The following is a 57671-nucleotide window of genomic DNA, read 5'->3' as shown; positions in this document are numbered from 1 at the left end:
ATTAATCGGAGAAACGGGAATTTTTGCTTTAGAATTTGGGGGGATTTTTTCGGTTTTTTTGAGATTTAAAGGCGTGGGTTGAGATAAAGAAGGATTCGGAGAATTTTTCGGAGGTGCTGGGGAAGAAAGTTTGGGAGTTTTAGCTAGAGTTGATTTAGCTTTTGTGGGTTGTAGATTAGGATTTAAGGGGATAAAACCCGTTTCTGAAATAGGGGGTAATTCTGAAGATTGAGGTTCAATATTAGGGTTAATATTTTGGGGTTTAGGGGGATTGCGTTTTAATAATTTTCTTAAATAATCCGTAGCCCAATTTTTAATATTTTCCTGCTGAGATTGAGTTAAACTCTGACATAAATTAATCGCTAATTTAGTATTTCCTGTGCGTTCATAGGCAATCACTAACCCCATTTGCGCCTTGAATTGACCCGAATCCTGAGATTGAGCAATAGGTTCTAAAAAAGCGATCGCCTGTTGATAATCCTTCTGTTTTAATGCAGCTAATCCCGATGCTAAATCCGATGAATTGGGGGGTAAATTGGAGGAAGACATAGGAGAAATTAAAAATTAAAACAAATTAACATTAACCGTTTCAGGGGAAATCCATACCCGGAAATCATAAAAATGATTGATTCGATCTCATCTAAAGGGTTAAAAATTGACGAAAAGCATAATAAATCCTATTGTACCCATTTTCTCGATTAAAATATCTTAAAATTCCTTTGATATAATATTTTGATCAACTTTATTCTAGGAAAAAAAATTAAACCTGACCTTTGATCCCCAGGAGATGATAAAATGGCTTGGCTCAAAATCAGCTATTATGGATACAAATTCCTTATTTCTAGCATTTCAATTTACCTCTCCCGGCCCCATCATCTTTGAAATTGGGCCGTTATCAATTCGGTGGTATGGCTTGTTAATTGCCTCGGCGGTCTTGATTGGAGTATCCTTATCTGGGTATCTTGCCAGTCGTCGCCAAATTGATCCCGAACTCATAGGAGATTTAGCGATTTGGTTAGTGATTGGGGCGATTCCTTTTGCTAGACTATATTATGTGGTATTTCAATGGGAAAGTTATGCCCAGAATCCCGGTAATATTATTGCAATTTGGAAGGGAGGAATTGCCATTCATGGAGCAATTATAGGCGGATTAATAGCGACTTTACTATTCGCTAAAATCAAACAAATTCCCTTTTGGCAATTAACCGATATAATTGCCCCTTCCTTGATTTTAGGTCAAGCTATCGGCAGATGGGGTAACTTTTTTAATTCTGAAGCCTTCGGAAGTCCAACGGACTTACCTTGGAAACTCTATATTCCGCCGGAGCGTCGCCCTGATGGCTTTGAATCCTACGAATATTTTCACCCGACTTTTTTGTATGAATCCCTGTGGAATTTAACTATATTTGCCCTATTAATTACCTTATTTTTAAAAGGTTTAAAAGGCAAATATCTTTTAAAACCAGGGACAATATTCTTGGTCTATTTATTGACCTATAGTAGTGGTAGAATTTGGATTGAAGGATTACGCACGGATAGTTTAATGTTGGGATCTTTAAAAATTGCTCAACTGGTCAGTTTAACGGGAATGATGTTAGGGTTATTCGGTTTAATTTGGTTATATGGATTGAAGCGAACCTTACCCGATATTGTACAGAAATCCCATCCCTCGGAATCCGAATAAAAAAGCCCTGACAATTGAGTCTAGGGCTTTAACCAGGGTGCATCTACCATTCTTGTCTTCTCGGTAAATCAATTCAGATCCGGAAAAAGTAAAAATCTAGCATCAATTTCAAGAAATTTAGAACCTTATGGAACCCGATATCGGATTACTCAAAGCTGCGGTTTATATTGTTGGGGCTGGCCCAGGTGATCCAGAGTTATTAACTGTGAAAGCTCAAAGATTATTAGCCTCGGCGGATGTGATTGTATTTGCCGATTCTTTGGTTCCTCAACAGATTTTAAAAGGGGTTAAAGCGGATGCAGAATTAGTTAAAACCTCTGATAAAACTTTAGAAGAAATTGTTCCTTTTATGATTGAACGAGTTCATAAAGGGTATTCTGTTGTTAGATTACATTCGGGTGATCCGAGTTTATATGGGGCTATTTATGAACAAATACAACAGTTAATAGAAGCAGAAATTGAGTTTGAAATTGTCCCTGGAATTAGTGCTTTTCAAGATGCAGCAGCCAAATTAAAAATAGAATTAACTGTCCCAGAATTAGTCCAAACGATTATTTTAACCAGGGTGAGTGGGAGAGCAACTGGTGTTCCTGCGGATGAGGAATTAGAAAGTTTAGCGGCTCATAAAGCCAGTTTATGTTTATATTTGAGTGCGCGTTATGTGGAAGAAACTCAGCAAAAGTTAATCAAATATTATCCCCCAGAAATGCCGATTGCTATTTGTTATCGTTTAGGATGGCCTGATGAGAAAATCCGGGTAGTTCCCTTAGAAAAAATGGCACAAGTGACCCAGGAAGAAAACTTAATTAGAACTACATTATATGTTATTAGTCCTGCGTTAGCAAAAACTCCCCATACTTCAACTTTAAGATCTAAATTATATAACCCGGAACATTCCCATTTATTCCGTCCCTAACCTGCTTTAACCTCGTTTCTAGGTTCTACCTAGAAACAAAAAAAAGAGGCTCTGCCTCTTTCCTAATATTAACCCCAAAATATGATTTAATATAGGAGTTTAGAGGAGGCAGAGCCTCCCTTTATAAATTCCCTGGTAGAACCAGGGAACTAGAGTAACTAGAGTAACTAGACTATACCTTCTTTTAATTATATGAATTTTAATCAAAAAAATATTATTATTACCGGAGGTTCGAGTGGAATTGGTAAAGCAACGGCTCAATTATTAGCAAGTTTAGGTGCAAATTTAACAATTATTGCTCGAAATCAAAAAACTCTCGACCAAGCTAAAATAGAAATTGAAGCAGTAAAATTATCTCAAAATCAGAAGGTTTTTACCCTTTCGGCTGATGTTTCTGTACGGGAAGAAGTGGAAAATATAATAGAAACAGCAATTAATCTTTTGGGGAGTGTGGATATTTTAATTCTCTCGGCGGGTATGGCATATCCTGGTTATTTTCAAGAACTTCCTATTGAAATATTTGAACAAACAATGGCTGTTAATTATTGGGGATCTCTGTATTGTATTCGAGAGATTTTACCTAAAATGATCGAGCAAAAACATGGTAAAATTATTATAATTTCATCGGCAGCGGGATTAATTGGGATTTATGGTTATACAACCTATAGTCCAACTAAATTTGCTTTAAGAGGGTTAGCAGAATCCTTGCGCGGGGAATTAAAACCCTTGGGAATACAAGTTTCTATTGTTTATCCTCCTGATACAAATACCCCGCAATTAATCGCTGAAAATAAAACCAAACCTTTAGAAACAAAAGCAATTACGGGAACTGTTAAACCTTGGGAACCAGAAGATATTGCTCAAGCAATTATTCGAGGAATTAATAAAAATAAATTTGCGATCGCTCCCGGGTTAGAAATGAAAATTTTAAATTATTTCCATAGTTTATTGTTTCCCTTATTAAATCGCTATTTTGATCGCCTAATTCAATCAATAAAAGGTTAAGAAAATGTTAAATGTCATTAAATTAAACATGGATTGGTCAATTCAAAAAAATAATCAATATAATTGTTGAATTAAATTGCTAAATTTGCTATAATTAATCCTAGATTGTTATTTGATCAATCAGATTAATCGCAGATATTGCTGAATATAGTCCCCTGTTTACAACTGTTAATTGAGGAGAGAAAATGATCAAACCTTTACACCACAGAACAAAAATTGTTGCGACTATTGGCCCTGCTAGTAAATCCCCAGAGATCATTCGTCAAATGGTGAATGCGGGAATGAATGTCGCCCGATTAAATTTTTCCCATGGTAGTTATGAAGATCATGCGGAAATGGTAGGATTGTTGCGGCAAGTTTCCAAAGAATGCAATGCCCCGATTACTTTATTACAAGATTTACAAGGCCCAAAAATTAGAATTGGTAAGCTACCATCGGAAGAAATAGAATTAGTTCAAGGAGAATTATTAACCTTAGTTCCCTTAGATAATTTTGACAATCAACCGAATACAGCCCCCATTGATTATCCCTATTTAGCAGAAGAAGCCGACCTCGGAGCGCAAGTTTTACTAGATGATGGATTATTAGAATTAAAAATAGAAGAAATTCAGGGAAATGCCGTTATATGTCGGGTGATTGAAGGGGGAATCCTAAAAAGTAGAAAAGGAGTTAATTTACCGAGTCTAATTTTGCGTCTTCCCTCCTTAACGGAAAAAGATCAACAGGATTTAGATTTTGGAATTTCCCAGGGTGTAGACTGGGTTTCTTTGAGTTTTGTTCGCCGTGCGGAGGATGTTCAAGCCTTAAAAGCATTATTAATTGAAAAGGGCGCATCGGATATTCCGGTCATGGCAAAAATTGAAAAACCTCAAGCGATCGCCAATTTAGAATCTATTATTAATGAATGTGATGGTTTAATGGTAGCACGGGGGGATTTAGGGGTAGAAATGAGTCCTGAGAAAGTGCCATTATTGCAAAAACAAATCATTCGGATGTGTAATCAAAAAGGGATTCCAGTGATTACTGCTACCCAAATGTTAGATAGTATGATTCACAGTGCACGTCCCACCCGTGCAGAAGCAAGTGATGTTGCGAATGCAATTATTGATGGTACGGATGCGGTCATGTTATCTGGAGAATCTGCTGTTGGTAAATTCCCGGTGAAAGCAGTACAAATGTTATCCAGAATTGCCAGTGATGTCGAACCGGAAATCGAGTTTAAAAATTATCCTCCGGTGATGTCCGATGAAACTCATGCTTTAAGTGAAGCTTTAAATACGATTGATAAAGTCTTGAATTTGCATTGTATTGTTGCTTATACCAGCACAGGATATACGGCTATTTTAGCAGCAGGAGAACGACCTAAAGTTCCCGTTATCGCCCTAACTCCCAATCTAAAGGTTTATCACCGTTTAAACTTAGTTTGGGGTGTTAAACCGATTTTATTAGAACATCAAGTGGACTCTTTTGAAGGATTAATTGATCTCGCCCAAACTAAATTACTAGAAGGGCCATTAGCTCAAATTGGGGATAAAATATTAATTATTGGAGGTGTTCCAACCAAGAAAGCAAAAGGCACAAATTTCTTGAAGATTCACACAATTGCCGATTAAGCTATTAACAAAACCGAAAAGTACGGATTGAAGATGATTACGCAGATTAACACAGATTAAAATCCGTGAAATCCTCTTAAATCCGCATCACGGATTAAACGGATTACGCAGATTAACACAGATTAAAATCCGTGAAATCCGTGAAATCCTCTTAAATCCGCATCACGGATTAAACGGATTACGCAGATTAACACAGATTAAAATCCGTGAAATCCCATTAAATCCGCATCACGGATTAAACGGATTACGCAGATTAACACAGATTAAAATCCGTGAAATCCGTGAAATCCTCTTAAATCCGCATCACGGATTAAACGGATTACGCAGATTAACACAGATTAAAATCCGTGAAATCCGTGAAATCCTCTTAAATCCGTGATCCCCATTCCCTATTATCGCTTTTTCGCTTCTTGAGGTGTAGATTGTCTGACTAACTCTAGGGTAGAACCAAAAATAAAACCCATTGCCGCCCCTGCTAGGGCATAAATCCGAGGCGCCCTCGACTGACTATAACCTAAGTCCAAGGCGGGGCCGATATTACAGCATTGATATTGTTTCTCGCTATATTTAGAAGCACCTAGTCCGGCAATTATACCGACTATCATCATCACCATTCCAGAAAAAACTACCAGTCGCATATTCATAATGACCTGCCTTGGATAACCCTAAATATAATTTGCTGCAATCATAGCCTTATATTCTAAAAGTAGCTCTATTTTTCAGTTTTTCAACTATATTTTTAATCTTGTTTACAAAAATTAAAAAAAGTTGATTCAAGTTGTAGCTTTTTAGAGGCTTAATCTTTGATAAATAGGGGATTTTAGGATCAATATAAAACACTGATATATTCAACTGATATAGTGAAAAATAAGTTTTCCAGATCAATCAACACCACAACTAATTAAACGGGCAATAAAATAAACCGTCATTTTTCCCCCGTATGGCGATCGCCACCATCCAGACGGATGACACCCCACAGGAGCTTCTGAACTAAAATCAAGATCTTCATAATCTAATAACTCATTATTCACGCTCCATCCAAATTCAGCTTCCATCGCCTGTAAAACTTTCATATCAATATCAGAAATATCATCATTTCCTCCCAACCGGGTATAAATTTGTTGTTGAACACTAAAGCCAAAACGATCTTTACTGTAACTCATCCATAGTTGATCAAGTAGACTTAATGCACTACAGGGAAAAATCATAATCTCATCAGGAATAATATCGTCTAGGCTATTTTTATTCATGATTTCTAACATAATTCTTGTGGTTTCTTGATCCGCTTCTTTCCAATTTCCAGCTTCTAAAAAATCCCGTAATTTTTGGTATCGGTATACATCCGTTAATAATAATAACGCCCTATCTAACTTCTGTTCTAAGCGTTCAACTCGTTCTGATAAAGCATCTAAACTCAAAGGTTTAGACTGTTTGGGTTGTTGCGATTCGTTTGACATATTTTATAGAGGATTGATGATTGAAAGTTTACTACTAAAGTGTCAAACAACGAAACTAGCCCATTGCATAACCTGTAAATTGGCGTTTGAAAGCGGAATGAAAACCCAGAATAATATCTGAAGTCGGTACGCCCATCTCAACCAATCTCTGAGCAACAGAGTCTTCAGTCCCATTATATTGAATCCAAATTTTGCCCTCTTGAATATCAAAGTGCATCACCGGGCCAAATACTCGCTTATCTCCTTGCCAACCCACATAAGCGAGTTGATAATGGTCATGTTCACTATCAAAGATTAACTCTGCCTTTACTGTATCCGTATTTGTTGTATTCTGGGCGTGTTCGGTCAAAATTTGTTTAATAAATTGTCGATAACCTTCTACTTTATCCATTGCTTAATCTCCTCTAATTTTGGATCATAAATTATTAGCTTGACTTGGTAACGTCTCAAAGCGCGTTGAATGAAAGAAAGTTGAAAAAAATCCTCATAAGTTTCAGAAGGAATTGCTAAATAAACAATGCGCTCCGGTTCTTTTGTGGATACTATTCCTCCTAACCTGGTTAACTTGAGTTGATCATAACTTGACTGCAACTACAACTTAGATAGCCCATTGTTTGACATTTTCCCTGATTAATCTATAACAATTTAGGGTTTACTTAAACTGCTATCTGGTTGAATAGAACCATTATCCGAGGTGGCTAAAGTCTCAGAATTTTTATCCTGAGAATGCGGATCTTCCGGTGGAGAGAGAGGTTGATTTTTATCCGATTTATTATTATTCGATGAATCGGATTTTTTCCCTTTCAGAAAACGTTCCTCTAGGGTTTTAACCGTAATGTACAGGTTCGGAGTAATTAACAAACTTAATAGGGTTCCTGCTAATAAACCCCCAAAAATAGCCGTACCCAATGACCAACGACTACTAGAACCCGCACCAGAAGCAATAACTAACGGCCAGAACCCGATCAAACTAGAAATAGCAGTCATTTGAATCGGTCGGAACCGTTGTTCCCCCGCTTGAATTGCGGCTTGGGTAATACTTAAACCCTTGTCCCTGAGTTGGTTAGCAAACTCCACAATCAGAATCGAGTTTTTAGAAGCCAAACCAATCAACATCACCAAGGCCACCTGGACATAAACATCATTGGTAATTAGGGGCCAGACCGTCCCTTGCAAGAGAACATTCGACCGGAACCAAACCGCGGCCATCGCTCCCAAGACCGCCAGAGGCACCGATAACATAATAATCATCGGATCAATATAACTTTCGTACTGGGCCGATAGCACCAGAAAAGCCATAATAAATGCTAATCCGAAAATTAAAATTGCCGCCCCGCCGGAAGACTTTTCTTCTAAGGCACTACCCTGCCAAGCATAACTAAAACCGGGGTCTAAGACCTCAGAGGCTAATTTTTCCATCGCTGCGATCGCTTGACCCGTACTGGCTCCAGGGGCGGGGTTTCCTTGAATCAACATAGAACGGAAGATATTAAAATGGTTGATAGTTTCTGGCCCAACAAAATCCGTGAGTTTGACCAAATTACTCAGGGAAATCATCTCTCCATCCCGGGAACGCACATATAATTGAGTAATATCCTCCGGTCGGGCGCGGAATTGTTTTTCCGCTTGAGCCACAACCCGATATTGACGTTGACCTAAAACAAAGTCATTAATATAGGATGACCCCAAATAGGTTTGTAAGGTACTAAAAATTTGGTTCACATCCACATTCAAAGCATTAGCGCGATCGCGCAACACCTCAACCCTTTTCTGAGCCTTACTAGCAGAAAACTGACTAAATACCCCGGCAAAAGTCGGATTAGAATTAGCGGCTTCAATTAAACGATTGCCATTTTCCACTAAGGATTGAATCGGTAAATTTCCCGTTGTATCTAATAACTGAAATTCAAAGCCTCCGGTGGTACTCAAACCCTGCACCGGGGGAGCATTCACCGCAAAGGCTTGAACTTCAGGAATAGATTGTAACGACCCATTTAATCGTCTTAGAACCCCAAACACCGATTGAGAGGCATCCGGTCGCTGATCCCAAGGTTTGAGTAACACAAAAGCAATCCCCTGACTGGGGTTTTGTCCCTCAAAACCAAATCCAGGAACCGCAAAGATACTTTCAACTTCAGGAATCGCCAAAGTCCGATCCACAATTTGTTCAGCAGCCTTAGCGGTATAGTTGAGGGACACGCCATCAGGAGTCCGAAAGATCACGATCAAATAGCCCTGATCTTCTTCTGGGACAAACCCCGATGGTACTTGTTGATAAACAAATACCGTTGTTGCTAACCCGGCGACAAATATAATCATCACCAAGGAATTAATCCGGGTGAGAAAACCAACAACTCCAGCGTATTTTTCCTGTACCCAACCAAAACCTCGGTTAAATTGCTCAAAAAACCACCCCAAAGGCCCCCCGGTTTTCTTTTGGCGACGTAACAATAGCCCCGCCATACTGGGAGAAAAGGAAAGGGCATTAAAGGTAGAAAAGATTACCGCAAAAATAATTGTCACCGCAAATTGTCTATAAATCACCCCCGTTGTTCCGGGGAAAAACAATACCGGAACAAACACCGCCAGTAAAACAATCGAGGTCGCAATGATCGCCCCGGTCAGTTCTGACATGGCATCTAGGGCCGCTTGCAGAGGTTTCATCCCTTGTTCAATTTTGATCATCACCGCTTCGACAACCACGATGGCATCGTCCACGACTAAACCTGCGGCTAAGGTACAAGCAAATAGGGTTAAAGTATTCAGTTCAAATCCCAAGGCTTTTAACCCAGCCATGGCTCCGATTAAGGCCACCGGAATCGCAATTGCTGGAATTAAGGTAGCTCGCCAATCTTGCAAAAATACAAAAATCACCAGCACCACTAAGGCAATGGCCATAATTAGGGTGATTGCCACTTCCTGAAGGGACACATTAATAAACAGGGTGGTGTCATAAGCAATCTGGCTTTTAACGCCGGGAGGGAAATTTTTACTCAGTTCTGCTAGGGTGGCTTTGAGTTGGGCTGCGGTTTCTAGGGCATTACCACCCGGAAGTTGATAAATCCCCAAACCGACGGAGGGTTCGCCATTAAAGGTCGATTCCAAATCATAATTTTCTGCCCCTAACTCAGCCCGTCCCACATCCTTAATGGTGATTAACTCGCCATTGTCTGTGGTTCGGAGTACCATTTGTTCAAATTCTTCGACGGTGCGGAGGCGACTAACAGCCTGTAGGGGAATTTCAAAGAGTTGATCGGCAGGTGTGGGTTGTTGACCGATTTTTCCGGCTCCCACCTGGACGTTTTGTGTTCTTAATGCTGAGGCTACATCCTGGGCCGTTAATCCCCTGGCGGCCATCCGAGACGGATCAAGCCAGAGTCGCATGGCATATTTGCGCTCCCCAAAGATGGTCACTTGACCCACCCCGGGAACCCGACTCAGTTGGTCAACAATAAAAAGGTCAATATAATTACTAATAAATGTGGTGTCATATATCGGTTTTCCGCTTTCGTCTTTATCGGAATAAAAACTGATCACTAATAAAATACTGGGGGACGACGCCTGCACCGAAAGCCCAATTTGCCTCACAACATCGGGTAAATTAGACTCAGCCTGAGCAACTCGGTTTTGAACGTTAACTTGGGCAATATTCCGATCAACATCATTGGGAAAAAACACGGAAATATTACTGATGCCGTTATTTCCCGTACTGGAGGAAAGATATTTCATCCCCTCCACCCCGTTAATTTCCCTCTCGATGATGGTGGTAACGGTAGTTTCCGTTGTTTCCGCATCCGCACCAATATTGACCCCAACAACACTAATTTGGGTATTTGCTAGGTTGGGAAGTTGCGTAATCGGCAGCAGGGGAATGGAGATAGCCCCGATCAAAATAATCAGGATACTACAGACTGTCGTTAGGACAGGTCGTTTAATAAAAGTTTGAACAAACAGAAGCATAGCAATCTTCTCAGGGGTTGGCAGTTAGTGGGAGTTGGCGATTAACCAGGTAATTTATTGTTTTCCGGGTGAGGGGGCGTCGGTGGTGGGTTGCTGTTTTTTATCCGTAATGGGTGTGCCATCTCGTAACTTGACCACGCCATCTATAACCACTTTTTCTCCAGTTTTTAAACCCGAGCGAACTTCAAAGCTCTGATCTTGAATACTGCCTAACTGCACGGGTCTTTGTTTAGCGATTAATCGAGTGTTCCCGTCCTGAGTTTGTTCTTGGGCGACAAAGACAAAACTTTGATCGCCAATTCGACTAATCGAAGTTACGGGAACTGTAATTCCCGATTGTTGTTCCCAGATTACCTTAGCACGGACAATTTGATCGGTTCGGAGTCTATTATTACGGTTATCATAAATCGCTTTAACTAAAATAGTTTGGGTTCCTGTCCCCGCACTGGGGGAAATATAGGACACCTGGGAGGTTCCGATTAATGCTCCGGTTTCTTGAGATCTAAGCTCGACTAAAGTTCCTGATCTAATTTGGGAAAGGCGTTCAATGGGAATATTAATTTGAACTTCTAATAAATCATTTTGTCGAATGGTGGTAATTGTAGTTTGACTATCGACAAAATCTCCAGCTTTGACCATTACCTCCCCGACTATCCCATCAATCGGGGCATTGATTTGATAATATCCCAATTGGATTTGTCCGGCCGTTGCGGTTGACCGGGCTTGGTCAATATCGCGCTGGAGTCTTTGTACCTCAGATTCTTGAGCCTGAATCACTTTTTCTTGACTGGCGATTTGAGCGCTCAGAGTTGAGACTTGACGGTTATAATTCTGGGTGGCACTTTCAACTTTCGCTTGAGAAGCATCCACCCGTCTTTGTTGGGTTTCTATTTGGGTGTTTAAGGTGGAAATTTGACGTTCTAGGTTTTGTTGGGCGGTTCTCACCCGCGCTTGTAGGGACATGATCTCCCGTTCTTGAGCGGCAAAATCCGCTTGAGATGCTTGATAGTCTCTTAATTTTTGATCGTAGATTTCTGAGGAAACAACCCCCTGTTCATACAGTTGTTGATAACGATCATAAGCTTTTTTCCGCTCGTCCATAATTGCCCGTCGGCGCTCCCGTTCTTTGAGCCCTACCTGCACATTCTCTTGGGCGGTTTTGAGCTCATCCGCGACGGAGGTATATTCTAATTCATACTCTAATCGCTGTTTTTCATTTTTTTCGGCGGCTAGGGTTTGTTGAGCATCTTGTAAATCAGCTTCTTGGGATTGATAAGTCAGTTGGGCTTGGATTCGCTGCAATTCCGATCGTTGAGCGTCCAGATTGGCCCTAGCACTGTTGAGTTGTGCCATTCTGGACTCAACGCTGGCTAATTGACCTTCGTAATTCGCCTGTTGTTGGCGTCCGTCAATTTCAATTAACGGGGTATTTTGAGAAATGCGATCGCCCAAACGGACAAAAACCTGTTTCACTAAGCCATTAACACGGGGTTGAATCACCGCATTTTCAATTCCTTCGACCCTAGCATTAAATTCGCTGGTATCTCTAACATTACTCTTGCCTACCACCGCCAAATTTACTGAGACAGGTGGAGGTGCCGCCGCCTGGGGTTCACTTCCACAAGCACTCATCAGGAGGCCAGTTAAGATTAGAGGAAAATAGGAATTCCAAGATGCTAGACGCTTGTTCATGGTTTTGTCGAAAACGGGAAACGGAGAATAGACTCAATTGAGAATATTGGAAGTTTATTATAGATGATGTTTTGATGATTTTGGGATCAGCAAAATAATTCTTATCACTCAGTTTGATGATTTAAAGGTACTCTTGTTGTTAAATAAAATAGTGCCCCAAATAAAGGAATTAAGCTAATCCAATCCAATATTACAGATTTTTCCATTCCTCGTCTAGCTCGATCATCTGTTAATAAAACTGGAAACAAAATACTTAATAATAAAAAATCAAGACTCATAACGTGAATAAAACGGCTAGTTTGCCACTGTTGAATAAAATCTTCCCAATTGCCTTGGGTTAAACCATAAATCACCAGTATAATTGTTCCTAATGTTAATAATAGTCCCGTAATTCGAGAATCTAATATTTTTATAAACCATGATTTTTTTCCTAAAAATTGAGGGTTAGGTTGGCGCAAAGCTAGGTAAGGTAAAATCGCAAAAGCACCCACCCCAAAAGATAAAGTTGCAAATAGCCAAGCCGGAGTTTTTTGTCCATGTCCATCAATAAATAGAACACAGCTATAAATTAACGGCCAAATCCCCATAATATTAAATAGGGCGATAATTAAAGGATTAATTCCTGTCCAGTTCCCGGTTGATAGATTTTGGATTAAATCCAAAGTTTCGGGCTGATCCGGTGGTGCAAAAATAAACGCATACAGAATAAATCCTAGCCAAATTAAACCAAAAACTATTTTATTTTTCATGCTTAAATTATGGTAAAAAACGATCTAATGCTGCTTTTAAAGCTTCAATTTCAACATCAATATTACCTTCTTTTGCTGCCCTAGCGACACATTCACTCAAATGTTCATCTAAAATAATTCTAGCTACCCGATCTAAAGCCCCTCTAATAGCAGCAATTTGGACTAATACATCAGGACAGGGACGATTTTCTTGTACCATTGTTTTAACACCCCGAATATGTCCCTCTAAGCGTGATAGACGATTGACTATTTTTCGCAAAGATTCTTCACTATGAATATGGGGATGACTAGAATGTTCATGATCATGATGTTCCAGTAAATCCTTGAGTTCTTCTACCGTCGGTTCTAATTCATTCATCGGTTTTGTTGATATACAATTGATAAATATTCTATGATTGTACCTCAATTTTATATTTCTGTACGCAATAGTTTATGATTAAAGGGTTTCACTGAAATAACAACCGTTGTTGTGCTTCAGAACTTCCAGGCTATATTTGTATAAAATCAAGCAAAGTTTTATTAATAGGTATATTGGGTAGCTATAGCACTTGATTTTTGCCCAAAATCCGGCATTGATAAAAAGACAACTCGTCAAACTTATTGAACAGGATATACAGCTTAAAAAATCCTGATATACTCAATTCAATCAAGTGATCTCAAAATGATGTATTATTAATTGACCAAAAACAAGAAAGGAGGATGATGCTAAAATTATATGACATAAAGAAAAAGCAATTTTTTGTGATCTGAATTGGTGCTTATGACTCTGATCATGGTAAATTTTATAGAACTGCTGTCAACCGGAAAAGTTGATTTATTTTGAGTGGTTTGATGTAATTTATTCTGGATTTGTTAAGGTTTAGTTCCAAGATTAAAAATATCATGTTCGAGTATCTTCCCCCACTTAATGACCATAATTTGCCCTATCCTGACACGATGCACCCCATCGTAGTGCATTTTGTGATTGCCATGGTGTTGTTTGCGGTTTTATGCGATGGAATAGGCTATTTCACCCGCAATCCTAGAATGTATGAAGTCAGTTGGTGGAATTTGTTTTTTGCGACAATTTCCATCTTCATTGCTATCATTTTTGGACAGATTGAAGCGGGATTAGCCGAACCCTACTCAGCAGCAGCATCAACCTTGAACCTGCACACAATACTAGGATGGTCATTGTCTGGGATTATTGCAGCAATTACCGCCTGGCGCTATGTGTTGCGATCGCGCGATCCCAAAACCTTGCCTCTATCGTTTTTAGGAGTAAATATACTGTTAACGGGATTGGTATTTTTCCAAGTTTATTTAGGAGATTTATTGGTGTGGGTTTATGGGCTACATACAGTTCCCGTGGTTGAAGCCGTGCGGGAGGGCCTGTTGTAATGAATAATGATTTAATCGACCAACTCAAGGGACAATTGGGTGCGAATGGCTTACCTTACGCCCTGCCCATTCATCCTAACCTAGTGCATTTGACCCTGGGATTGTTTATTGTGGCGATCGCCTTTGATATCGTAGGCGTACTATTCCCATTGGAAAAACCCATCTTCAAATTTCTGGCAATTCCCGCCACCCGCTCAAATTTCTTCGATGTCGGTTGGTACAATATGCTTGCCGCCGCCATCATCACCTTCTTTACCGTAGCAGCAGGTTTCTACGAAATCATGTTGGCAGCACCAGAGGCAGATGTCACCAGCGCCTGGGGCTTGCAAGCCATGGAAACCATGCTTTGGCACGGAGTCGGTGGGGTTGTATTATTGCTGTTAATCGTGGCAATGACGGTATGGCGAGGGTTTCAGCGCTTTCTCTGGCGGAAAGATCAGGCACAGCAAGTACAGTGGCTCTACCTCTTGGCCGGATTGGGTATTTTCGCCCTGATGTTCGTTCACGGAACCCTGGGAGCGCAACTGGCAGCCGAGTTTGGCGTGCATATTACTGCTGATCGGCTGTTGCGGATCGGAGAAAATCCAAATTTGCTGTTGCAGTAAGGGAAAACATGAAAATTCGTACCATTTTAATTTTAGGCGTCATTGGGATCGCCCTTGCCCTGATCAGCCTGTGGATGGGACAGCAAGCCTATTCTTGGTTTCCCCCCCAAGCCTCAGCAGAAGCCCAGTTAATCGATCGGTTGTTCAGCTTTCTGGTGACCCTGGGGACGTTTATTTTTCTGGGAGTGGTGGGGACGCTGACCTACTCGGTATTGTTTCAACAGGCGGGTAAATACGATACCAGCGATGGCCCCCACATCGAGGGGAATGTGCCACTGGAAATAGTCTGGACGACAATTCCCTTTCTGTTGGCGGTCTGGATTGCAGCCTACAGCTACCAGATTTATGACCAAATGTCAATTTTGGGGCCGATGGAACATATTCATCGGTCAATGGCGATCGCAGCCCCCTTAGATGCTTCTTTGGCAACACCGATACACCCCATCGAAGTCCGTGCCCGTCAATGGGTGTGGGAATTTTACTATCCCGACCAAAATATTACCAGTACGGAATTGCATTTACCTAACAACCAACGGGCGCGCCTGACACTGGAATCGGAGGATGTGCTACATGGGTTTTATGTACCTGCCTTTCGCGTCAAACAAGATATTATCCCGGGTCGGGTGATTGATTTTGAGTTCACGCCAATTCGGGAAGGACGGTATCGGTTGCGCGATTCCCAATATAGCGGAACTTATTTTGCGGCGATGCAAACCGATGTGGTGGTGGAGTCTGCCGACGCTTATCAACAATGGTTAGCAAATACGGCAACCCAAAAGCCTATAACGGCTTACAATCGCGCTTTTACTGAATATAGCAAAAGAAATAATAGCGATCGCTGGAAAATCGTTGAGCCAGCCCTTCCTCCCGTAGTCAATTATTCCAATTCTGGGATCGAATAATGCCAAATTCAATCACAAAAACATCATTCAAATCATGTTAGAGAGGTTTGATTTTCAAATCCATTCAAAATAAGGCTTGTATATCAAGATCCTACATCAAATTAAAACAGCCTAACTAAACAACGATTACTTATAAACCATGACAAATATTTCTGTTGATGCGATCGCGGATATCCAACAACCCATGGACGAAAGTCCTGAAAATTGGCGGAGATTTTTCGGTTTCAGTACCGACCATAAAGTGATCGGGATTCAATATCTAGTAACATCCTTCTTTTTCTTCTTAATTGGCGGTATTCTGGCCATGATTATTCGTGGTGAACTGATCACCCCGGAAGCCGATTTGCTTGACCGTGCCGTTTACAACGCCATGTTCACCATGCACGGGACTATTATGTTATTCCTGTGGACATTCCCTTCCCTGGTAGGATTATCCAACTATCTCGTCCCCTTGATGATTGGGGCAAGGGATATGGCCTTTCCCCGCTTGAATGCCGTGGCCTTTTGGATGGTTCCGGTATTTGGGGTGATCCTCATGGCCAGCTTCTTTGTCCCCGGCGGCCCCTCCCAATCCGGTTGGTGGGCCTATCCTCCGGTGAGTCTCCAAAATCCTACCGGGAACCTGATTAACGGCCAAGTTTTGTGGATATTGGCGGTGGCGATATCCGGTGTGTCCTCGATCATGGGGGCGGTAAATTTTGTCACCACCATTTTTAAGATGCGCGCCCCGGGAATGACCTGGTTTCGGATGCCCGTATTTGTCTGGACGGTATTAGCAGCCCAAATTATTCAACTATTTGGCCTACCTGCCCTAACCGCCGGGGCGGTGATGTTGTTGCTCGATCTCACCGTTGGGACTAGCTTTTTTGACCCGGCGAAGGGGGGCGATCCCATTCTATTCCAGCACTTCTTCTGGTTCTATTCTCACCCGGCAGTTTATGTGATAATTTTGCCGATTTTTGGGGTTTTCTCGGAGATTTTCCCCGTCTATGCCCGCAAACCATTATTTGGCTACAAGGTAGTTGCTATCTCATCGCTAGTAATTACGGGTTTGAGCGGTATTGTCTGGGTGCATCATATGTTTGCCAGTGGCACTCCTGGTTGGATGCGGATGGTGTTTATGGCAACTACGATGTTGATTTCCGTTCCCACTGGAATTAAGGTTTTTGCTTGGGTGGCAACGGTTTGGGGTGGAAAATTGCGCTTGAATACCCCGATGTTATTTGCCTTGGGTGGTTTGGTAATGTTTGTGTTTGCCGGGATCACCGGGATTATGTTGGCATCAGTGCCAATTGATATTCATGTCAACAATACCTATTTTGTAGTCGGACATTTTCACTACGTCATTTATGGTGCTGTGGTCATGGGAATGTACGCCGCCTTGTATCACTGGTTTCCGAAAATGACCGGGCGAATGTATTCCGAAGGTTTGGGTAAATTGCATTTTGCCCTAACTTTCCTGGGTACTAATATCTGCTTTTTCCCGATGCACCCGATGGGATTAGAGGGAATGCCCCGCCGCGTTGCTTCCTACGACCCCGAATTTGCTTTCTGGAACGTGATTGCCAGTCTGGGGGGGTTTTTGTTGGGGATGTCTACATTGCCGTTTCTCCTCAACATGATTGGATCTTGGGTGCAGGGGGAAAAAGCTCCGAAAAATCCCTGGCGAGCAATTGGGTTGGAATGGTTGCTATCATCACCTCCAACAGCAGAAAACTTTGAAGAATTGCCAATTGTAATTTCTGAACCCTATGGTTACGGGAAATCAGAACCGTTGGTTGCTAACCCTGATGCGCTGGAAATAGCCCATGAACACCACTAAAGTCGATTCTGACCTCAATTCGCAGGTGATATCAAGTCATGCCTTAGAAGGGCATGGAACAGTCGCCCATACCCATGATGAAGCGGGTAATAGGATGTTTGGCTTTATCGTATTTTTGCTGTCGGAAAGTGTAATTTTCCTCAGCTTTTTTACGGGATATATTGTTTACAAAACTACCGCTTTAGAGTGGTTGCCTCTCGGTATAACTGGGCTAGAAATTCACGATCCAGCTATTAATACAGTGGTGTTGGTTTCTAGTAGTTTTGTCATCTATATTGCTGAACGTTTTCTGCACGTTAAAAATCTCTGGGGTTTCCGGGCATTCTGGCTGTTGACAATGATCATGGGAAGTTATTTCTTGTATGGTCAGGCGGTGGAATGGCGTAGTCTCCCCTTTGGTTTTACCGATGGCGTATTTGGTGGGACTTTTTATTTGCTGACCGGATTTCATGGTCTTCATGTGTTCACGGGAGTGCTATTACAGACAATTATGTTGGGGCGATCGTTTATTCCTGGGAATTACGACAAAGGCGAATTTGGGGTGGCAGCAACCTCCATTTTTTGGCACTTTGTTGATGTGATCTGGATTATTTTGTTTATCCTTATTTACGTTTGGCAGTGATGGTTATTTCCGTTCAAACACGAATATTCAGTTATTAGTTATCGGTGTAAGAACCTAATAATCCATCATGAAATATTTGCTACACATTCCCCGGTGTAGAGACGTTGCATGCAACGTCTCTACACCGGGGTTAGAGGGATAATCTGTAGCATCTATAATTAATTGGATTTCTTATGACAACCTTGACTACTGCTATAAGTAGGTAAACATCATGATTATTGACGATCAAAACTACGATCTAATTATTATTGGTACGGGCGCGGGGGGAGGAACTCTCGCCTATAAGTTAGCCTCGACAGGGAAGAAGATATTGATTTTGGAGCGGGGGGATTTTATGCCCCTGGAAGAACAGAATCGCAGTAATGTCGATATCTTCAAGCGGGAACGCTATCATGCCCCGGAACAGTGGTATGACAGCGCCGGAGAACCGTTTTCGCCCCAAATGAATTATGCAGTTGGTGGTAATACCAAAATCTATGGCGCCGCCTTACTCCGATTTCGGGAAGGGGATTTTGAAACTGTCCAACATCAGGGGGGAATTTCCCCGGAATGGTGTTTGAAATACTCAGATTTTGAACCCTACTATACAGAAGCTGAAACGCTGTATAAGGTTCATGGTCAGGCAAATGACGATCCGACCGAACCTCCCCGTAGTGGCGATTATCCCTTCCCAGCAGTGGCTACCGAACCCCAAGTCGCCCAAATCTATGAAGCGATCGCTAAACTTGGTCTTCATCCTGCTCCTTTGCCTTTAGCTCTTACCCGCCAGGATGACGATCCTACCAACGATTCGGAAGTTAGTGGCATTGCTCCCGCCTTAACCCATCCTAATGTTACCCTGAAAACCGGGGCGAAGGTGGTTCGTCTGCACATAAATCCATCGGGTCGGGTGGTGAAAGGGGTGCAAGCTGAGATCGATGGACAATCCCATCTGTTTCTAGGGGATATTGTGGTGTTGGCCTGCGGTGCGGTGAACTCGGCGGCGTTGTTGTTGCGTTCGGTGAGCGATCGCCATCCCAACGGTTTGGCCAATAGTTCGGGTCTGGTGGGGCGGAATTTAATGAAAAGCCTGATGACCGTAGTCGTACAACTGAGTACCAAACCCAATTCTGGAGCGTTTCAAAAGACGGTCTGTGTAAATGATTTCTATTGGGGCGATCACGATTTCCCTTATCCTATGGGACATATTCACAACTCCGGCGGACTGCTGACCGATATAATTTTCGCCGAAGCGCCACCGATGTTTTCCCTACTGGCAAAATTTATGCCCGGTTTTGGATTAAAGCAGTTGGCAACCCATTCTATCGGTTGGTGGGCGCAAACGGAAGATTTACCCGATCCGAATAACCGAGTCCGGTTTGAAGGAGGGAAAATATTTATTGACTATAGTGCTAACAATAACGAAGCACACGATCGCTTAATTTATCGCTGGACTGAAGTTTTAAAAACTATTGAAAAACAACTGGACGGCTTTCAACAGGGGGTATTACATCCGCGTGGTGAAGTGCCGATTCAGGTGATGGCCAATCAGTGCGGTACTTGTCGTTTTGGCGATGATCCCCAAACTTCGGTGTTAGACCCCAACTGTCGCGCTCACGATCTCGATAATCTCTATGTGGTAGATGGTAGTTTCTTTCCGTCTAATGCTGGGGTTAGTCCGGCTTTGACAATTATTGCTAATGCGCTGCGAGTGGGCGATCGTTTGCTGGAACGCTTGTAATATACCATGATCATCGGTTTGAAACCCGCGCAGGCGGGTTTTGTTTGTGTAGCCACGGTTTCAACCGATGGGACTGAGGATAGTTAATTTCTTTCTGTGGGATCTAAGTCATTCATCTGTTTGTTATATTAAATAAACTTTAAGAGGTATTCAAAAATTGCTCTATGGAAGGCTATAAATTTATTAATTCGCTAAAAATCCAAAACCTTCTCTCCTATGGTTCATCAGGAGAAATCATTGATTTACAGCCCCTAAATGTCATCAGGGGCACAAATGGTGTAGGAAAATCAAATTTAATTGAAGTATTAGGCTTATTGCAAGGGATTCCAACCGATTTAACTAAGCCAATTCGTGAGGGTGGCGGAGTCAATGAATGGCTATGGAAAGGAACTCAAGAAACTCCCATTGCCAAAATTGAAGCTATCATTAATTATCCAGAAGGTCGGGGTCGGATACCGATGCCTCTACGCTATCGTATTGATTTTACAACGGTTGCCCAACGCTTAGAAATTATTGATGAAGCTATCGAAAATGAACATCCTAATAATGATTATGAACAAGATGTTTTCTTTTTCTATCGCTATCAACAGGGTCATCCCGTACTCAATGCAACAAGAATAACAGAAAATGAACCCACTCGCCGTCAATTGAGACGAGAAGACTTAAAACCTGATCAATCAGTTTTATCACAACGAAAAGATCCAGATTTATACCCAGAATTAAGTTATTTAAGTAATCAATTTACTCAAATCCGACTTTATCGAGAGTGGAATTTAGGGCGTTATACTCCTCCTAGAATGCCGCAAAAATTGGATTTACCTGAAGATTTTTTACTCGAAGATTGTAGTAATTTAGGATTAATTCTTAATGATTTGCAGCACCGTATTGGAAGCAGAAAAATTGTTGAAAATTTACAAAAGTTTTATGAACCTGTAACGGATATTACTATAAAAATAGCGGGGGGAACAGTTCAGATTTTTTTACATGAAAGAGGACTTAATCAACCGATTCCAGCGACTCGTCTCTCTGATGGAACATTGCGCTATCTTTGCTTATTAATGATTCTTTTACATCCAACTCCTCCTCCTCTGATCTGTATTGAAGAACCCGAATTAGGATTGCATCCTGATATTTTACCTACCATTGCTCAATTATTAATTGAAGCTTCTAAAAGAACTCAATTAATTGTTACCACTCACTCCGATGATTTGATATCCGCTTTAAGTGAAATTCCCGAATCTATTCTCGTCTGTGAACGAGATGAAAGAGGAAGTCGAATGAGACGATTAGAACCTGAAGCACTAGAAAAAATACAATCTGTTCACATACCTTATTTTCCTAGTTTAATTCCCTTTAATACAGATGCCTGGTAGAATAGTTAAGATTTGTATGCGTCCAATTTTAGGGGTGTGGAGTTGGAAAGACAGAGAATTTGGCAGAATTTTAGGTTTAGCCTAAAAAAAAGACTTGACAATTCTGTCTATTTATGCTAATTCACCCGAATTTTTTATCATTAAAAAACTAATATAAACCAATGGTGCAAAGGCGATCGCAAACGTTTTTCCAACAGATTATCCTTGGAACTCTTGCCAGTACAATCTTACAATTATCAATTCCCCTAACTTCCTTAAGCCAAATAAATGCCCGATTAGGGGTAATTCGTGATTCAGGACAAACCACAGAATGGAATAGCATTGAACAACGCTTAAAAGCCAGTAGAATACCTTATCAAACCCTGGATTTAAACAATATCAAAAGCCTCGCCGATCTTCAGGGAATTCGAGTTTTATTTCTGCCTAATATAACTATTATTAAAACCGAACAAGCCAAAATCCTGCAAGAGTGGGCAAAACAAGGCGGACAGGTGATTGCGAGCGGCCCCATCGGAGAAAAATCTACCCCTTTAGTTCGTCAATTGTTGCGATCAATTTTAGGTTCCTATTGGGCTTTTCCTCTCACAGTTCCCGCTAAACCCCAAATCGCTAAAAATCGCTGTCGAACTCAAGATCCCCTCTGCGCTTCCCTAACAACTTGGGGGCCAATTCAAGCCAATGCTAACGCCGTTGAAGGGGGGGTTTTAATTCCCACTACCTTAGAAAGTTATACCGCCGGAATTTGGGAAGCTAGTGGTAGTTCTCCCGCCGTTATTACTACTCAAAAAGCCACCTATTTAGGCTGGCGCTGGGGAAATCAATCTTCGGCGGAGGTTGATATTGCTTGGTTACAGGCGGCGGTCAGTCGTCATGGTTTAGCCGCAAACCCGACAACTCCCGTCGCTACTGCGACCGTTGTTCCCCCAACAGCCCCCCGTCCGGCTCCCACAGTCCCGACAGCAGCCAGCCGTCCGGCTCCTCTACCACCCCCAACAGCCACCCGTCCGACTCCTACGGCCCCGACAGCAGTACCTCGTCCGGCGACCGTAATGCCCCTAACAGCCACCCGTCCGGCCCCTGCACCCCTCCCCCAACCCAGGACACCAGGGGTACAGCCAAGGGCTACTATCCCCTCTCCACGTCCGGTTACACCTGTGATAGTACCGCAGATTCCGGTTTCCCCCCCGCGTTCAACTACGCCCCCCGCCCCCAGCCTAACGGCAACTCGGACATTACCCAATACTCCGGCGGTTCCGAGTGGTTTTATTGACCCTTCCGAACAAATTGCCCCGGCGGGTTTAGAAGTGCAGCCCGGAAATCAACCTATTGAGGAATTAACTGCCATTGCAATGCGTCAGGAATTAGTAGATTTATTAGGACGTTTTGAAAATGCTTTAATTGCCTCAAATTCCGGTAATATTCCAATTAATTTACAGGTTGCTTCCACTCAATTAACAGCAGGAACAGGAGGAAATTTAGCCAGCGCTAATTTTAAACAATCCGATCAAATTATTACTAAAGCTAGAGAAGTAATTAAGAATTTTCCCGAATTAGTCGCACAGCAAAATTGGTCAGAAGCTCGCCAGCAATGGTTAGAAATTCGTCAACAATTATGGCAACATTATCCCACGGAAGGAGAACGATTAGGGGCGGAAATTCGGGCAGTTTGGTTAGACCGAGGAACTATTGTTAAAGCCAGAAATGAAGCGGGACTGTCGCAGGTTTTTGATCGGTTAGCTTCGGCGGGAATTAATACGGTTTATTTTGAAACAATTAATGCAGGTTATCCAATTTATCCCAGTCGAGTCGCGCCCGCGCAAAATCCTTTAATACAGGGTTGGAACCCATTAGAATCGGCGGTAAAATTAGCCCATGAACGGGGGATAGAATTACACGCTTGGATCTGGGTTTTTGCGGTGGGAAATGACCGTCATAATGAACTGTTAGGACAACCCAGTAGTTTTTTAAGTCCGGTAATTCAAGCCCATCCTGATTGGATCAATATTAATAATTATGGAGAGTTAAGAAATACCCGCGATCGCAAAGTTTATCTTGATCCCGCCAACCGGGAAGCTAGGGCGTATTTAATGCGTTTAATTAATGAAATTACTGCCTATAATGTCGATGGGTTGCAATTAGATTATATTCGCTATCCGTTCCAAGATCCAAGCGGAAGTTACACCTATGGATATGGGAAAGCGGGACGGGAACAATTTCAACAATTAACAGGAGTTGATCCGGTTAATATTACTCCCAAAAACAATCAATTATGGAATCAATGGACGCAATTTAAAACCGAACAAATAACCTCCTTTGTTGCAGAAGTTTCGCGATTTTTGAAGCAACAAAAACCTAATGTAATTTTATCAGTGGCGGTGTTTTCTAATCCTGAACAGGAAAGGATTATGAAAATTCAACAACAATGGGAAGTTTGGGCGAAAAACGGTTATGTGGATTTAATTGTTCCGATGACCTATGCAATGGATACCAACCGTTTACAACGAATTACTCAGCCCTTAACCCAGGAACAACGGTTAGGGTCGGCGTTAATTAGTCCATCAATTAAGTTACTAAATCTACCTGAAATTGTGGCGATTGATCAATTACAATCCTTACGGGATTTACCAACAGGAGGATATTCAATTTTTGCTGCTGAAAGTATTGGTAATAATCTCCAAAACTATTTGCATAGAACTCAAAATAATTCCTCGAAAACTCAACCTCCCATTCCCTATCGCCAGCCCTTTGCTGCGGCGCATGATCGCTATTTAGCCTTAAAAAGAGAATGGAGTTTTCTGTTAGGAAATGAACAACTTTGGATACGAGATGAGGAATTAAAATCTTTGAGTATTCAAGCGGAGGAGTTAGCACAAACCCTAAAACAGTTAGAGGATAATCCTTCTACTCAAACTTTAGGAATTGCTCAAGAAAAGTTAGCAACTTTCCAAAAACAATTCCAAATTTCTATGCGTTTACAAGCCTTAGAACGTCCCTATCAAGTATCGAGTTGGGCAAATCGTTTGGCGAGTATTAATATGTTATTACGCTATGGAGAAAGAAGGGTAAAAAATTAATCAAAAGATAGTTTGTTGTTGTGCTTTAGCACTCTCAGCACTTAGGGGCTGAAGCCCAACAACGTTATACTTAATAATTAATAGGGCTATTGTAAAGTTGAGGTGACAACATGACACAAACCCCTGTAAAGTTAACGTTTGAGGAGTATCTAACCTACGATGACGGAACAGATAATCGTTATGAACTTGAAGATGGGGTGTTAATTCCGATGACACCTGCGAGTCCCATTCATTCTGATATTATCGGGTTTTTGTTTATCTGTTTTTATCAAGAAATTCAAAGACAGAATTTAGACTTAAAAGTTAAACAGGGAGATGTGGGGATACGAACTAGATTTAGTCGCTCCCGACAACCGGATATTGCTATTATTCAAGCAGAAGATTGGCGACGGTTACGACAGTTTAAAAAATCAGCAATTCTGGAGGTTCCGGCTTTATTAGTGGTAGAAGTTGTGAGTCCAGGGGAAGATAACGAAAACCGAGATTATGTTAAAAAGATGACTGAATATGAGGAATTTGGGATTGCTGAATATTGGATTATTGATCCTTTAATAGAACAAGTTATGATCAATTTTCTGATGAATGGAAGTTACCAGAATACTATTTTTACAGGTGAACAAAGGATGATTTCTCAACTATTTCCCGACCTCAATTTGACAGTGGAGCAAATTTTTATGGCAGAATAAATAAAAAAATCAACGATCTAACTTATTAGGAATACCTTCGCACCCTCCGGGGATAGTTTTTCGAGATTTAGAACCGCACCATGCACAACAATAATAACGATTTTCTTCTGATAAATTATCAACGCCAGTAAAGTCAGTATTTTCCAGCACAGCACCCGTATATTCTCCGGTTTCAAAATTAGGAATTAATGTGCGACTGCGAGGGGAAGCTGTTTCTACAGGGCCATAAAATAGTTTAATAGAACGTAAATTTGTCCGGGATAAATCGGCTTCATAAAGAATAGAACGGGCTAAATTAGCGCGGACTAAATTACATCCAGTTAAATTAGCTTTGACTAAATTAGTATCCGTTAAATCCGTCCGTCGCAGGTCAGTTTCAGATAAATCTGCTCCCGCTAACATCGCCCCCAAATCAATCACCCGCACCCCATGGGCGCGATCTTCGGCATAATTTCCATTACCATCTAACATCGGACGTCCTAGATGGCGATCGCGTTGTAAAGGAGTAATTAATCTAGCTTGAGATAAAAACCGGAGAATTTTGGCTTTTCCTTCCGCATCCACACTTTTAACAATCGCTGAGGTTCGTCCTTCTGCAATCACTCTTTCCTGCGGCCAATCTTCTAATAATCCCTGTTCTCCTAAAGCTAAATCAGAAACTCCTTGAAAATAAGCATCAATGGTTTGTTGTTGAGTAATTCGGTTTTGTTGAATAGTTAAATCCCGAGAAATAATATACTGTCTCCAAGCCACATAAACGGCAATAATAGCAATTAAAATTTGACCTAATGCTCCACCTAAATCCCCCAAAGCACCAATAGCATCCCAATTAATTGTAATATTACTAACTTCATTGGGAGTATTCGCATTACTAAAAATAACTAAGCCAATTAAAGAGCCTAAAATTCCAATACAAGCAATAATTAAATTGCGCCAAATCGGTGGAATTAATGTTTCCCAAGCTTTACCCCAATTCGACCAAACTAACCGCAAAGACAAGGCTAATGTGGCGAAAGCCCCGACATATCCTAATGCAATATTATCAATTCCTAACCCTAAAATCATCAATGCCATCGCCGATAGCACCACGACCGAACCCGATACCTGATTCGGTCGATCGTTCAAAGTCGAGTTTTCAGTTTCGATTTCCCAAGAGTCCACGGAGGAGAGTTGGAGCGCCTGCGTTGGGGTTTCCGCTTCTGAAGGCTCAAAGGTGGGTTTAGGCGTCGCACCATTCAGGGTTTCGGGGATATGCTCCAGTCCTTGAGATGGCGATGAATTTGGTTCTATGGTCATCAGTTAACCTCTGTTGTATTCAGCCTGAGAATTATTTTAATTAAAATTATCCTAATTTTAGCTGAATCTAGTTTAACATTAGTTTAGGGTTCCCAAACATGAGTTTTTTAGATACAATATCCACTAAGAGTGCATAGGTTCTACACTTTTAAATATACAGGTCTTAATAATATAGCAATTTTATCTATTTTACAAATTACCTGAGATGAGATTCTGGATTGAGGGAGAGGGGACTTGAATGATTATTGATCTAAAAAAAGATATTTGTAGGAGTGATCCATTGATGTCTGAACAACTGAAATTATTTTTTAAACTTTTTAATGCCCGTCTTTCTCGAAACATTGCAATCTGGGTATTTTTGAGTTTAGTTTTTATCGAGGTTTTAATTTTAATTCCTTCAGTATATCAATATCAGCAACAACTTTTAAGACAATTTCCGGCAATATCTTCTAATAAAATTGCTTGGATAATTGAAACCTATCCCTATAGTTCTAATTCTGAACTCTTAAAACAATTGAGTCATTTACATCATTTGAATCCCGATATTTTAGGAGGAGCCGTTTACCGAACTACAGGGGAATTAATTGGTCAATTTGGTGAGCCTCCTGTTTTAACATTTTCACAAGCAATACAGGGGAAAACATTATATTTGCGTCAACAAAATGGCGATCGCTATGATGTTAGTTGTAATGTTAATCCTATGAACAATAAATATGTAATTATTATTCGTCATGATGCTTCTGATGTTCAGACAGAAACCTATGCTTATATTTTAAGAATTGCAGGTTTAGTTTTAATAATTGCTTTTTTTGTGACTTCATCCACATTATTTGTTTTGGGAAAAAATGTTATTCTTCCGATTTTAAAACTGCGTTTAGATTTAATTGAAGCTGGGAAAGCAATTGTTGACAACAAACCTGTACCCAGATTTTATTCAAATTCGATCCAAAGAAATGATGAACTAGGGGATGTAATTGCTACGTTTCAAACTATGTTTGAAAAAATTTATCAAGCCACCTTAGAAAGAAATCAAGCCGAAGCAGATTTGCGATTAGAAAAAGATAAATCCGAAAAATTATTACTGAATATTTTACCCTTAGCGATCGCTGAAAAACTTAAAAAAAATCAGGGGTGTATTGCCGATCGCTTTGAAGAAACCACAATTTTATTTGCCGATTTGACCGATTTTACAGGCATATCCTCTCGCAGTTCTCCTACACAAATTGTTACTATTTTGAATGAAATTTTTTCTGAATTTGATCGTCTAGCAGATAAATATGAATTAGAAAAAATTAAAACCATTGGGGATGCTTATATGGTCGTTGGCGGTATCCCTATTCCTAAACCCAATCATGCCCAAGCGATCGCAGAAATGGCCCTAGAAATGCAACAAATTATTCAAAAATTTCGCTCTCATGATAATCAATTATTAAATCTTAGAATTGGCATTAATACAGGGCCAGTAGTTGCCGGAGTGATCGGACTCAAAAAATTCAGTTATGATTTATGGGGGGATGCTGTTAATATTGCCTCGCGCATGGAATCTCAAGGTATACCCGGACAAATTCAAGTCAGTCACACCACCTATCAAAAAATTAAAGATAGTTACTTACTCGAAGAAAGAGGTATAATTTTAGTCAAAGGTAAAGGCGAAATGCGAACCTATTGGTTAACAGGGAAACAATAAACCCTAGTTGTTGGGATGAGTGCCCCTACCCACCATCATAGTTATCGCAACGACAAACCCTATTCTTATTGTTACTTTATTTATGACCTTTATTTCAGTTACCTACGGAATATTTTTATTGCTTTTATTAGGGTTATATTGGATTATTCCTGGGAAATCTTGGCGACTTTTTATCCTATTAATCTCAAGTTTACTTTTCTATTCTACCTTACAAATTCAATATATCCCCTTACTCCTACTTTGGACAATCTTTAACTTTGGTTTAGCCTTAACAATTGTCGAACCTCAAGAATGGGAAATCCCCCATATTTCTTGGAATCGTCGTCGCACTTTTTTACTCATATTAGGAATTGTAATTAATATCTTAATTCTAGTTGGATTCAAATATTTACCTTTTATTTTCAATACTCTAGGAACACTCTGGAATATTCCTATTATTATTAATACCGGAAGTTGGATCGATCAATATGTTATTGCCCCATTAGGATTAAGTTTTTTCTGCTTTGAATTAATCGCCTATTTAGTCGATGTTTATCGAGGCGCACCCGCAGCAACTTCTCTACTAGAATTTACCGCCTATAAATTATTTTTTGCCAAACTAATATCAGGGCCAATTACTCGTTATCATCACTTAAATAATCAGTTTAAAACCCTAAAATTCCCCATCCCCGAACAAATTGCAGATGGACTTTGGTTACTGGCTAGGGGGGCAATGAAAAAAGGGCTTTTAGCCGATAATATTGGGATTTTAGTAGATTTAAGTTTCAGTAATTTACAACGGGCTGGAAGTGGGGATTTATGGTTAGCAATTTTCGCCTATGGTTTACAATTATACCTTGATTTTAGCGGTTATGTAGACCTGGCAAGAGGCACAGCATTACTGTTAGGATTAACTTTACCGATTAACTTTGATTCCCCCTATTTTAGCACCAGTATCGGAGATTTTTGGCGCCGTTGGCACATCACATTAGGGGATTGGTTACGCAATTATTTATATTTTCCTTTGGGGGGTTCTCGGGTGGGATTATTCCGCACCTGTTTGAATTTAATTCTAGTTATGTTAATCGCAGGAATTTGGCACGGTGCCGCCTGGGGATTTATTATTTGGGGGGGATTACATGGGTTAGCATTAGTAGTTAATCGTCTCACCGAAGCACTATCTAAGCAATTATCAATTACTTGGATTTGGAATAGTTTACCCGGAATTTTAATCGCTTGGTTAATCACTCAATTAATGGTATTTACGACTTGGATTTTTTTCCGACTCCCTAATTTACAAGATTCTTGGTTAGTCATCAATCGGTTATGGGGTCATACCGCCGATGTCCAGTTTGCCCATAAAGTTTATGTTGAAGCCTTGGGTTTAGAAAGACACCATCTAGTGATTTTATTATCCTCTGTTTTTGGATTAATGGCAATTGCAACTCTATTAAATCGAGGGTTAAAATTAGAATTAAATTGGACAGTAAAATTAGCTTTAGTTCCCTTGAGTTTCTTCACCGTTTGGTTATTAGCACCCGCAGGGGGTTTACCCTATATTTATTTTGATTTTTAGTGGTGCGTTAGCAAAGCGCACCTATTTTTGCTTAAATTTGAGGTTGACTTAAGCGCTGATAAACCGTGGCTAAACCCTTAGCATCTCCAACATTTCCAGGGAATAAAACCACAGGTAAATTAGGATAAAGGGGATGATTAGATGATGTTTTAACCATTGAACATCCGGCTAATACTTGACCCAATAATCGGGCTGTTTTTAATGATAATCCTTTACTTAAAACATCATTAGAAGTAATTCCGCCTTTACTAATTAAAAATCCAATATCTGGCGGTAAACCTCTGACAATATCCATCAGTAAATCTGAAACTTTACTCCCAAAGTTTAATCGAATTTCTACCGTATCAAATTGTAATTCTTGACGACTGGTATAAATTACTGGGGTTTGACCTGCATTATGAATAGCATAAATTTGGTCTAAAATTTGCTGTAAAAGTTCCTTTCTTTGAGTCTCACTTTCTTCTAATAAATGGGAAACATCTACCTCAATTCCGACTATTCCAGGTGCTTGTAATAGTTGTTCTAATTGTTGGGTAGATTTCTTAACATGGGAACCCATAATCACCACACCCGGTTTACCATTTCGGGTATATTTTGCCATTTCTTCAGCCGGAATCGGTTGCTTTCCTAAAGCAGCTAAAGAGGTTAAAATACTCGCCGCACTGCGGAATAAAAAGCGTTTTCCCTGACTAGCTGCGGTAATAATATCCGAGGCAAATTGATCAAAATCTCCTTGATTTTCCCCATCAACCACCACACATTGATTCCCGGTTAAATCCATTAACCGAGGTAAAGTTCCTATCCGCATATCCGATAACAAAAATTGTTCTACTTTTTCCGAAGGAATCAAACCTTTAGTTTTTTCGGTGACATAATCGGGTAAATAACTATGTTGATAAGCGAAAACAGAATCCTTAGCAAATTCGGTTAAATGAACGGGAGTTTCTACGCCATCAATGATTAGATAATGAATACTATTGCGGGTAATTCTTCCGCCTTCAAAAAAAGCCGGAACTAGAAAATGGGCATCAAAGGGGCCAAGTTCATCCGCAATTACATCGGTTTCTACGGGATAGTGACCCCGGAGGGTAGAATCGGAACGACTGACCACCAGAAAGTCGGTGATGGACTCGGCGGCGAGGGCTAGTTTCAGATTTTGGGTGACTTCACGGGTGACGGCCGCGGCTTGGTCTGGGGTTAGAGCTCTGGTATTGGTCAGAATAAAGAAAATTGGAGATTGGTCAGCCAGTCCAATTCGCAGGGTATCGACATCCCACTGGGTGAGAAGTAAGCAACTATGGACGGTTTGAGAACCTGTGGGGTCATCATCGAGAACAATAATTTTAGGTCGCATTGGAGTTCCTATAAAAATTTGTTAAGACTATGTTAAAAAAAGCCTAGCACTTAATAGTAATTTTGTTAATCCTGAAGTTGTTTTAACAGTTGATGAACTTCGGAGGCTATTTCAAAGGCTTGATACAGGAGTCTTCCTTGTTCTGTTGTCGGTTTTTCAGTTTGTAATACGGTTAAGGAGGTGAAATTTAGATCAAAAAGTTCTGGATTTTTCTCGATAAATTTTTTATTTTTTTTTAAGATTCGTTCTATTCTTAATCCTCGGATTAATTCTATTCTAATTAATTTTAAAGCGTGAATAATAGCATCTTGATTATCTAATTTTGCTTGGGGATGTTCCGTTGCTTCGAGTTGATGATAAATGTTTAAGGCTTTAACAATACTATTATAATTATCTACTTGATTCAATAGTTTAACACACTGAGGACGATTTAAGGTTAGCCAAATTTTAATCATATCCTCAAGAACTAATAAAATGATCAGGATTAAGTAAATTATAATGAAAATTAAGGCAAGTTCTGGAAAAATTAAACTCCAAATCCAATAACTAATTAATAATAATCCAGCAATGACTAAGGTTTTTAATCCTTCCCCAATAATTTTTTTAGCTGTCCCTGGTCTATACAGCAAATTTTTGTTAATCCCACTCCAATGTTTCAGTTCTCCTGGGGTAATTTCTAATCCATCTAAATCAGTCATCAGTTATAGCAAGAGGCAATAGGGAATAGGCAATGGGCAATAGGTAAATACTTACTGTGAGCAGCTTTTAGCTTTCAAGAATGTCCTAATAGATGTGGCGACTGCTATATCAGTTATCAGTTAAAGTTTATAGACTCGTAGAGACGTGCCATGGCAAGTCTCTACTGAATAACTGTTTTTACTGCTTTTCAATTTTTTTTACAGCACCTGGCATAAGTTTTTGTACTGAATTATTAGTATTTATCGCTTTTTGATAGGCCCATTCTGGACAAGCAGGCAGGTTCTTTTTACTTTCACTATAAGTAAAATTAAGCTGAGTTAAATCATCAAATTCTTCTTTAATAGAGCGGGGTTCTAATCGACATTTGAGAATAAAAGAGTCATATTGATCTGCCATTTGTTCATAAATCCGAGAAGCATTCAAATGATTATTAGCCCTACCATTAGGATCTAAAAAAGTCAATAAGGGGGCAAGAATTGCCACTAAAACCGCAATCACTACAGATAATAATTGATACTCTCCCCCTAAACTATTAATAGCTTGCACACTAGCAATGGCAGCTAAAATTGTACTAGGAATCCCGATATAAAGATGGGCGGTTGACCAACGAATTGAAACATCAATATGAGCTTGACTCAACACCCGACAAACGGTTTTTCGCTCAACGGCACGATAAATGATATCTTCTTGAACAACATAAGGGAGAGGTTTGTTTGAACTATCCTCTGAACCAGTGGAGGAATTCATGGGTTGATCAATACTATTATCAGGGCTACTGGATGAAGTCATGTTTTTTTATAGCGAGGAATAGGGAATAGGTAATTACGAATTACGAATTACGAATTACGAATGGGTAATAGGTAATGGGTAATGGGTAATGGGTAAAAAAAGATTTCACCCTCTAGGTTTGAATATCCTTTGGGATGAGGGAAAGATTGGTTGACAAACAACGATTCTATCAAATTAAGTTCAATTCTTGATCCGGGATTGCCACCCGCACCCAAACTATAAATGTCGTTCCAGGCGAAGTATTATCAGTATAAGCCCTATCCTCTGATACCCAAGCCGGATGGACAGGAGAGAAGACTTGAATTTCTCCCTGCATCTGTTGTACAAAGGCTTTAGCGATCGCTAACCCCAAACCCGTCCCCGGAATTTCAGAATTAACCTGAACACCGCGATAGTGACGTTCAAACAGATGCTCCAAATCTTCTGGGGGAATTCCTGGGCCAGTATCACTAATACCAATACCCACTTGAGAGTTTAGGGTTTTTCCTCCGACTGGGGAAGGAGAAGCCAGTTGAACTCGAATATAGAGTTTTCCCCCAGCAGGAGTATATTTTAAGGCATTATCGAGAAGATTACTCAGAACTTCCCGCAGAGCTTTAGCATTCCCTTTTATGGGGGGCAGGTTTTCAGGTATGTCAACTTCAAGTTCCAATTGTCGTTCCTGGGCGATCGCCTCAGACGATACAATTAAAGGGGATAATACCTCCGACAATAATAGGGGTTCAAGTTGATCACAAGCAGGTAACAAGGGTAAGACTGAATTCGAGAATAGGGAAGTTTCGGCCGTGGACGTGGCAACTTCCACCGTTAGAGGCAAACTCAAGAAGCTTTGGGTCTGTTCTAAGGTTTGATCCGCCTGTGCTAATAATTCTTGAATCCGATCGCTCTCCCTTAAAATACTATTAGCAATAGGATAATTTTTATCTTCGGGTAATAGTCGCTTTAATAATAATTTACCAAAGGTACGAACAGCCGTTAAAGGGCTTTTAAGTTGATGGAATATATTATGCAGTGTATCGGCTTGCTGCCCTTGCAGTTGTTGTTGTCGGTCTATTTGTTGCTGGAACCATTGGGCGCGTTGATCTAAAATACAGCCAAGGGCTAAGGTATGGGCAATCGCTTGGAGTTGAGCATATTCCTCCGGGCTCCAGGGTCGGTCATTGCGTCCAGTCACCAAAAATCCCAAAACCACATCCTCTTGAATTAATGCTAAAACCTTTTGACTCCGTTGTTGCCAAGGAGCTTCTGCTTCCACTTCTGTTTCCGAAAAATCATCCATTTCCACCGCAGGCATTAAGACTTTTGTTTTCCCGGTGACTTCCGTGGTTAATAGCATGGGTGAAATAGGGGTTAAGGTTTCGGGCAGACCCATCAAACCCGGAATATCCAAATCATCCGGGGATGTTTCAGGATAGGTGGCAATGGGAATCAATTTTTTATGTTCTTCATCTACCCACGCCTCAGCTAAATAGACTACACTCAAGGAAGCGCCCAAACTCGCGGTTAACGACAGTTGGGTGCGGCACAGTTGGACAAATTCAGCACTGGCTGTGAGCATGGAATTCAACAGGTAATTGGTAATTGGTAATGGGTAATAAAAAGGGTTTACCTCCCCTGCTCCCCCTGCCTCCCCTGCCTCCCGATCCCCTACTCCTGATCCCCTTCTTTATCAATTTGTGTCAATCTATTAAAATAGCTTGATATTTTGAACTAGAACAGATATAATTCCCTCGGATTTTGTAGCTATATTTACAACCCGCCTGCTTAAAAAGGAGGTCAACAAGTTGGCTAGAAGACGTAAGCGTAAAAGCCGTCGCAGACAAGAAGGACGTAGGATTTTAGAATGTGTGCCTCAATATAGCATTTCAAGTGGCGAAGATAAACCCGTAACGGCCGCTCGTAAGTTTATCCATGCTGAAGGAATTATCCCTCCGGCTTTGCTTCTTGTAAAACGAAATGAGCATACCACGGATCGATACTTCTGGGCTGAAAAGGGTCTATTTGGAGCCCAGTACGTTGAGGAGAATCACTTTTTATTCCCCAGTTTAAAACAGCTTGTGGAGAAGGCCACATTGGTTTCCTCTGCTTCCCCAGCTAAGGGGGTTTGAAATCGAGATGTTGTCTGCAACATCCCATCTTCTTAGTGAAAGGGTTTTATCAGAAAAATGGGTTTAAAACCTCGTCCTTCTAGGACGACTTTCCTTGAACGCATTAATTAACAAATCGAACAAAAAGTTTAACTTAGTGAACGAGGTTAAACTTAAGTCGCGGGAGGGCATTCCGAGACTTAAAACGGACGTGGAGACCGTGTAAGACTACCGCCAAGGTAGCAACAGTCTGCGAAGCGTCAACCCCATTCAGCGACCATCCTGAAAAGGTGGCGTGGTGAGTAATCCCCTTCCGTTTACGGCGGGGTGGATGTCAAATCCAGAACTTTTCTTGAGCCGTGACACCTGATGAGAGCCATGATTAACATGAGCTTCACTCCTTAACTCTGATAAGGCAGGCGCGAGGGAAAAAAATTAGTCAGTTGATTCTGGGTGCTGGTTGGGATGAATTTCTCTTTATTCTTACTGGCAAGGTGGAATTACTCCCAACCCCAGTGCCACGAATCAAAATTGTTCTAATTTTGGCAATTATATCCTGAATAAAGATTCAAGACCGTTGGCATCCTTGTCGTGTTTGCGGTTTTGAACCTGATGGTAACTAAAATTATTCGCAGGGTTTTAGGTTAAGGGCTTGTTTGAGCGTCGCCAGTTCGTCTCGGTGGGCAGTTACGGTAATCAAACTTTGAGTTTTTTGGCCCTGATCAATGACGGCATCTAGCTTGAGATAGACCTGTTCTGGACGCCCGGAGCCTTTCCAATAGAACCAACCGGCCAGGGGCGAAAGCAACACCAGTCCCCAAAACAGTTTGCCTAGGTTGGGCATAGCCATAGATAGGACTAACCCCAAACATAACAGTCCCACGGCGGTTAATAGGGTGAGGAAGATAGCTAAAAACCAACTGGGACGGACTAACCCCTCAAAGGTGATTTGATTGGCTTCCCGATTTAACGCCGTAATCCGATAGGCTCGGGAGGCAAAATGCTGCTGGATTTGTGTGAGCAAGGAGTCTGCTTCCTGTTCGGCAATCAGTTTTTCCTGTTCTATCCGATCTTTAGTTGAAGCTCGAACAAAAAAGAATAAGCCAATAACCATTAACAGAGTCAACACAAAAGTAGAAGGGATTACGGGAGTCATAGGAAATGAAGTCAGTCTAGTTTTAAAGGTTATTCATTGATTTGTAGTTTACCTTGGCTAGAAGTGTATTCGTACCAAAGTCCGGCTAATTCTTGGGCTTGGGGTTGATGTTCCGGCAGAATTTGATACATCCGGCGAGGGCGTCCCCGACCTTCAACCTTTTGCCAGTATCCCGTAATTGTTCCTTGTTTTTCCAAAAACTTGAGGGCGCCGTAAAGAACCGTATCGGATAATCTATAGTTAGAATATTCCTGCTCCAGTTGTTCAATTAGTTCAGTTCCATAGGAGTCCCTTTGGAGAAATACAGATAAAATATAGCAAACCGCCAGTTCCTTATTAAGATAGATAGGCGGCGGTTCTTGGAAAAATTGATAGATTTGTTCAAAGGTCATAGGATTCTCCCTTTTGCTTGAATTATCGGTAGTTATCCCGTCGGACTATTTTCTATATTATTGCTTTTGCTGTTCTATTCCTAGACAACAATCTGCTACAGAAGCCCGATTTCTCATCGCTTCCACTAAACCCAAATAAGCCACTTTGTGAGTTTCAATTAATGTTTTAGCCTGTAATATTGCCCAACGCTCTTTAATTTTAGCTTCACTTAAAGGGCGCTGTAGCTGAGTCCAAATTGCTATAATTTTATTTCGATCTTCCCGTCCTCCTTCTGCTTTTTTAAATATTAAAGTTTCTGCGGCAATTCCCGCCATCCAAACTGCACAATAACGATCTAAAACCTGAGCAGAAATCTGACCCTGTTGCAATTGTTCCCATAAAAGTTGATCAGCAAACTGCACCCCTCCTTGAGCTTTAAATCCTTGTTTAAAGGCTTCCCAGCCATTTAAGGCATATCCCTGAATGGGAATTTCCATCAAATGGGCTACCAAAAAATGTCCCGCTTCATGGTGTAAAATTCGCTCCCGAGTTGATGCAGAGGTTCCCGCCAACCCATCTATTAATAAACTCGCCCCTTGACCCTGAAACTGAAAAACATCTAAAGTGGCAACCCCCAATAAAAAAAAGTAATCCCCGCCGGAATAAAGGGTGAAATATTTAATACCGGAGTTAATAACACCGATAGAGTCATACAGAAAACACTAATGGCAATTAGATTTAAACTGGTAGTTCTCATCAATTTTCCTTTTGGTTTCTGGCTTTGTAAAAAGTTTCTAAACTATCGCGATCGCCCACAAAACGCCAATGCCAAGGTTCATAACTGACTCCTTGGGGATTGTCTTTAGGAAAGGATAACTCAAAACTATGAAAAGCGGCATGATCTTTTAACCATTGAAACGCCGGGGTTTCTTCAAAACTGACATTCAAATCCGTAGAAGGTCTGCCCCCATCTCCAATATCAATGGCATAACCCGTATGATGTTCACTATAACCCGGAGGAGCACTCACCTCTGCCCGTTTAGTTGCCACTTGTCCCCGTTGGGCTTTTATTTCAAAAAAGATCGTTTCCTGGTCTTTAACACTGCGAAAGGTTGAAATCGGAACTAAACTGACCCCACTAGCTCTAGCATCCTGTTCCATTTCCTCATAAGCTTTGGCGGCAGCTTTGCGTAACCGATGCCCCCCATCGGCCGTAATACTTTTTAACTCTGATTCCGGTGCTTCTTGATAGGGGAGATGACCCAATAAATTATCGGGAAGGGTCGGAGTTGTGGTTGGGGTTGGGGCACTCGTTGGCGGGGGAGTTGAAGACAAAGACGCAGAAGGTGAGGGCGTAACCACAGGAATTGGGGTTTGGGCTACGGGAATATCAGACCGAGGAGCCAGAATTCCAAATTGATAATTCATGACTAAGGCGGTACAGAAGGCTACCAGGGCTAACCCCAGCATTTTCCAGAATAGCCCCGGCTTCCCAGAGGAGCCAGAGGAAACCACCGGAAGCGCGGGAATATCTCGTATCGCCTCTGGAATATCTTCTGTTACGCCATCGGCTAAGGTTTGGGCCTGTTTCGGCAGACTAGAATTCTTCAACGGTTTGACTCCTGACATCCATGAAAGTCTCGATTTTATTAGATAATCCCCTATTTAGTCATCTATCACAAGCACTTGTCGGTCAACAGCCAAGGGTCAACACTTCAACTTAATCTTTATGTCTAATTCTGTAAGTCAACTTTTAATGCTTTATCAATGGCTAATTGGGGGCGTTTTAATCGGATGGATTTTGGGTCGAAAATTACCCGAAATTGTTCCCTATTATTTAGGTAAAATTTTATATTGGGGTGTGGTTCCGATCGCCATTATTGCCTTTTTAAGAAAAGCTGATTTATCGGGTTCGATATGGATTGCTCCCTTAGTGGCTTGGGCTGCTATTTTCCTCGGTGCGGGGTTAGCTGGGATAGGGTTATACTGGCAAAGCCGGACTCCAAAATGGGATATTTTACCCCAATCTCTCCCCGGTCAAGGGAGTTTTTTATTGGCGGCTATGGTGGGAAATACGGGATATATTGGTTTCCCTGTAAGTTTAGCATTAGTCGGCCCGAAATATTTTGGTTGGGCGATATTTTATGATGGATTGGGAACGGTGATTGGAGCCTATGGGTTGGGGGTCGCTTTAGCTGCTAGGTTTGGGATGGGAAAACAAGATCCTTGGCAATTAGTTGGGGTGTCATTAACTAATCCGGCTTTAATTAGTATGGTAATTGGTTTAATGGTGCGGAATATTCCTTTACCAAATCCGATGGAACAGGGTTTACGCGGCATTGCTTGGGGAAGTGTAGCCTTAACTTTAGTGTTAATGGGAATGCGTTTAAGTCAGCTTAATTCTTGGCATCATTTCCGACCTGCTTCTGTTAGTTTAGCGATTAAAATGTTAATTGTACCTTTAGTATTGGGTTATGGATTAACACTATTGGGATTAAAGGGATCTCCTTTATTAGTTTTGGTCTTACAAATGGCAACTCCTCCGGCTTTTGCAACTTTGGTATTAGCCGAAGCCTTTAATTTAGATCGAGAATTAGCCGTTACTAATTTAGCTCTGGGTTCTGCACTCTTATTATTAACTTTACCCCTATGGTTGTTTTTATTTGGTTAATCAAACTCAGAAATAAGTCTCAATTTCTGATTTTAGGGTAGTGGTTTTGTTTCCAAACCCCAGATCAAATCAGGTTTGGAAACGGTTTTAAAATCCTAGTTAAATTTCAGGTTAATTCTGCTTGATTGATAATAGAATTAACTGTCGATTGAAAAGCGATCGCACCCCCTCTAAATCAAAAGAGATTTGAGTTAAAATTTCCCCAACGTTTCGAGGAGATTCTGAATTTTGATCACAGACTTTAAGAAACTCAAATTCCGCATCGGATAAACTCACAATTTGATAATTATAGTCAAATAAATTTTGACTCGGCCAGCCATTCATACAAGGACTACGTTCAGGAATAGCAGCTAATAATTCCTGATCATTTGACCATTTATTCAGGGGTAAGGGGGAACGTCCCAGGAAAAATTCATAATGACTAATCTCAGGATCGAGAAGTTCAATTAAACGATAGCGTTGGCGATCGCTCAATTGATTTGCCCGTTCTAGCAACTCCGGTGAGTCCCCAATTAAGCGTTCTAAATTCCAATAATTAGGATTAGAAAAACCAATAAATTCCAACCCCGAAGCATCAATTAACTCAAATAAATTATCAATATTGTAGTCAATTTCTTGAGGATGAACATACATATCTGCAAAACATTCGTCTCGCTGATTTTCCAATCCCCAACGTTTAGATTCATAAGTAACTAGGCGATTTTTTTCCGGTAGAGCTTCAAAAATCTGACGACCAATTTTTACCCCGTCCTGATAATCTCCTCGTTTTTCTGCTTGTAAAAGGGCGATCGCTTTTTGCATTAACTGAATTTCCCAGCGTCCCAATTCAGCATAGACAAAAATGTGCATTAACCCCCCAGGAGCTAATTTTAACGCTAAGGTTTGAATTCCTTGAATTGGATCGGGTAAATGGTGCAAAACCCCAACACAGTTAATAAAATCAAACTGTCCCTCTAACTGTCCTACATCATAGAGACTTAAACGGCGAAATTCCGGGGCGGGGGTTCCGGGGGTAGAAATTCCAGACCGACGACAGCGTTCTATTGCTGTTTGAATCGCCCCTTCACTCAGGTCAATCCCAAGAACCGAGGCTTCTGGGTTAAGTTGAATTAAATACTCCGTACTCGAACCCGTACCACAACCTGCATCTAAAATACGGATATCAAGATTTTGGGGCTTCTGACCCGTACAAAAACTATAGGCTACTGGCCAAGACCAGCGCCAGTTATATCCAGGGGGCGGTTCATCCAGTAGGGGGTCAGGGGGAAAGGGATAGGTGTCATAAAGTCGTTTAACCGCAGAACTCACTTCTTCCATTGTTGTAATCCATTAAAAAATATAGTTTCATCCGCAAGGTTAGCACGGGAGGTCAATGTGAACTACCCACACTGACTTGGAGTACCAAGTACAGTGTCGGCTTCTGTACTCACAGGCGAATGCCTCAAGACGGACTTGCATCCCCCTTTTGGTCTTACCTCGCCTCCTACAGCAGAAACGGCTGAACCATCCGTCTTTAGGATTCTGATACCTTCTGTTCTAATATTCATAGCTGCGTTTCCATCCCGATCATGATCACTACCACAATCAGGACAAGTCCATTCACGAACATCCAATGGCATCTGACTGACTTGATAGAAACAATTAGAACAGAGTTTGGAACTGGGAAACCATCTATCAATCTCCACTAACTTACCGCCTTTTCGTTCTAGTTTATAGGCTAGAAAATTAGTGAATGTTCCCCATCCACAATCAGATATTGCTTTTGCCAAATTGTGATTACGAACCATGCCTTTGACATTAAGATTCTCTACTATGACAGCTTGGCTATCGCTGACTAACTTATGACTAAGTTTGTGTAGAAAATCTTGCCGGGAATTACTAACTCGTTCGTATAATGCGGCAACAACTTGACGATATTTATTTCTGGATTTACTCCCCTTTTGTTTACGCGCTAATTTCTTCTGCTTACGCTTGAGGTTTTTCTCATGTTTAGCAAGATGTTTAGGATTATCGTATTTAGAAACCTTTTCACCATCAGTGACAACTGCAAAGTGTTTGATTCCTAAGTCAATACCATAGATTTTACCTTCTGAAATAGTTGGATTTTCTCCTTCAATTTCGGTCAGGATAGATGCCAAATATTTCCCAGAAGGAGTTTTACTAACAGTTACAGTCTTGATTTTCCCCTCAATTGGTCTATGTATTTTGGCTTTGACTATCCCAATATTGCCAGGAAGTTTGACATTACCATCAACAATTTTGACATTTTGAGGATATTGAATTGACTGTTTGCCATGTTTAGATTTAAACTTAGGAAATCCGGCACGTTGCTCAAAAAAGTTTTTATAAGCAGTGGTTAAATTAAGTGTTGTAGCTTGTAAAACTTGACTGTAACAATTAGCTAACCAAATAGTATCTTCGGCTTTTTTGAGCTTAGGCAGTAGGGCGTTAAGTGCTACCTGTCCCATTCCTTTTCCCGTATCTTGATAAACCTGAATGGATTTATTTAAAGCATAATTCCACCACCACCGCGAACATCCAAATGTTTGGGCGAGATGTGCTTCTTGCAATGTAGTTGGATACAGACGGACTTGTACAGCTTTGTGTAGCACTCGATTTGCACCTCCTAGTCTGAATATCTTACTACATAATAAAAAAAATTTGGTCAACTCTGTACCTACGTTGACCCGCCTTTGATCCCACCGCTCAACTGGGTACAGGTAGAGCGGTGGGATCAAAGGCGGTGTAAGTTAAACGGAAATAAAATGACCTCGAAGTTGTTGAGGGGAAATATCATAAACTGTTCCGAGAACTTGATTTGACCCCACGACACGAATTACTGTGTCAGAGGAGGAACTGGTTGAAGGTTCCAAGATTAAATTTGCTTCGGTCAAGCCTTGGGTTAAACCAATTTTATCAATACCGGGTTCAAAATCCATGATAGAATCTGCTAAAAGTTCATCTGAACCGGAGGTTACTAAGGAAAGAATAAATAGATCCGATCCTGTTCCTCCGGTTAAATAATCAGTTCCTAAATCTCCCGTCAAGGTATCATTTCCGGCTTCTCCATATAGATAATCATAATCCTGACCTCCAGCTAAAAAATCATTCCCTAATCCACCCCAAATAATATCAAATCCTAAATTTCCATAGAGGGTATCATTACCTTCATCTCCATAGAGATCATCAGAACCTTTTCCCCCAAAAATATTATCATCTCCCTCTAAACCTTTAATTGTATCATCCCCTTGATATCCATAGAGAAAATCGTTATTAATTGTGCCAATAATATTATCATTTCCATTATAGGGAAAAGGATTAATAATTTGATTAATCCAATCTGCATAAACCGAAACTCGGGTATCGGAAGCATATTCCCCAAAGCTCTCATCTAATTTATTGGTAACATCAATACCCGACATCGCTGGGGTAAAACCCGTGGAGGTTAGACTAGCAATTTTGCCATCAATAAAACCTGGGCCTCCCGAATCTCCAGGACTAATATTAATTTCTTCAGATCCCAATCCTAAATCATTAATCCCAAATTCTTTTCCAAAGGCATCATTTTGGGCTAAACCATTATCAAAATCATAAACTAATTGTTTGCCAGGTTGATTATTATAATGGTAAGGAGCACTATTAAATAACTCCCCCAAAGCATCATAACGATTTTTTCCTATACGCTTAGTTGGAACCGGATCAGAATAGCTATTTTGTCCTGAATTACCCGTCGCAGGAACACCATAACCTACTTTTTGCATCACTTGACCCACCTCATCAAACCTGGTATAAATCTCATAGCGATTTGCCTCTTGGGGTGCGGGTTTAGCCAGTTCTAAAATAGCAATATCATTGTTAAAATTAAAATCATGATTCCAATCGGGATAAATATAAATTTGAGAAACCGGAATTGCTATTTGACCCGATGGTAAGTTAAAATAAACGGTATATTCTGAGGGGGAAGAATAATCTGGTTGCCCCAATTTATCGGTGACACAATGGGCGACGGTTAAAATATGATTACCCGTAATTAATAATGAGCCTGTACAACTTCTACCATGAATATCTTGAATCTTAACAACACCATCTAAACCCGTCCCGGGTTGTACAATATAATCTGGATTATAAGGATCGGAAGTGGGAACAGCAATTCGAGGTTGAGGCGCAATTACAGAAAAATAAGTTGACATTTTGCTTTACTTAAATCAGGATAGTCTGGGTGGGTTTAGTCTGAGTATTCAGAATAAAATAGATCAATTTTTGATTTTATATTAACATAAGGAAAAACGATTCAATTTCCACCAACCCTCTATGGCAGCAAACATTGAAATTTACACTTGGAGAACCTGTCCCTTCTGTATCCGAGCTAAAGGATTGCTGAAAAGCAAAGGCGTAGACTTCACCGAATATAGCATTGATGGGGATGAAGTAGCACGAGATCAAATGGCACGACGGGCTAATGGTCACCGTTCAGTTCCCCAAATTTTTATTGATAATCAATATATTGGGGGATGTGATGATCTTCATGCCTTAGATCGTCAAGGGGAACTTGATCCTTTACTGGGTTAATTCTATTCTCAATCCTGGCAAAATAAAACACTCCTAATTTATTCTCGGTCGGTTTTAAATGCCAGGATTTATTATACCATATTTTGTTTGATTTGTTAACTGTTAATTGTGAATAAAGATGAAATTTGCTTTCATTATTGACCCCATCGAAAAATTAAATCCAAGTCATGATAGCAGTGTTGCTTTAATGGAAGCAGCGCAACTTTTAGGACATGAAGTTTGGGTGACACAAGCTCACCAATTAAATGTAATTGACGGTCAAACCTGGGCACTTTTAACCCCGGTTAATCTGACTCCTATTATTAGAGATCAGGATAGATGGAGAGTTGAGGAACCCTGGTTTTCGGTGGGTCAATCAATACTTCAACCCTTGGAAAATATGGATTCGGTGTTCATGCGAACTGACCCACCAGTCACGATTCCCTATCTGTATGCTACCTATCTTTTAGACTATATTAATCCCGAAAAAACTTTAGTAGTTAATTCTCCTCACGGGTTAAGAACAGCGAACGAAAAAATGTACGCCCTGCAATTTAAAGATTGCATTCCAACAACCATTGTTAGCCGCGATAAACAGGTAATTAGGGAGTTTGTTGAACGTCAAGGAGCGGCGGTTTTAAAACCTTTAGGTGGAAAAGCAGGAGAGGGCATTTTATTTTTGGAAGGGAGCGATCGCAATCTTAATTCTCTAATTGAAATTAGCACTCAACAGGGTATATATCCGGTGATGATTCAGACCTTTTTACCAGAAGCAAAAGACGGAGATAAACGAATTATTGTGTTAAATGGTGAACCGATTGGAGCGGTTAATCGGATTCCTACGGGTCAGGAATTTAGAGGAAATATGGCTGTGGGTGGACGGGTTGCTAAAACCGAAATTACGGATCGAGAACGGGAGATTTGTCAAAAATTAGCATCTAAATTAGTTGCTGATGGTTTATATTTTGTGGGAATTGATATTATTGGAGGTTATTTAACAGAAGTTAATGTTACCAGTCCAACGGGGATTCGAGAAATTGATTTATTGGATGGGGTTTATTTAGGAAAACAGGTGATAGAATGGGTAGAAAATAAAATCACGAACCGCTTTTAATCTGAGTTAATTTATAACTATATTCTTAGGAGTATTTCTGTATTATTTCTCCAAGAAATTACTCGCCCGGATCGATAAACTTTAGCAATAAAAGGAGGATGATTATTTAAAGCAAATTTTGTCATTTTGGGTAAGGTTTTTACAAAAGTTAAAGCGATCGCATCTCCCGACAAATTTGTTGAAGCTAAAACAAATACCCTCACATTTGCTTGAGCAATACTCAAAAGTTGAGAGGTGCGATAACCAATTTTTTCATCTTTGGTTAAAACAACCCACTGGCGATTTCCCACTTCTATTAACCATTCCTCTTTATGTTAGAATTATCTCAATATTTTTAATTTAAGGTAGACAAAAATTGCATTTAACGCGGGTCTAAAACTTTTTTCATCAGGAGAAACCATGACAACCGACAAAAAAATTGGCATCGCCATAATTGGAACAGGATTTGGTAAAAAAGTTCATATTCCTGCCTTTCAAGACCATCCTAAAACCCAAGTAGTTGCGGTTTATCATCGAGATTTAGACAAAGCCAAAGCGATCGCCTCCAGCCATAATATTCCCCATGCTTGTAATAGTATTGAGGAGATTTGTGCTTTACCTGAAGTTCAAGGAGTTGCCATTTCCACCCCGCCTTTTTTGCATTTTGATATGGCTAAAATCGCCCTAAATGCCGGGAAACATCTATTATTAGAAAAACCCACAAACTTAACAGTTCAAGAAGCAAAATATCTCTATCACCTCGCCCAATCTAAAGGCTGTATTACTAGCCTAGATTTTGAATTTCGGTTTATTCCAGCTTGGCAACATTTATCTCAACTATTAGCAGAAAATTATGTAGGTCAAAAAAGATTAATCAAAATTGATTGGTTAGTTTCTAGCCGTGCCGATGAAACTCGTCCCTGGAATTGGTATGCTCAAAAAGACAAAGGAGGCGGGGTATTAGGGGCAATTGGCTCCCATAGTTTTGATTATATTTCTTGGTTATTTGGTTCCATTAAACGCCTCTGTGGACAACTGAATACTTCTATTTCCTTGCGTCCAGACCCGGAAGCTGGAGGAGAATTAAAAGTTGTTGATGCTGATGATATTTGCACCCTAATTTTAGAACTGAATGATGGTACTCCCTGTCAAGTTTGCTTAAGTTCTGTTACCTACCAAGGACGGGGACATTGGCTAGAAATTTATGGCAGTGAAGGCACATTAATTTTAGGTAGTGATAATCAACAGGATTATGTGCATGGATTTCGATTATGGGGAAGCCAAAAGGGGCAACCTTTAAGTGAAATTTCTATCCCCAAAGTATTAGAATTTCCCCGAATTTATCCCGATGGCCGGATTGCTCCTTTGCTACGAGTGATTGACCAATGGATAACCGGAATTGAACAGGGAACAAGTTTAACACCTTCGCTTAAAGAAGGGGTTTATTCTCAACTTTTAATGGATTTAACCCAGGAATCCAATGCAACTGGAACTTGGGTAAATGTACCGGATTTTGAATCATTTTTGGTGAGTGAATAGAACAGATATAGTCACCCGTATCGAGGTTGTCAGATTTGATGGTGTGAATAGACGATTATTGTGGTATGATGGTCTTGTAAGTTCTACAGTGCCAGTTCGCTCACCGTCGATAGGTACAAAACAACACTCGAAAAGTACCAGTAGTCATCAATACTGTTTTCCTTCCATTTCGTTTAATCTAAACGAACTCCCATCAAAATTAAAATCATCCCAGAGAGTCATCTACTAAAACAACGCTAAAATCACCTGATAAGGTCAATAGCGTGCTAAGATTCTCGCGGTTTGAGTGTCAACTATTATTAAGGTTAATCCCCTGGAGGTTACTATCATGAAAACCTTGCTTCCTAATGTCTTACTGTTCAAATATTTCCGTAATGGTATGACTAATTCCTATGCCATGATGGGTCTAGGTTATGTACTTAGTATATTTTTAATTTTATTTACTTTTTTTTGCGTCGCGGCTTCTCAATCTCCTCATGTTTCTGTTAAGTCTGTTCAATCTTATAATTCGGGAGTACCCACCTTTGGAAGCGGTAGTAAATAGGAAGAAGTTTAACAATAGTTTAAGTTTAGTTTAAATTTACTCCTGATTGTTGGCTTAACTCCAAATCCATACAATTTCTCTAGTAATTTTTATTGCGTATTTTGAATAATATTTAAGTTTTTTCAGACTTTTTAATGATAGGATTGCGGGAGTTTAGTTCACCATCTAAAATTAAAGTTAAATCCAGAATGAATTAACTAACTGGACTCAACTGAATTGTTTGGAAATTTATGAAACCACAACAACGATACACCTCCATTGAACTGTCCTACGCCATCAGCATTGAAAGGGCCATCCGTTCTGTTACTCAACTGCGACAAAGTGCCCTCGCCTTGGAAGAAGAACTCGCTAGTTTACTCCAGAAAACCTCTCCAACCTGTAGAGAAAGTGCCTATAATTTAGTTCATTATTTAGCCCTACGTCGCCATGATTTGCGAGAGTTACAACGTGAATTAATTCGACTAGGACTTAGTTCTTTGGGAAGGATGGAAGCTCATGTTATGGCATCACTAGATGCGGTCTTAGGAATATTATATCGTTTAGATCAAAAGTCTATTCCGGTTGAACTTGAACAGGAAGCACCAATTACAGTTGAAGTCGGAAGTGCGCTTTTAGCAGAAAACGCCGTAGTTATTTTAGGCCCTAGCCCCAAACGACATAATACAAGGGTGATGGTAACAATTCCCAGTGAAGCCGCCAATAATCCTCAAATTATTTATAATTTATTGGCGCAGGGAATGGATATCATGCGAATTAATTGCGCCCATGATCATCTTCAAGCCTGGGAAAAAATGATTCAAAATTTACGCATCGCAGAACAACAATTAGGGAAATCCTGTCGAATTTCCTTTGATTTATCAGGGCCAAAATTACGAACGGAACAGATTGAACCAGGGCCAGAATTGATTAAATGGAAACCCACGCGCAACTTATTAGGACAGTTAATTAAACCCGCAAAAATTCATTTTACTACCCAACCCCATACCCTAAAAACCGAAAAAATGTAATTCCAATTCAAGGGAATCTCTTAGAAACAGCAAAAATTGGTGATCAAATTCGCTTGACGGATACTAGAGGAAGCCGTAGATTTCTGAACGTCGTTGAAGTTAATAAAACCACTTGTGTTTGCGAAAGTGATAAAACCACTTATCTAGTTTCTAATAGTAAATTATCCCTCTATCGAGGAAAAAAATTAATGGCTAAAGGAAGCGTGGGTAAACTTCCCCCCCAACCTCAAGCCATTACTCTTGCTCCAGGGGATTCATTAATGATTATGCAAGGAGAAATTTTAGGAAAACCTGCTGTTTTAGATAAAACCGGAAATCTGCTCGAACCTGCTTCTATTGGTTGTTCCTTACCCGAAGTTTTCCGAGATGTTAAAATAGGGGAACGGATATTTTTTGATGACGGTAAAATTGCGGGTATAATTCGAGAAGTTGGTCAGGATAAATTCCTAGTTGAAATTACTTGTGTTGTCAATGAAATTGCTAAACTAAAAAGCGAAAAAGGGATTAATCTTCCCGATACGACGTTAAATCTTCCGGCGTTGACGGAAAAAGATATCCAAGATTTAGAATTTGTGACTCAATTTGGAGACATGGTAGCACTTTCCTTTGTGCGCCGACCCGAAGATATTGAACAATTAATTACGGAATTAAAAAGACTAGGGGGAGAAAATTTAGGGATAATTCTAAAAATTGAAAATCAACGGGCTTTTGATGAACTTCCGCGACTCTTATTAACTGCTATGCAACGTCCTCCCCTTGCCGTGATGGTAGCACGAGGAGACTTAGGAGTAGAGCTTGGATTTGAACGACTTTCAGAAGTTCAAGAGGAAATTTTATGGTTATGTGAAGCCGCCCATATTCCGGTAATTTGGGCAACTCAAGTGTTAGAATCAATGGCAAAGGGAGGAATGCCATCTCGCGCCGAAGTCACCGATGCAGCGATGGGAAGTCGGGCTGAATGTGTGATGTTAAATAAAGGTGCCTATATTGATAAAGCCTTACATTTTCTCTGTGATGTCCTAGGACGAATGCAAGACCACCAAGATAAAAAAACGTCGATGTTAAGAAAGTTGAGTATTTCCGATTTATAAAACTTTAGCCGAATTGATGGTACAGTAAAAAACTGTGTTGATTTCAATTAGAAAAAAGATCCATGAATATTCGCATTGGTAATGGTTATGATATTCATAAATTAGTCTCCGGACGGGCATTAATTTTAGGTGGGATTAAAATTGATCATGAATTCGGACTTTTAGGACATAGTGATGCGGATGTCTTAACCCATGCCATTATGGATGCGATGTTAGGGGCATTAAGTTTAGGAGATATTGGGCATTATTTCCCCCCAACCGATGAAAAATGGGCGGGAGCGGATAGTTTAGTCCTATTAAAACAGGTAAATCAACTAATATTAGAACGGGGTTGGAAAATCGGAAATATTGATTCTGTGATTGTTGCCGAACGTCCTAAATTAAAACCCCATATTAGCGCAATGTGCGATCGCCTTGCCACCACCTTAAACCTCAATTCCGATCAAATTGGGGTCAAAGCCACCACTAACGAAAAATTAGGCCCCGTGGGTCGAGAAGAAGGAATTGCCTCCTATGCAGTGGCTTTATTACAAAAAATCAATTAAAATTCCTGTGCATTTCTATTCGGCTGGAATTTCAATTACAAACTCCGAACCTTCTCCGTAAGTAGAAAAACAACTAAGTTTACCACCGTGTTTTTCGACAACAATTTGACGACTAATAGATAAACCAATTCCTGTCCCTTTTCCGACAGGTTTTGTGGTGAATAAATGTTCAAATATTTTTTGTTTCACATCTTCTTTCATCCCCATACCATTATCTTTAATTCGGATTATAGCCCATTGTTCATCCTTAGATAGTTCTGTGCAGATACTAATTTTTTGGGGACGATATTGATAGTCTTGATAAGATATTTCTTCGATTACATCATCTAACACATCAATAGCATTGGCTAAAAGATTGAGAAACACTTGATTTAATGGCCCAGGATAGCAATTAATTGGTGGTAAATCTCCATAATCTTTAATTATAACAATGTCGGGCCGTTGTGAATTACCTTTCAAACGATGTTTTAAGATCATCAAGGTACTATCAATTCCTTCATGCAAATTAAACTCAACTTTTTGATCCGTATCTGCCCGAGAAAACGTCCGTAAAGAGATACTAATTTGTCTAATTCGTTCCGTTCCCATTTTCAGAGAAGCCATTAGTTTTGGTAAATCTTCAATCAAATAAGAGAGATCAATCTTTTCAATCTGCCGAACAATTTCTGGCACCGTTTCAGGATGGTTATTTTGATAAAGAATAATTAACTGAATCAGATCATGAATGGCTGTTTCCGCATAACTTAAATTGCCCAAAACAAAGGAAATTGGATTATTAATTTCATGGGCAACTCCAGCAACTAATTGACCAATACTTGCCATTTTTTCACTTTGAACCATTTGTAATTGTATCGTTTGCAGGTCTTGTAAAGATTGTTCAAGCTGTAGGGCTTTTTCCCTTTCCCTAGCTTCTGAAGCCTGTAATTCTAAGTAAAGACGAGTATTTTCTAAGAAGGTTGCAGCTTGAGTACAATGGGTTTTAATTCGGGCAATTAGTTCATCTTTGGTAATGGGTTTAGTCACATAATCATTCGCCCCAGCTTGTAAACCAGTAACTAAATCAGAGACTTGATTTTTAGCCGTAAGTAACACAATCGGTAACTCATTGGGTTGCCATCTTTCCCGAACTTTGCGAGTGACTTCATAACCAGTCATTCGAGGCATCATTACATCTAATAACATTAAATCCGGTTTCCAACCATTATTGAGCAAATTCAAGGCTTCCTGACCCGACGCAGCCTCGGTAATTTCATATTGATATAAAGACAAATGATTCACTAAAACCTGACGATTCACGGGTTCATCATCAACAACTAAAATTTTATATTTTTGTTGTTTTTCCTGCATAAATATTGATAACATTTCCTCGACAACCAACTCCTCAACCCCAGTAAAAGATGGTTCAGAATGGACAGGAAGATCAGAATGGACAGGAAGATCAGAACTTAAAGCCAAAGTTGCCGGAATATTATCTCTCAAACTAAAGATAGAAACGTTAGAATAACTAATTTCTGAATCCCAACTAACTGGTAAAGTAAAATAAAATTTAGACCCTTCATTTAATATTGATTCTGCCCAAATTTTTCCGCCTTGTAATTCGATTAATTGCTTAGTAATTGCCAAGCCTAAACCTGTCCCTCCATAGATTCTAGCCGTAGACCCATCCGCTTGTTCAAAAGATTCAAAAATGCTCTCTAATTTATCTTCTGGAATCCCAATTCCCGTATCAGAAACAGTAATTTGTATTTGTTCTGATCCTGAATTAGAAATAACCTTAGCCAAAATTTCAATCTTGCCACTATCTGTAAATTTGATAGCATTTCCAATGAGATTATAAAAGATTTGTTGTAGGCGGTTTTCATCAGCCATTACCGCAGGTAATGTGAGGGAAATTCTATTATGAATCTGTAATTTTTTTTGATTAATTAAGGGTTGAATCAGATTAATTACGACTTCAACAACCTCTCGTAAGCCGACGGATTTCAACTGAAGTTCAAGGGTTTTATGTTTTAGTTTAGAGAAATCCAAAATATCATTCACTAAAGTAGCTAACCTTCTCCCACTAGATGCAATCATTCTTAAATTAGCAACGGTAGCCGATGATAAATGACCAGTTGTACCGTCAATTAAGGATTCAGCAATGCCAATAATTCCATTTAAGGGTGTGCGAAGTTCATGGGAGGTATTTCCCAAAAATTCATCCTTGAGTTTATCCGTTTTTTGTAATTCTATTTGTGCTTTCTTGAGTCTAACTTCTCGGGCTTGAACTTCCGCCGCCATAGTATTAAAAGAGGTGGCTAATTGTCCTAATTCATCTGGGCGGGTGGTATCCAGATGAATATTAAAATCCCCCGTAGAGATTTGTTCCGTTGCCACCATCAATTGACCCAAAGGTTCGGAAACTTGTTGGCGTAAAACCGATAATAATATGATAATTTCAATCAACAAAGAAACGCCCCCTAAAATCAAAACAAAACGGGCATTATTAAGGGCAACTTCTGCTAAAATAGATTTAGGAAAAACCGTAACAAAATACCAGTCCGGCGTTTCCAGTTTGGCAACAGCTAAATATTCTTGATCGTGGGTATTTTCAACTACAACTTTCCCAGAGTTTAAGTTTTTGACCAATTGAAAAATTCTAATTAAATGGGGATCTTCAGATTTAAAAATCTCTAATTTACCCTGATTTTTTTTGATTTCATCCATTTTATCAGGATGGGCAATTAAACGACCATCGGAACGAAAAATAAGATTATAAGTTCCAGGGAGACGGTCTTGTAAAGTTCGTTCTAAGAGTTCATTTAAAACAATATCATGTCCAATAGTCGCTACCTGTTTTCCTGCAATATCAACCGGAGTTCCACAGGAAATCATCCAGTTTCTAGCTACTTGATCATAATAAACTCCTGTACAAACCGTTTGATGTGTAGGGTTATGTTGGGAGTCCGTCATCCAAAAAGAATTTTCATTAGGAATATAAAGATCAGCAGTGGTATTTTCCGCCCAAGGAACCTCTGGCCAATACATAATTCCGATATTTTCAGGAGTATTAATATAGGTATTTTGAAACCGACTTTGCCAAGCCATACCAGAAGAAGTGACAAGATCATAAAATGTCAGAACCCGACGACGAATTTCTGGGGTTATTTCAACGGTTTTACCAATATAAACTCCGGCTTGACGGCTGCGGTCAAAGCCTTCGGGTTGATTTCTAATTACTCCATCTTTAAACTGGACAAATTTTTGATCAAATTCTAGTTGAGGATCTCGATCTTCCCATTCTTCTAAACGACGTTTAATTTCCTGTTTTAAAATTGCATGATTATCTTCTGCTAAAGTAAAAATATTGCTTTCCCGTTGTCCCCGTTCCACAATATATTTATCTAATTGTTGGATGGTTTGGGTTTCTAAGATAGACATTAAATGCAGATAACTAAAGGCTGTTGATCCTAGAATCACTAAAGCAATTCTCACCCCCATTTTAACCAGGGTTTCACGGGTAATTGAACCTTTCTGTTTGGGAAATATTTTTTTACGAAAACGGGCCATATTGTTTTTCCTACTGAGGCTAGTTAAAGTTTAAAAACCACGGATTAAGTCGGTGAACTGTCGATACATCCTGATATTATGGCGAGGGTTGAGAGGTTTAATTTTCCTCTGAATGATTTTGTATTTAAAACAACATTGATCCGTAATTTGCGATCGCCTAATTCCGGTGAAATTATATATGATTAATTATAAACTACACTAACCCTACCAACTTATAGTATTTTTTTATTAAAACCTCAAGAAATATATGTTCCATCGTCAGTTACAGAATCGGATTATCCATCACAGCTTTTTGTTTTTGTTCCTGGTCAGTCTGGGTTTGACCCTGCTCCTCCCCGCCTGTAGTCACAATCCCATCTCTCCTCCTGTCGTGGACGGGAGCACTCCCCGACGTCCACCGATTGAACTCAGTTTTGTGTCCTACGCCGTGACCCGCGCCGCCTACGCCGAAATTATTCCTCTGTTCAAAGAAAAATGGCAAAAGGAACATCACCAGGAAGTCAGAATTAGACAAAGTTATGCGGGCTCAAGTACCCAAGCCCGCGCCGTGATTAATGGACTTCCGGCGGATGTGGTGCATTTGGCCCTAGCCCTCGATACCCAAAAAATTCAGGAAGCGGGCTTAATTCAACCCGGGTGGGAAAACCGAAGTCCGAATCAGGGGATTGTTGCCCACTCCGTCGGGGCGATTGTGACCCGGGCGGGAAATCCCAAAAACATCCGTACTTGGTCTGATTTGGCCAAACCCGGGGTTTCGGTGATTACGGCTGACCCCAAAACATCGGGGGGTGCACGCTGGAATTTCCTGGCCTTGTGGGGGACAATTACCCAAACTGGGGGGACGGAAACCCAAGCTCTGAATTTTGTGACTCAAGTTTATAAAAATGTCCCAGTTTTGGCAAAAGATGCCCGGGAATCAACGGATTTATTTCTGAGGCAAAATCAAGGAGATGTATTAATTAATTATGAAAATGAAATGATTTTATCGACTCAAGAGGGACTGGCTAAAAATACCTTTGTGATTATTCCCGATGTTAATATTTCGATTGATAATCCGATCGCTATTGTGGATAAATATGTTGATCGTCGAGGAACTCGTGAAGTTGCAGAAGCCTTTGTACAATTTCTTTTTACTCCTGAAGCACAAACCGCTTTTACCAAAGTAGGATTTAGACCATTAGATCCGATATCCTCCGAACAATTTCCCCCAATTAAGCAATTATTTAATGCGGAAGATTTAGGGGGATGGAATAATATTCAAGATAAATTTTTTAAAGATAATGGAATTTTTGATCAAATTCAGGCGGAAATTAGAAACACATCCACTTAGTGATATAATAACAAGCCTATTTACATAACAAAATAATCAATTATATTGTTATGGTAGGTTATGAGTGGGAACATATGCGAATAAAGTGTTTTTTGCCAATTTTCCAAATATTACTAGGACTTGCGTTTCAGGATACCACGGTTGCCCAGTCTCTCAACTCGTTATCTTCAGATGCAACCATCTCAGATACACCTCAAAAGATTACCCCGACTGTCAATGAGGAAATTGAAGATGACTTGCTAGAAGTTCAAGGTCAGGTTACATCTGTTTCCCAACTGTCTGACGTACAGCCTACCGATTGGGCGTTTCAAGCCTTACAATCTTTAGTTGAACGCTACGGTTGTATTGCCGGATATCCAGATGGCACTTATAAAGGTAATCGAGCCATGACTCGTTACGAGTTTGCTGCGGGTTTGAATGCTTGCTTGCAACGGGTCAATGAACTGATTGCTGCATCTGTTATCAATCAGATAACCAGGGAAGACTTAGCAGTTTTACAGCGACTACAAGAGGAGTTTGCCTCAGAATTAGCGACCTTACGCGGTCGGGTTGATGCTTTAGAAGCTCGTACTGCTGAACTCGAAGCTAACCAATTTTCCACAACTACGGTTTTTGGTGGAGAAGCGATTTTTGGGTTATCGACAGCGGCAGGAGGCAACCCCCCTGGAGAAGGGAGTAATGACGAAACTGTTTTTAATTACCTGTTACGTCTGGGGACTGTTTCTTCTTTTAGTGGTTTAGATCGCTTAAGAATTGGCTTAGTTGCTGGAAACTTTGGAAATCGTGGCTATGCTGGAACTTTTGAGAAACCGGGATTTGGCGACATGGCTTTGCTGTCTTATCAGACTGATACCAATAACCGAATCGCCTTGGACTTATTAGAGTACAGATTTCCTGCCTTTAAGAATCGCGTGGTCTTTACGGTTCGGCCTGTTGGCTTTAGCCTGAGCAATGTACTGACCGCTAATTCTCCCTACTATGATACGGGAAGGGGAGCAATTTCTCGGTTTAGTGAAGCCAGTCCTCTCTTTAAAATCGGTAGCCTAGATGGAGGAGCAGGTGTAGATTGGTTAGTAACAGATTGGCTGCGATTTCAAGCAGCCTATGGAACAAGGAACACAAGCGATGCTCGCCAAGGGATTAGTGGCTCTGATCATAGTGCATTAGGAGTTCAGTTTTTAATTAAACCCTCTCGCAACACTTTAGCAGGTCTAACTTATATTAACGCCTACTCTGCCAATGGCAGCTTAGATACCTTTACGGGTAGCTTAAATGCTGATACTTCCGGCGGTTTGGAGGAACCGATGCAAATTAATGCAGTGGGTGGATCGTTTCAATGGCGGGTTAATCGTCAAGTTACCTTGGCAGCGTGGGGAGGTGTCACAATGGGAGAATCCCTTAATAGCAATGCCTATGCCAATACGACAACCTACGCGGTTTCTGTGGGGGTTTTTGAACCCTTTGGCCGTCAGGGAGACTTATTTGCTTTCATCTTTGGTCAACCCCCTAAATTAGTGGCGGGTCGAGATTTACCAAATGGAACTGATCCAAATACGTCTCTACAGTTTGAGACATTTTATCGCTGGCGTGTATCCGATAACCTTTGGGTTACTCCAGGTTTATTTGTTGTTACTGCTCCTGAACATAATGCTGATAACAACACAATTTTTATTGGTGTCCTCAGAACAACTTTTTTGTTCTAAGCAGTTTTCTTTTAATTGAACACAAGTTTTGGAGATTAAAGTCATGAATCAGTTTTTACCTAACTCAAAATTTTTGAATCCCTTCCTGGCTATAGTTATTCTGAGCATAGGAGGAATGGGATTTTTACCTTCACCTGCTCAAGCGCAAAACCGCCGACCGACATTTTTTGAAGAGTCGCAAGACCCTGGAGAAAGAAACAGGGGATTCGGTAACACATTTTTGAATGATGCTTTAGGGGGGATTGCTGATCCTCTGAATGGGACTGGTGGAGTGTCTACGACTGTAGATTCTTTACAAAAAGTCGGCTTTAACGGAGAAAATGCAGCAGGTCAGTTACGTTCTGGACAACAAAATTTATCTTCCGGTTCTGACCGCACGAATGTTATTATCCCTTCCAGTTTTGACCGAACTAATGTTATTATTCCTTCTCAAAACGGACGTTAGGGGGTTACGCATTTTAATTACATCTTGAAGCTCGGTTTTAAGAATTTTAATGATGTAATTTAGATCGTCTTAACTAGATATCCTGGAAACAGAACAATGAACTCAAGGAGAACACCCTGTTCCCCTTGAGTTTTCAAAGAGTAGACAATAAAAGGACTTTATAGCAAGTCTAAATCATTTGTATCATGGCTATGCTTACAGGACAAGAGTTTGACCTGGGTTTGATTTGTACAACTCAAATAGACTTGCTATAGAGCCAAAAGTAATATCGTTGATCAGTAGTTTATTAGGTTGGCTTCCTAGAATCACTGATTTAGCAATCCCTTCAAAAAATAGAGTTGATGTAGGATTGTTTTCTAAAATATAAGCACCAGGCGTTAAATTAGAGTCAGGGGTTCGAGGTAACTGTACTGATGCTAAAACATTTCCTGTTCCATTTACTCCATCATAAATCGTAACTTGATGATCGGCAAATGGAGAAGCATAACGGAAGCCAAATTTTTGATCAAATCCATCGCCTACATTGATGATCATTGACTGTCCTTCATTGTAAGTAATTGCATTAGCAAGTTGTCCGGGGTTGCTCAACGGATCGATAAAATTACCGCTTCCTCCTTGCTCTACGCTGACAATTCCCAAAGCATTTGCAGAAAAATTTAACCCTGATTCTAAAACTAAAGGATTATTAGCAACCGTTCGTAAATCACCGACAGTTCCTAAATTTAAGGGAACACCAGTATCACTACGATTAATAGTTAAAGTAGCTGTATTTTGTGTACCTAAAGCTGCTCCGTTTGTTGGATTGACTAAGGCAAGATTAATGGTTTCATTGGGTTCAATTCGAGAGTCATTAATGATCGGAATTCGGATGGGTTTAGGTGTGGTATCTCCATTGATAAACGAAACAGTAATTGGTGTCGGATTATAATCTGTTCCCGCATTAGCAGTACCGTTAGTTGGTAATACAGTCACATCCACTGTTCCCACACTTCCTCCTGTTCGCGTCACCATCACGTCCATATTGGTTGTACCATCTTCATTCACAGAAAAGATGGGGTTACTAAACTCCAAAATCCCAGGAATACCATTGCCAAAATTGATATTTTCTGCATTCAAACCAGGAACAATTGTAACTGGATTAGGAACCAGAGTTGATATAAAACCCGGTTGTTGCACTTCCTGAACAATATAAGTATTGGGTTCTAGGTTATTGAACTGATAGAAACCTGTGGTATCTGTTAGTGTTCCAGGTTCATTGGTATCAAGGGTGCTGTTATTGTTGAGATCAAGGTAAATGGCAATTCCAGCAATTCCTGGTTCCCCGATATCAAGAATTCCATTAGCATTGAGA

At 40.4% G+C, this 57671-nt stretch carries 52 protein-coding genes (2 of these 52 cut by a window edge); 27 read left to right on the top strand and 25 right to left on the bottom strand.

Annotated features, from left to right (window positions below; genetic code table 11):
• Window positions 1–549: the 5' portion of a zinc metalloprotease HtpX gene (locus AC559H_RS12225; protein ID WP_051319608.1), read on the bottom strand. It extends 2064 nt beyond the left edge of the window; the window shows 549 of its 2613 coding nt (coding positions 1–549); it begins with the start codon at window positions 547–549; its stop codon lies beyond the left edge, outside the window.
• 271 nt (window positions 550–820) lie between these two features.
• Here AC559H_RS12225 and lgt point away from each other — a divergent pair, with 271 nt between their 5' ends.
• The 4 genes from lgt (at window position 821) to pyk (ending at window position 5218) form a co-directional block, all read left to right on the top strand.
• Window positions 821–1684 (top strand): prolipoprotein diacylglyceryl transferase, encoded by an 864-nt coding sequence (gene lgt, locus AC559H_RS12220; protein WP_026785942.1) that lies wholly within the window; start codon window positions 821–823, stop codon window positions 1682–1684.
• Window positions 1685–1811: 127 nt separating this feature from the next.
• Window positions 1812–2600, top strand: coding sequence for a precorrin-4 C(11)-methyltransferase (cobM, locus tag AC559H_RS12215; RefSeq protein ID WP_026795685.1), 789 nt, complete (start codon window positions 1812–1814; stop codon window positions 2598–2600).
• Between the two features lie 192 nt (window positions 2601–2792).
• Window positions 2793–3605, top strand: coding sequence for an SDR family oxidoreductase (locus AC559H_RS12210; RefSeq protein WP_026795686.1), 813 nt, complete (start codon window positions 2793–2795; stop codon window positions 3603–3605).
• Between the two features lie 185 nt (window positions 3606–3790).
• Window positions 3791–5218: a pyruvate kinase gene (gene pyk, locus AC559H_RS12205; RefSeq protein WP_330943331.1), complete on the top strand. Its 1428-nt coding sequence runs from the start codon at window positions 3791–3793 to the stop codon at window positions 5216–5218.
• A 392-nt stretch (window positions 5219–5610) separates the two neighbouring features.
• On the opposite strand, the gene AC559H_RS12200 is transcribed toward pyk, so the two are convergent.
• From AC559H_RS12200 to AC559H_RS12165, 8 genes are all read right to left on the bottom strand, one after another.
• Window positions 5611–5862, bottom strand: coding sequence for a hypothetical protein (locus AC559H_RS12200; protein WP_026795688.1), 252 nt, complete (start codon window positions 5860–5862; stop codon window positions 5611–5613).
• A 237-nt stretch (window positions 5863–6099) separates the two neighbouring features.
• Complete coding sequence (locus tag AC559H_RS12195; protein ID WP_043936862.1) at window positions 6100–6675, bottom strand: GUN4 domain-containing protein; 576 nt, start codon at window positions 6673–6675, stop codon at window positions 6100–6102.
• 55 nt (window positions 6676–6730) lie between these two features.
• A complete protein-coding gene (locus AC559H_RS12190) occupies window positions 6731–7066 on the bottom strand; it encodes a XisI protein (RefSeq protein WP_026785948.1) in 336 nt (111 codons plus the stop codon).
• Window positions 7054–7266 (bottom strand): element excision factor XisH family protein, encoded by a 213-nt coding sequence (locus AC559H_RS12185; RefSeq protein ID WP_233422934.1) that lies wholly within the window; start codon window positions 7264–7266, stop codon window positions 7054–7056. Before AC559H_RS12185 ends, AC559H_RS12190 begins: the two co-directional genes overlap by 13 nt.
• A 54-nt stretch (window positions 7267–7320) precedes the next feature.
• Window positions 7321–10635: an efflux RND transporter permease subunit gene (locus tag AC559H_RS12180; protein ID WP_081693642.1), complete on the bottom strand. Its 3315-nt coding sequence runs from the start codon at window positions 10633–10635 to the stop codon at window positions 7321–7323.
• Window positions 10636–10689: 54 nt separating this feature from the next.
• A complete protein-coding gene (locus AC559H_RS12175) occupies window positions 10690–12327 on the bottom strand; it encodes an efflux RND transporter periplasmic adaptor subunit (RefSeq protein ID WP_026795690.1) in 1638 nt (545 codons plus the stop codon).
• 104 nt (window positions 12328–12431) lie between these two features.
• Window positions 12432–13076, bottom strand: coding sequence for a hypothetical protein (locus AC559H_RS12170; RefSeq protein ID WP_026795691.1), 645 nt, complete (start codon window positions 13074–13076; stop codon window positions 12432–12434).
• A 7-nt stretch (window positions 13077–13083) separates the two neighbouring features.
• Entirely contained in the window at window positions 13084–13434 is a 351-nt protein-coding gene (locus tag AC559H_RS12165; RefSeq protein ID WP_043938534.1) for a metal-sensing transcriptional repressor, read from the bottom strand.
• 524 nt (window positions 13435–13958) lie between these two features.
• Here AC559H_RS12165 and AC559H_RS12160 point away from each other — a divergent pair.
• From AC559H_RS12160 to AC559H_RS12120, 9 genes are all read left to right on the top strand, one after another.
• A complete protein-coding gene (locus tag AC559H_RS12160; RefSeq protein WP_026795693.1) occupies window positions 13959–14456 on the top strand; it encodes a DUF2231 domain-containing protein in 498 nt (165 codons plus the stop codon).
• Entirely contained in the window at window positions 14456–15061 is a 606-nt protein-coding gene (locus tag AC559H_RS12155) for a DUF2231 domain-containing protein (RefSeq protein WP_026795694.1), read from the top strand. Before AC559H_RS12160 ends, AC559H_RS12155 begins: the two co-directional genes overlap by 1 nt.
• Window positions 15062–15069: 8 nt before the next feature.
• On the top strand, window positions 15070–15963 hold the full coding sequence (locus tag AC559H_RS12150; RefSeq protein WP_026795695.1) for a cytochrome c oxidase subunit II: 894 nt from the start codon (window positions 15070–15072) through the stop codon (window positions 15961–15963).
• A 139-nt stretch (window positions 15964–16102) separates the two neighbouring features.
• Window positions 16103–17785, top strand: a complete 1683-nt coding sequence (ctaD, locus tag AC559H_RS12145; protein ID WP_026795696.1) for a cytochrome c oxidase subunit I — start codon at window positions 16103–16105, stop codon at window positions 17783–17785.
• Complete coding sequence (locus tag AC559H_RS12140; RefSeq protein ID WP_026795697.1) at window positions 17772–18407, top strand: cytochrome c oxidase subunit 3; 636 nt, start codon at window positions 17772–17774, stop codon at window positions 18405–18407. The genes ctaD and AC559H_RS12140 overlap by 14 nt, the downstream gene beginning before the upstream one ends.
• 211 nt (window positions 18408–18618) lie before the next feature.
• Window positions 18619–20127 (top strand): GMC oxidoreductase, encoded by a 1509-nt coding sequence (locus AC559H_RS12135; protein ID WP_026795698.1) that lies wholly within the window; start codon window positions 18619–18621, stop codon window positions 20125–20127.
• A 164-nt stretch (window positions 20128–20291) separates the two neighbouring features.
• Complete coding sequence (locus AC559H_RS12130) at window positions 20292–21500, top strand: AAA family ATPase (RefSeq protein WP_051319607.1); 1209 nt, start codon at window positions 20292–20294, stop codon at window positions 21498–21500.
• A 161-nt stretch (window positions 21501–21661) separates the two neighbouring features.
• Window positions 21662–24574, top strand: coding sequence for a family 10 glycosylhydrolase (locus tag AC559H_RS12125; protein WP_026795699.1), 2913 nt, complete (start codon window positions 21662–21664; stop codon window positions 24572–24574).
• Between the two features lie 110 nt (window positions 24575–24684).
• Entirely contained in the window at window positions 24685–25260 is a 576-nt protein-coding gene (locus tag AC559H_RS12120) for a Uma2 family endonuclease (protein ID WP_026795700.1), read from the top strand.
• A 9-nt stretch (window positions 25261–25269) separates the two neighbouring features.
• Here the strand turns inward: AC559H_RS12120 and AC559H_RS12115 are convergent, their stop codons facing one another.
• Window positions 25270–26556, bottom strand: a complete 1287-nt coding sequence (locus AC559H_RS12115) for a pentapeptide repeat-containing protein (RefSeq protein ID WP_026795701.1) — start codon at window positions 26554–26556, stop codon at window positions 25270–25272.
• 283 nt (window positions 26557–26839) lie between these two features.
• On the opposite strand from AC559H_RS12115, the gene AC559H_RS12110 reads away from it, so the two are divergent.
• A complete protein-coding gene (locus AC559H_RS12110; RefSeq protein ID WP_026795702.1) occupies window positions 26840–28243 on the top strand; it encodes an adenylate/guanylate cyclase domain-containing protein in 1404 nt (467 codons plus the stop codon).
• Window positions 28244–28325: 82 nt separating this feature from the next.
• A complete protein-coding gene (locus AC559H_RS12105; protein ID WP_026795703.1) occupies window positions 28326–29798 on the top strand; it encodes an MBOAT family O-acyltransferase in 1473 nt (490 codons plus the stop codon).
• 31 nt (window positions 29799–29829) lie between these two features.
• On the opposite strand, the gene AC559H_RS12100 is transcribed toward AC559H_RS12105, so the two are convergent.
• The 4 genes from AC559H_RS12100 to AC559H_RS12085 all read right to left on the bottom strand — a co-directional run bounded on the left by AC559H_RS12100 (window position 29830) and on the right by AC559H_RS12085 (window position 34198).
• Window positions 29830–31152, bottom strand: coding sequence for a four-carbon acid sugar kinase family protein (locus AC559H_RS12100; RefSeq protein ID WP_026795704.1), 1323 nt, complete (start codon window positions 31150–31152; stop codon window positions 29830–29832).
• Between the two features lie 65 nt (window positions 31153–31217).
• Window positions 31218–31850, bottom strand: a complete 633-nt coding sequence (locus AC559H_RS12095) for a hypothetical protein (protein WP_036832552.1) — start codon at window positions 31848–31850, stop codon at window positions 31218–31220.
• 178 nt (window positions 31851–32028) lie between these two features.
• Window positions 32029–32640: an SLATT domain-containing protein gene (locus AC559H_RS12090; protein ID WP_071782623.1), complete on the bottom strand. Its 612-nt coding sequence runs from the start codon at window positions 32638–32640 to the stop codon at window positions 32029–32031.
• A 169-nt stretch (window positions 32641–32809) separates the two neighbouring features.
• Window positions 32810–34198: a sensor histidine kinase gene (locus AC559H_RS12085; protein ID WP_036832549.1), complete on the bottom strand. Its 1389-nt coding sequence runs from the start codon at window positions 34196–34198 to the stop codon at window positions 32810–32812.
• Window positions 34199–34424: 226 nt separating this feature from the next.
• On the opposite strand from AC559H_RS12085, the gene AC559H_RS12080 reads away from it, so the two are divergent.
• Window positions 34425–34748 (top strand): DUF3155 domain-containing protein, encoded by a 324-nt coding sequence (locus AC559H_RS12080; protein ID WP_026785969.1) that lies wholly within the window; start codon window positions 34425–34427, stop codon window positions 34746–34748.
• A 604-nt stretch (window positions 34749–35352) separates the two neighbouring features.
• Here AC559H_RS12080 and AC559H_RS12075 read toward each other — a convergent pair.
• From AC559H_RS12075 to AC559H_RS12055, 5 genes are read right to left on the bottom strand one after another with little or no spacing between them, the layout of a single operon-like run.
• Window positions 35353–35883, bottom strand: a complete 531-nt coding sequence (locus AC559H_RS12075) for a cofactor assembly of complex C subunit B (RefSeq protein ID WP_026785970.1) — start codon at window positions 35881–35883, stop codon at window positions 35353–35355.
• 29 nt (window positions 35884–35912) lie between these two features.
• Complete coding sequence (locus AC559H_RS12070; protein WP_026785971.1) at window positions 35913–36275, bottom strand: PadR family transcriptional regulator; 363 nt, start codon at window positions 36273–36275, stop codon at window positions 35913–35915.
• A gap of 57 nt (window positions 36276–36332) precedes the next feature.
• Complete coding sequence (locus AC559H_RS12065; protein ID WP_338010927.1) at window positions 36333–36893, bottom strand: ATP-dependent Zn protease; 561 nt, start codon at window positions 36891–36893, stop codon at window positions 36333–36335.
• Window positions 36875–37012, bottom strand: coding sequence for a hypothetical protein (locus AC559H_RS12060; RefSeq protein ID WP_338010928.1), 138 nt, complete (start codon window positions 37010–37012; stop codon window positions 36875–36877). The genes AC559H_RS12065 and AC559H_RS12060 overlap by 19 nt, the downstream gene beginning before the upstream one ends.
• Window positions 37012–37866 (bottom strand): M15 family metallopeptidase, encoded by an 855-nt coding sequence (locus AC559H_RS12055; RefSeq protein ID WP_026795708.1) that lies wholly within the window; start codon window positions 37864–37866, stop codon window positions 37012–37014. Before AC559H_RS12055 ends, AC559H_RS12060 begins: the two co-directional genes overlap by 1 nt.
• A gap of 118 nt (window positions 37867–37984) precedes the next feature.
• On the opposite strand from AC559H_RS12055, the gene AC559H_RS12050 reads away from it, so the two are divergent.
• Window positions 37985–38926, top strand: a complete 942-nt coding sequence (locus tag AC559H_RS12050; protein WP_026795709.1) for an AEC family transporter — start codon at window positions 37985–37987, stop codon at window positions 38924–38926.
• Window positions 38927–39037: 111 nt separating this feature from the next.
• Here AC559H_RS12050 and AC559H_RS12045 read toward each other — a convergent pair whose 3' ends face one another.
• From AC559H_RS12045 to AC559H_RS12035, 3 genes are all read right to left on the bottom strand, one after another.
• Window positions 39038–40243, bottom strand: a complete 1206-nt coding sequence (locus tag AC559H_RS12045; protein WP_193372479.1) for a class I SAM-dependent methyltransferase — start codon at window positions 40241–40243, stop codon at window positions 39038–39040.
• 62 nt (window positions 40244–40305) lie between these two features.
• On the bottom strand, window positions 40306–41538 hold the full coding sequence (locus tag AC559H_RS12040) for an RNA-guided endonuclease InsQ/TnpB family protein (protein WP_026795711.1): 1233 nt from the start codon (window positions 41536–41538) through the stop codon (window positions 40306–40308).
• A 138-nt stretch (window positions 41539–41676) separates the two neighbouring features.
• Window positions 41677–43116 (bottom strand): trypsin-like serine protease, encoded by a 1440-nt coding sequence (locus tag AC559H_RS12035; RefSeq protein ID WP_051319606.1) that lies wholly within the window; start codon window positions 43114–43116, stop codon window positions 41677–41679.
• Window positions 43117–43237: 121 nt separating this feature from the next.
• On the opposite strand from AC559H_RS12035, the gene grxC reads away from it, so the two are divergent.
• Both grxC and gshB read left to right on the top strand, forming a co-directional pair.
• Window positions 43238–43495, top strand: a complete 258-nt coding sequence (grxC, locus tag AC559H_RS12030) for a glutaredoxin 3 (RefSeq protein WP_026795712.1) — start codon at window positions 43238–43240, stop codon at window positions 43493–43495.
• Window positions 43496–43613: 118 nt separating this feature from the next.
• Window positions 43614–44588, top strand: coding sequence for a glutathione synthase (gene gshB / locus AC559H_RS12025; protein WP_026795713.1), 975 nt, complete (start codon window positions 43614–43616; stop codon window positions 44586–44588).
• A 17-nt stretch (window positions 44589–44605) separates the two neighbouring features.
• On the opposite strand, the gene AC559H_RS12020 is transcribed toward gshB, so the two are convergent.
• Window positions 44606–44884, bottom strand: a complete 279-nt coding sequence (locus tag AC559H_RS12020) for a PIN-like domain-containing protein (protein WP_227358251.1) — start codon at window positions 44882–44884, stop codon at window positions 44606–44608.
• A gap of 103 nt (window positions 44885–44987) precedes the next feature.
• On the opposite strand from AC559H_RS12020, the gene AC559H_RS12015 reads away from it, so the two are divergent.
• The 5 genes from AC559H_RS12015 (at window position 44988) to ispF (ending at window position 49293) form a co-directional block, all read left to right on the top strand.
• A complete protein-coding gene (locus tag AC559H_RS12015; RefSeq protein WP_026795714.1) occupies window positions 44988–46106 on the top strand; it encodes a Gfo/Idh/MocA family protein in 1119 nt (372 codons plus the stop codon).
• Window positions 46107–46434: 328 nt separating this feature from the next.
• Window positions 46435–46650 (top strand): hypothetical protein, encoded by a 216-nt coding sequence (locus tag AC559H_RS12010; RefSeq protein WP_026785980.1) that lies wholly within the window; start codon window positions 46435–46437, stop codon window positions 46648–46650.
• 230 nt (window positions 46651–46880) lie between these two features.
• A complete protein-coding gene (locus tag AC559H_RS12005) occupies window positions 46881–47657 on the top strand; it encodes a pyruvate kinase (protein ID WP_148292360.1) in 777 nt (258 codons plus the stop codon).
• A gap of 188 nt (window positions 47658–47845) precedes the next feature.
• On the top strand, window positions 47846–48748 hold the full coding sequence (locus tag AC559H_RS12000) for a pyruvate kinase (protein ID WP_148292359.1): 903 nt from the start codon (window positions 47846–47848) through the stop codon (window positions 48746–48748).
• A 62-nt stretch (window positions 48749–48810) separates the two neighbouring features.
• A complete protein-coding gene (gene ispF / locus AC559H_RS11995) occupies window positions 48811–49293 on the top strand; it encodes a 2-C-methyl-D-erythritol 2,4-cyclodiphosphate synthase (protein ID WP_026795715.1) in 483 nt (160 codons plus the stop codon).
• Between the two features lie 15 nt (window positions 49294–49308).
• Here ispF and AC559H_RS11990 read toward each other — a convergent pair whose 3' ends face one another.
• On the bottom strand, window positions 49309–52842 hold the full coding sequence (locus AC559H_RS11990) for an ATP-binding protein (protein WP_052331143.1): 3534 nt from the start codon (window positions 52840–52842) through the stop codon (window positions 49309–49311).
• A gap of 247 nt (window positions 52843–53089) precedes the next feature.
• Here AC559H_RS11990 and AC559H_RS11985 point away from each other — a divergent pair, with 247 nt between their 5' ends.
• The 3 genes from AC559H_RS11985 (at window position 53090) to AC559H_RS11975 (ending at window position 56320) form a co-directional block, all read left to right on the top strand.
• Entirely contained in the window at window positions 53090–54172 is a 1083-nt protein-coding gene (locus AC559H_RS11985) for a sulfate ABC transporter substrate-binding protein (protein ID WP_036833957.1), read from the top strand.
• 92 nt (window positions 54173–54264) lie between these two features.
• Window positions 54265–55875 carry an iron uptake porin gene (locus AC559H_RS11980; protein ID WP_237745629.1) on the top strand — a complete coding sequence of 537 codons (1611 nt, stop codon included), beginning with the start codon at window positions 54265–54267 and terminating at the stop codon, window positions 55873–55875.
• 43 nt (window positions 55876–55918) lie between these two features.
• Window positions 55919–56320 (top strand): hypothetical protein, encoded by a 402-nt coding sequence (locus AC559H_RS11975; protein WP_051319846.1) that lies wholly within the window; start codon window positions 55919–55921, stop codon window positions 56318–56320.
• A 195-nt stretch (window positions 56321–56515) separates the two neighbouring features.
• On the opposite strand, the gene AC559H_RS11970 is transcribed toward AC559H_RS11975, so the two are convergent.
• Window positions 56516–57671, bottom strand: the final stretch of a protein-coding gene (locus AC559H_RS11970; protein ID WP_026795717.1) for a DUF4347 domain-containing protein. It continues 1844 nt past the right edge of the window; only the last 1156 of its 3000 coding nucleotides appear in the window; its start codon lies off the right edge, out of view — the gene reads right to left on this strand; its stop codon occupies window positions 56516–56518.

This window comes from Planktothrix prolifica NIVA-CYA 540, from assembly GCF_963864145.1.
In the GTDB taxonomy this organism is placed as follows: Bacteria; Cyanobacteriota; Cyanobacteriia; order Cyanobacteriales; family Microcoleaceae; genus Planktothrix; species Planktothrix agardhii.
This window is presented reverse-complemented; position numbering and strand designations above follow the sequence as displayed.

What these genes read in the sequence shown, in the direction of transcription:
- AC559H_RS12035 (WP_051319606.1), bottom strand. Translation starts at nt 43,116, where the DNA reads ATGTCAACTTATTTTTCTGTAATTGCGCCTCAACCTCGAATTGCTGTT.
- AC559H_RS12115 (WP_026795701.1), bottom strand. Translation starts at nt 26,556, where the DNA reads ATGACCATAGAACCAAATTCATCGCCATCTCAAGGACTGGAGCATATC.
- AC559H_RS12170 (WP_026795691.1), bottom strand. Translation starts at nt 13,076, where the DNA reads ATGAAAAATAAAATAGTTTTTGGTTTAATTTGGCTAGGATTTATTCTG.
- AC559H_RS12010 (WP_026785980.1), top strand. Translation starts at nt 46,435, where the DNA reads ATGAAAACCTTGCTTCCTAATGTCTTACTGTTCAAATATTTCCGTAAT.
- AC559H_RS12105 (WP_026795703.1), top strand. Translation starts at nt 28,326, where the DNA reads ATGACCTTTATTTCAGTTACCTACGGAATATTTTTATTGCTTTTATTA.
- AC559H_RS12175 (WP_026795690.1), bottom strand. Translation starts at nt 12,327, where the DNA reads ATGAACAAGCGTCTAGCATCTTGGAATTCCTATTTTCCTCTAATCTTA.
- AC559H_RS12050 (WP_026795709.1), top strand. Translation starts at nt 37,985, where the DNA reads ATGTCTAATTCTGTAAGTCAACTTTTAATGCTTTATCAATGGCTAATT.
- AC559H_RS12150 (WP_026795695.1), top strand. Translation starts at nt 15,070, where the DNA reads ATGAAAATTCGTACCATTTTAATTTTAGGCGTCATTGGGATCGCCCTT.
- AC559H_RS12015 (WP_026795714.1), top strand. Translation starts at nt 44,988, where the DNA reads ATGACAACCGACAAAAAAATTGGCATCGCCATAATTGGAACAGGATTT.
- AC559H_RS12120 (WP_026795700.1), top strand. Translation starts at nt 24,685, where the DNA reads ATGACACAAACCCCTGTAAAGTTAACGTTTGAGGAGTATCTAACCTAC.
- AC559H_RS11990 (WP_052331143.1), bottom strand. Translation starts at nt 52,842, where the DNA reads ATGGCCCGTTTTCGTAAAAAAATATTTCCCAAACAGAAAGGTTCAATT.
- ispF (WP_026795715.1), top strand. Translation starts at nt 48,811, where the DNA reads ATGAATATTCGCATTGGTAATGGTTATGATATTCATAAATTAGTCTCC.
- AC559H_RS12045 (WP_193372479.1), bottom strand. Translation starts at nt 40,243, where the DNA reads ATGGAAGAAGTGAGTTCTGCGGTTAAACGACTTTATGACACCTATCCC.
- gshB (WP_026795713.1), top strand. Translation starts at nt 43,614, where the DNA reads ATGAAATTTGCTTTCATTATTGACCCCATCGAAAAATTAAATCCAAGT.
- pyk (WP_330943331.1), top strand. Translation starts at nt 3,791, where the DNA reads ATGATCAAACCTTTACACCACAGAACAAAAATTGTTGCGACTATTGGC.
- AC559H_RS11985 (WP_036833957.1), top strand. Translation starts at nt 53,090, where the DNA reads ATGTTCCATCGTCAGTTACAGAATCGGATTATCCATCACAGCTTTTTG.
- AC559H_RS12135 (WP_026795698.1), top strand. Translation starts at nt 18,619, where the DNA reads ATGATTATTGACGATCAAAACTACGATCTAATTATTATTGGTACGGGC.
- ctaD (WP_026795696.1), top strand. Translation starts at nt 16,103, where the DNA reads ATGACAAATATTTCTGTTGATGCGATCGCGGATATCCAACAACCCATG.
- AC559H_RS12070 (WP_026785971.1), bottom strand. Translation starts at nt 36,275, where the DNA reads ATGACCTTTGAACAAATCTATCAATTTTTCCAAGAACCGCCGCCTATC.
- AC559H_RS12095 (WP_036832552.1), bottom strand. Translation starts at nt 31,850, where the DNA reads ATGACTGATTTAGATGGATTAGAAATTACCCCAGGAGAACTGAAACAT.
- AC559H_RS12200 (WP_026795688.1), bottom strand. Translation starts at nt 5,862, where the DNA reads ATGAATATGCGACTGGTAGTTTTTTCTGGAATGGTGATGATGATAGTC.
- AC559H_RS12125 (WP_026795699.1), top strand. Translation starts at nt 21,662, where the DNA reads ATGGTGCAAAGGCGATCGCAAACGTTTTTCCAACAGATTATCCTTGGA.
- AC559H_RS12165 (WP_043938534.1), bottom strand. Translation starts at nt 13,434, where the DNA reads ATGAATGAATTAGAACCGACGGTAGAAGAACTCAAGGATTTACTGGAA.
- AC559H_RS12130 (WP_051319607.1), top strand. Translation starts at nt 20,292, where the DNA reads ATGGAAGGCTATAAATTTATTAATTCGCTAAAAATCCAAAACCTTCTC.
- AC559H_RS12110 (WP_026795702.1), top strand. Translation starts at nt 26,840, where the DNA reads ATGTCTGAACAACTGAAATTATTTTTTAAACTTTTTAATGCCCGTCTT.
- AC559H_RS12155 (WP_026795694.1), top strand. Translation starts at nt 14,456, where the DNA reads ATGAATAATGATTTAATCGACCAACTCAAGGGACAATTGGGTGCGAAT.
- cobM (WP_026795685.1), top strand. Translation starts at nt 1,812, where the DNA reads ATGGAACCCGATATCGGATTACTCAAAGCTGCGGTTTATATTGTTGGG.
- AC559H_RS12210 (WP_026795686.1), top strand. Translation starts at nt 2,793, where the DNA reads ATGAATTTTAATCAAAAAAATATTATTATTACCGGAGGTTCGAGTGGA.
- AC559H_RS12085 (WP_036832549.1), bottom strand. Translation starts at nt 34,198, where the DNA reads ATGCTCACAGCCAGTGCTGAATTTGTCCAACTGTGCCGCACCCAACTG.
- AC559H_RS12100 (WP_026795704.1), bottom strand. Translation starts at nt 31,152, where the DNA reads ATGCGACCTAAAATTATTGTTCTCGATGATGACCCCACAGGTTCTCAA.
- AC559H_RS11975 (WP_051319846.1), top strand. Translation starts at nt 55,919, where the DNA reads ATGAATCAGTTTTTACCTAACTCAAAATTTTTGAATCCCTTCCTGGCT.
- AC559H_RS12190 (WP_026785948.1), bottom strand. Translation starts at nt 7,066, where the DNA reads ATGGATAAAGTAGAAGGTTATCGACAATTTATTAAACAAATTTTGACC.
- grxC (WP_026795712.1), top strand. Translation starts at nt 43,238, where the DNA reads ATGGCAGCAAACATTGAAATTTACACTTGGAGAACCTGTCCCTTCTGT.
- AC559H_RS12160 (WP_026795693.1), top strand. Translation starts at nt 13,959, where the DNA reads ATGTTCGAGTATCTTCCCCCACTTAATGACCATAATTTGCCCTATCCT.
- AC559H_RS12140 (WP_026795697.1), top strand. Translation starts at nt 17,772, where the DNA reads ATGAACACCACTAAAGTCGATTCTGACCTCAATTCGCAGGTGATATCA.
- AC559H_RS12060 (WP_338010928.1), bottom strand. Translation starts at nt 37,012, where the DNA reads ATGAGAACTACCAGTTTAAATCTAATTGCCATTAGTGTTTTCTGTATG.
- AC559H_RS12090 (WP_071782623.1), bottom strand. Translation starts at nt 32,640, where the DNA reads ATGACTTCATCCAGTAGCCCTGATAATAGTATTGATCAACCCATGAAT.
- AC559H_RS12005 (WP_148292360.1), top strand. Translation starts at nt 46,881, where the DNA reads ATGAAACCACAACAACGATACACCTCCATTGAACTGTCCTACGCCATC.
- AC559H_RS12195 (WP_043936862.1), bottom strand. Translation starts at nt 6,675, where the DNA reads ATGTCAAACGAATCGCAACAACCCAAACAGTCTAAACCTTTGAGTTTA.
- AC559H_RS12180 (WP_081693642.1), bottom strand. Translation starts at nt 10,635, where the DNA reads ATGCTTCTGTTTGTTCAAACTTTTATTAAACGACCTGTCCTAACGACA.
- AC559H_RS12075 (WP_026785970.1), bottom strand. Translation starts at nt 35,883, where the DNA reads ATGACTCCCGTAATCCCTTCTACTTTTGTGTTGACTCTGTTAATGGTT.
- AC559H_RS12000 (WP_148292359.1), top strand. Translation starts at nt 47,846, where the DNA reads ATGGCTAAAGGAAGCGTGGGTAAACTTCCCCCCCAACCTCAAGCCATT.
- lgt (WP_026785942.1), top strand. Translation starts at nt 821, where the DNA reads ATGGATACAAATTCCTTATTTCTAGCATTTCAATTTACCTCTCCCGGC.